Annotated in this window: 48 protein-coding genes and 1 pseudogene (1 of these 49 only partly in view); 17 read left to right on the forward strand and 32 right to left on the reverse strand. The window is 64.9% G+C overall.

Annotation, left to right across the window (positions count from 1 at the left end; translation table 11 throughout):
- Nucleotides 1–205, reverse strand: a pseudogene (locus AC5STI_RS21340) (AAA family ATPase); the annotation flags it as partial.
- 554 nt (nt 206–759) lie between these two features.
- Here AC5STI_RS21340 and AC5STI_RS21345 point away from each other — a divergent pair.
- The 3 genes from AC5STI_RS21345 to AC5STI_RS21355 all read left to right on the forward strand — a co-directional run bounded on the left by AC5STI_RS21345 (nt 760) and on the right by AC5STI_RS21355 (nt 3,326).
- Entirely contained in the window at nt 760–1,443 is a 684-nt protein-coding gene (locus AC5STI_RS21345) for a DnaA N-terminal domain-containing protein (RefSeq protein WP_475054577.1), read from the forward strand.
- Between the two features lie 106 nt (nt 1,444–1,549).
- On the forward strand, nt 1,550–2,824 hold the full coding sequence (tviB, locus tag AC5STI_RS21350; RefSeq protein WP_495448260.1) for a Vi polysaccharide biosynthesis UDP-N-acetylglucosamine C-6 dehydrogenase TviB: 1,275 nt from the start codon (nt 1,550–1,552) through the stop codon (nt 2,822–2,824).
- A 67-nt stretch (nt 2,825–2,891) separates the two neighbouring features.
- Entirely contained in the window at nt 2,892–3,326 is a 435-nt protein-coding gene (locus tag AC5STI_RS21355) for a GFA family protein (protein ID WP_495448261.1), read from the forward strand.
- A gap of 9 nt (nt 3,327–3,335) precedes the next feature.
- Here the strand turns inward: AC5STI_RS21355 and AC5STI_RS21360 are convergent, their stop codons facing one another.
- The 4 genes from AC5STI_RS21360 to AC5STI_RS21375 all read right to left on the reverse strand — a co-directional run bounded on the left by AC5STI_RS21360 (nt 3,336) and on the right by AC5STI_RS21375 (nt 8,831).
- Nucleotides 3,336–4,247 carry a MurR/RpiR family transcriptional regulator gene (locus tag AC5STI_RS21360; protein WP_495448322.1) on the reverse strand — a complete coding sequence of 304 codons (912 nt, stop codon included), beginning with the start codon at nt 4,245–4,247 and terminating at the stop codon, nt 3,336–3,338.
- 49 nt (nt 4,248–4,296) lie between these two features.
- Nucleotides 4,297–4,599 carry a type II toxin-antitoxin system RelE/ParE family toxin gene (locus AC5STI_RS21365; RefSeq protein ID WP_495448262.1) on the reverse strand — a complete coding sequence of 101 codons (303 nt, stop codon included), beginning with the start codon at nt 4,597–4,599 and terminating at the stop codon, nt 4,297–4,299.
- Complete coding sequence (locus AC5STI_RS21370; protein WP_495448263.1) at nt 4,592–4,828, reverse strand: type II toxin-antitoxin system ParD family antitoxin; 237 nt, start codon at nt 4,826–4,828, stop codon at nt 4,592–4,594. The genes AC5STI_RS21365 and AC5STI_RS21370 overlap by 8 nt, the downstream gene beginning before the upstream one ends.
- A 145-nt stretch (nt 4,829–4,973) precedes the next feature.
- Nucleotides 4,974–8,831 (reverse strand): PEP/pyruvate-binding domain-containing protein, encoded by a 3,858-nt coding sequence (locus AC5STI_RS21375; protein WP_495448323.1) that lies wholly within the window; start codon nt 8,829–8,831, stop codon nt 4,974–4,976.
- A gap of 409 nt (nt 8,832–9,240) precedes the next feature.
- Between AC5STI_RS21375 and AC5STI_RS21380 the strand changes: the two genes are divergently transcribed.
- Nucleotides 9,241–10,137, forward strand: coding sequence for a PhnD/SsuA/transferrin family substrate-binding protein (locus AC5STI_RS21380; protein ID WP_475054590.1), 897 nt, complete (start codon nt 9,241–9,243; stop codon nt 10,135–10,137).
- Between the two features lie 18 nt (nt 10,138–10,155).
- Nucleotides 10,156–12,441: a response regulator gene (locus AC5STI_RS21385; protein ID WP_495448264.1), complete on the forward strand. Its 2,286-nt coding sequence runs from the start codon at nt 10,156–10,158 to the stop codon at nt 12,439–12,441.
- Between the two features lie 68 nt (nt 12,442–12,509).
- On the opposite strand, the gene AC5STI_RS21390 is transcribed toward AC5STI_RS21385, so the two are convergent.
- From AC5STI_RS21390 to AC5STI_RS21400, 3 genes are read right to left on the reverse strand one after another with little or no spacing between them, the layout of a single operon-like run.
- Complete coding sequence (locus AC5STI_RS21390; protein WP_490400019.1) at nt 12,510–13,316, reverse strand: metal ABC transporter permease; 807 nt, start codon at nt 13,314–13,316, stop codon at nt 12,510–12,512.
- The gene (locus tag AC5STI_RS21395) at nt 13,313–14,062 is read right to left on the reverse strand and encodes an ATP-binding cassette domain-containing protein (protein ID WP_495448265.1); all 750 of its coding nucleotides are present in this window, start codon (nt 14,060–14,062) and stop codon (nt 13,313–13,315) included. Before AC5STI_RS21395 ends, AC5STI_RS21390 begins: the two co-directional genes overlap by 4 nt.
- Entirely contained in the window at nt 14,059–14,541 is a 483-nt protein-coding gene (locus AC5STI_RS21400; RefSeq protein WP_475054595.1) for a Fur family transcriptional regulator, read from the reverse strand. The genes AC5STI_RS21395 and AC5STI_RS21400 overlap by 4 nt, the downstream gene beginning before the upstream one ends.
- Nucleotides 14,542–14,642: 101 nt before the next feature.
- Here AC5STI_RS21400 and AC5STI_RS21405 point away from each other — a divergent pair, with 101 nt between their 5' ends.
- A complete protein-coding gene (locus AC5STI_RS21405) occupies nt 14,643–15,725 on the forward strand; it encodes a zinc ABC transporter substrate-binding protein (RefSeq protein ID WP_495448266.1) in 1,083 nt (360 codons plus the stop codon).
- Nucleotides 15,726–15,755: 30 nt separating this feature from the next.
- Here AC5STI_RS21405 and AC5STI_RS21410 read toward each other — a convergent pair whose 3' ends face one another.
- Both AC5STI_RS21410 and amaB read right to left on the reverse strand, forming a co-directional pair.
- The gene (locus AC5STI_RS21410) at nt 15,756–17,027 is read right to left on the reverse strand and encodes an NAD(P)/FAD-dependent oxidoreductase (protein WP_495448267.1); all 1,272 of its coding nucleotides are present in this window, start codon (nt 17,025–17,027) and stop codon (nt 15,756–15,758) included.
- The gene (gene amaB, locus AC5STI_RS21415; RefSeq protein ID WP_495448268.1) at nt 17,017–18,519 is read right to left on the reverse strand and encodes an L-piperidine-6-carboxylate dehydrogenase; all 1,503 of its coding nucleotides are present in this window, start codon (nt 18,517–18,519) and stop codon (nt 17,017–17,019) included. The genes AC5STI_RS21410 and amaB overlap by 11 nt, the downstream gene beginning before the upstream one ends.
- 138 nt (nt 18,520–18,657) lie before the next feature.
- On the opposite strand from amaB, the gene AC5STI_RS21420 reads away from it, so the two are divergent.
- From AC5STI_RS21420 to AC5STI_RS21430, 3 genes are all read left to right on the forward strand, one after another.
- Complete coding sequence (locus AC5STI_RS21420) at nt 18,658–19,563, forward strand: LysR substrate-binding domain-containing protein (RefSeq protein WP_495448269.1); 906 nt, start codon at nt 18,658–18,660, stop codon at nt 19,561–19,563.
- Between the two features lies 1 nt (nt 19,564).
- The gene (locus AC5STI_RS21425) at nt 19,565–20,452 is read left to right on the forward strand and encodes a LysR substrate-binding domain-containing protein (RefSeq protein ID WP_495448270.1); all 888 of its coding nucleotides are present in this window, start codon (nt 19,565–19,567) and stop codon (nt 20,450–20,452) included.
- Between the two features lie 131 nt (nt 20,453–20,583).
- Nucleotides 20,584–21,792 carry a pyridoxal phosphate-dependent aminotransferase gene (locus tag AC5STI_RS21430; RefSeq protein ID WP_495448271.1) on the forward strand — a complete coding sequence of 403 codons (1,209 nt, stop codon included), beginning with the start codon at nt 20,584–20,586 and terminating at the stop codon, nt 21,790–21,792.
- Here AC5STI_RS21430 and AC5STI_RS21435 read toward each other — a convergent pair.
- Both AC5STI_RS21435 and AC5STI_RS21440 read right to left on the reverse strand, forming a co-directional pair.
- Complete coding sequence (locus AC5STI_RS21435) at nt 21,789–24,329, reverse strand: AMP-binding protein (protein WP_495448272.1); 2,541 nt, start codon at nt 24,327–24,329, stop codon at nt 21,789–21,791. The two genes, AC5STI_RS21430 and AC5STI_RS21435, sit on opposite strands and share 4 nt — an antisense overlap.
- A gap of 245 nt (nt 24,330–24,574) precedes the next feature.
- Nucleotides 24,575–25,690, reverse strand: coding sequence for a Do family serine endopeptidase (locus tag AC5STI_RS21440; protein ID WP_495448273.1), 1,116 nt, complete (start codon nt 25,688–25,690; stop codon nt 24,575–24,577).
- A 142-nt stretch (nt 25,691–25,832) separates the two neighbouring features.
- Here AC5STI_RS21440 and AC5STI_RS21445 point away from each other — a divergent pair, with 142 nt between their 5' ends.
- On the forward strand, nt 25,833–26,504 hold the full coding sequence (locus AC5STI_RS21445; RefSeq protein WP_495448274.1) for a winged helix-turn-helix domain-containing protein: 672 nt from the start codon (nt 25,833–25,835) through the stop codon (nt 26,502–26,504).
- A complete protein-coding gene (locus AC5STI_RS21450) occupies nt 26,494–27,858 on the forward strand; it encodes a sensor histidine kinase (RefSeq protein ID WP_495448275.1) in 1,365 nt (454 codons plus the stop codon). Before AC5STI_RS21445 ends, AC5STI_RS21450 begins: the two co-directional genes overlap by 11 nt.
- A gap of 145 nt (nt 27,859–28,003) precedes the next feature.
- On the opposite strand, the gene guaD is transcribed toward AC5STI_RS21450, so the two are convergent.
- The 5 genes from guaD to xdhA form a co-directional block, all read right to left on the reverse strand.
- Nucleotides 28,004–29,308 (reverse strand): guanine deaminase, encoded by a 1,305-nt coding sequence (gene guaD / locus AC5STI_RS21455; protein ID WP_495448276.1) that lies wholly within the window; start codon nt 29,306–29,308, stop codon nt 28,004–28,006.
- 63 nt (nt 29,309–29,371) lie between these two features.
- On the reverse strand, nt 29,372–30,967 hold the full coding sequence (locus AC5STI_RS21460; protein ID WP_495448277.1) for a xanthine/uracil/vitamin C permease: 1,596 nt from the start codon (nt 30,965–30,967) through the stop codon (nt 29,372–29,374).
- Nucleotides 30,968–30,998: 31 nt separating this feature from the next.
- On the reverse strand, nt 30,999–31,892 hold the full coding sequence (gene xdhC / locus AC5STI_RS21465) for a xanthine dehydrogenase accessory protein XdhC (protein ID WP_495448278.1): 894 nt from the start codon (nt 31,890–31,892) through the stop codon (nt 30,999–31,001).
- A 3-nt stretch (nt 31,893–31,895) separates the two neighbouring features.
- Nucleotides 31,896–34,214 (reverse strand): xanthine dehydrogenase molybdopterin binding subunit, encoded by a 2,319-nt coding sequence (gene xdhB / locus AC5STI_RS21470; RefSeq protein ID WP_495448279.1) that lies wholly within the window; start codon nt 34,212–34,214, stop codon nt 31,896–31,898.
- A gap of 12 nt (nt 34,215–34,226) precedes the next feature.
- Nucleotides 34,227–35,690, reverse strand: a complete 1,464-nt coding sequence (xdhA, locus tag AC5STI_RS21475) for a xanthine dehydrogenase small subunit (protein WP_495448280.1) — start codon at nt 35,688–35,690, stop codon at nt 34,227–34,229.
- 207 nt (nt 35,691–35,897) lie between these two features.
- Between xdhA and AC5STI_RS21480 the strand changes: the two genes are divergently transcribed.
- On the forward strand, nt 35,898–36,815 hold the full coding sequence (locus tag AC5STI_RS21480) for a LysR family transcriptional regulator (protein ID WP_495448281.1): 918 nt from the start codon (nt 35,898–35,900) through the stop codon (nt 36,813–36,815).
- Nucleotides 36,816–36,916: 101 nt separating this feature from the next.
- Here AC5STI_RS21480 and AC5STI_RS21485 read toward each other — a convergent pair whose 3' ends face one another.
- Together AC5STI_RS21485 and AC5STI_RS21490 are read right to left on the reverse strand one after the other, a co-directional pair.
- Nucleotides 36,917–37,120, reverse strand: coding sequence for a hypothetical protein (locus AC5STI_RS21485; protein WP_475054622.1), 204 nt, complete (start codon nt 37,118–37,120; stop codon nt 36,917–36,919).
- 299 nt (nt 37,121–37,419) lie between these two features.
- Nucleotides 37,420–38,679, reverse strand: a complete 1,260-nt coding sequence (locus tag AC5STI_RS21490) for a urate hydroxylase PuuD (RefSeq protein ID WP_495448282.1) — start codon at nt 38,677–38,679, stop codon at nt 37,420–37,422.
- Nucleotides 38,680–38,783: 104 nt separating this feature from the next.
- Between AC5STI_RS21490 and AC5STI_RS21495 the strand changes: the two genes are divergently transcribed.
- On the forward strand, nt 38,784–39,692 hold the full coding sequence (locus tag AC5STI_RS21495) for a LysR family transcriptional regulator (RefSeq protein ID WP_495448283.1): 909 nt from the start codon (nt 38,784–38,786) through the stop codon (nt 39,690–39,692).
- 79 nt (nt 39,693–39,771) lie between these two features.
- Here AC5STI_RS21495 and uraH read toward each other — a convergent pair whose 3' ends face one another.
- Complete coding sequence (uraH, locus tag AC5STI_RS21500; RefSeq protein WP_421056872.1) at nt 39,772–40,128, reverse strand: hydroxyisourate hydrolase; 357 nt, start codon at nt 40,126–40,128, stop codon at nt 39,772–39,774.
- Between the two features lie 151 nt (nt 40,129–40,279).
- Here uraH and puuE point away from each other — a divergent pair, with 151 nt between their 5' ends.
- From puuE to AC5STI_RS21515, 3 genes are all read left to right on the forward strand, one after another.
- Entirely contained in the window at nt 40,280–41,695 is a 1,416-nt protein-coding gene (gene puuE / locus AC5STI_RS21505; RefSeq protein WP_495448284.1) for an allantoinase PuuE, read from the forward strand.
- Entirely contained in the window at nt 41,692–42,183 is a 492-nt protein-coding gene (locus AC5STI_RS21510) for an ureidoglycolate lyase (RefSeq protein ID WP_495448285.1), read from the forward strand. The genes puuE and AC5STI_RS21510 overlap by 4 nt, the downstream gene beginning before the upstream one ends.
- 75 nt (nt 42,184–42,258) lie before the next feature.
- Nucleotides 42,259–43,731: a uracil-xanthine permease family protein gene (locus tag AC5STI_RS21515; RefSeq protein WP_495448286.1), complete on the forward strand. Its 1,473-nt coding sequence runs from the start codon at nt 42,259–42,261 to the stop codon at nt 43,729–43,731.
- A 64-nt stretch (nt 43,732–43,795) separates the two neighbouring features.
- On the opposite strand, the gene AC5STI_RS21520 is transcribed toward AC5STI_RS21515, so the two are convergent.
- The 5 genes from AC5STI_RS21520 to bhcA all read right to left on the reverse strand — a co-directional run bounded on the left by AC5STI_RS21520 (nt 43,796) and on the right by bhcA (nt 48,780).
- Nucleotides 43,796–44,308, reverse strand: a complete 513-nt coding sequence (locus AC5STI_RS21520; protein WP_495448287.1) for an AmiS/UreI family transporter — start codon at nt 44,306–44,308, stop codon at nt 43,796–43,798.
- Between the two features lie 95 nt (nt 44,309–44,403).
- Nucleotides 44,404–45,369: an iminosuccinate reductase BhcD gene (gene bhcD, locus AC5STI_RS21525; protein ID WP_495448288.1), complete on the reverse strand. Its 966-nt coding sequence runs from the start codon at nt 45,367–45,369 to the stop codon at nt 44,404–44,406.
- Nucleotides 45,370–45,441: 72 nt separating this feature from the next.
- Nucleotides 45,442–46,605, reverse strand: coding sequence for a 3-hydroxy-D-aspartate aldolase BhcC (gene bhcC, locus AC5STI_RS21530; RefSeq protein ID WP_495448289.1), 1,164 nt, complete (start codon nt 46,603–46,605; stop codon nt 45,442–45,444).
- 16 nt (nt 46,606–46,621) lie between these two features.
- Nucleotides 46,622–47,590, reverse strand: coding sequence for a beta-hydroxyaspartate dehydratase BhcB (gene bhcB, locus AC5STI_RS21535; RefSeq protein ID WP_495448290.1), 969 nt, complete (start codon nt 47,588–47,590; stop codon nt 46,622–46,624).
- Nucleotides 47,590–48,780 (reverse strand): L-aspartate--glyoxylate aminotransferase BhcA, encoded by a 1,191-nt coding sequence (bhcA, locus tag AC5STI_RS21540; protein WP_495448291.1) that lies wholly within the window; start codon nt 48,778–48,780, stop codon nt 47,590–47,592. Before bhcA ends, bhcB begins: the two co-directional genes overlap by 1 nt.
- Nucleotides 48,781–48,978: 198 nt before the next feature.
- Here bhcA and bhcR point away from each other — a divergent pair, with 198 nt between their 5' ends.
- Nucleotides 48,979–49,812: an HTH-type transcriptional regulator BhcR gene (bhcR, locus tag AC5STI_RS21545; RefSeq protein WP_495448292.1), complete on the forward strand. Its 834-nt coding sequence runs from the start codon at nt 48,979–48,981 to the stop codon at nt 49,810–49,812.
- A 50-nt stretch (nt 49,813–49,862) separates the two neighbouring features.
- Here bhcR and AC5STI_RS21550 read toward each other — a convergent pair whose 3' ends face one another.
- From AC5STI_RS21550 to AC5STI_RS21580, 7 genes are all read right to left on the reverse strand, one after another.
- Nucleotides 49,863–50,693, reverse strand: coding sequence for a bifunctional allantoicase/(S)-ureidoglycine aminohydrolase (locus AC5STI_RS21550; protein WP_495448293.1), 831 nt, complete (start codon nt 50,691–50,693; stop codon nt 49,863–49,865).
- A 126-nt stretch (nt 50,694–50,819) separates the two neighbouring features.
- Nucleotides 50,820–51,905 carry a molybdenum ABC transporter ATP-binding protein gene (gene modC, locus AC5STI_RS21555; protein WP_495448294.1) on the reverse strand — a complete coding sequence of 362 codons (1,086 nt, stop codon included), beginning with the start codon at nt 51,903–51,905 and terminating at the stop codon, nt 50,820–50,822.
- Nucleotides 51,905–52,609, reverse strand: a complete 705-nt coding sequence (gene modB / locus AC5STI_RS21560; protein ID WP_495448295.1) for a molybdate ABC transporter permease subunit — start codon at nt 52,607–52,609, stop codon at nt 51,905–51,907. The genes modC and modB overlap by 1 nt, the downstream gene beginning before the upstream one ends.
- The gene (modA, locus tag AC5STI_RS21565; protein ID WP_495448324.1) at nt 52,606–53,319 is read right to left on the reverse strand and encodes a molybdate ABC transporter substrate-binding protein; all 714 of its coding nucleotides are present in this window, start codon (nt 53,317–53,319) and stop codon (nt 52,606–52,608) included. Before modA ends, modB begins: the two co-directional genes overlap by 4 nt.
- 195 nt (nt 53,320–53,514) lie before the next feature.
- A complete protein-coding gene (locus tag AC5STI_RS21570) occupies nt 53,515–54,078 on the reverse strand; it encodes a chemotaxis protein CheD (RefSeq protein WP_475054652.1) in 564 nt (187 codons plus the stop codon).
- A 26-nt stretch (nt 54,079–54,104) separates the two neighbouring features.
- Nucleotides 54,105–55,049: a CheB methylesterase domain-containing protein gene (locus AC5STI_RS21575; RefSeq protein ID WP_495448296.1), complete on the reverse strand. Its 945-nt coding sequence runs from the start codon at nt 55,047–55,049 to the stop codon at nt 54,105–54,107.
- Nucleotides 55,050–55,217: 168 nt separating this feature from the next.
- Nucleotides 55,218–56,994: the 3' portion of a methyl-accepting chemotaxis protein gene (locus AC5STI_RS21580; RefSeq protein WP_495448297.1), read on the reverse strand. Its footprint extends 596 nt past the window's final position; the window shows 1,777 of its 2,373 coding nt (coding positions 597–2,373); the start codon falls outside the window, past its right edge; it ends in the stop codon at nt 55,218–55,220.

The following is a 56,994-nucleotide window of genomic DNA, read 5'->3' on the forward strand; positions in this document are numbered from 1 at the left end:
CATGGCCTTGGGGCAGGGAGGGGTCAGCGGCCAGGCGTCCCCGCAGGGTCGACTGGTTGACGCGGAAGATCAGCTCCGCCACTTCCCAGGAGGAGAACCGGCGCAGGGTCTTTTCCATTTCGGGGGAGAAGGTCTGCTGACGGATCCAGCTTTGCATCTTGAGAGATTGGGCCTGCATTTTGGACAGGTCTTCGTGCGTAAACATCACTGCTCCTTAGTCTCACACGTTGTTCTTATTTGGCGGCGCCCATTTCCTGCGGACGCTAATTCAGCCTCAATATTCATTTACGCCGAATTTGCAAAAAACGCAAAAGCTAATATGTTGAGGATCAGCGTCCTGTCCCCGCGGGGACACATCTGCGGAACGCCCAGGAAAACAAGGGCCGGAGCGATTCGGGGCAGTCCCGCCAAACGATTCGTTTCATTGGGTTTTTCCAGTGTCTGAGGGCCAGATTTAGGGGGACATCCCAGGCCCGGCCACAGCAGATTGGGGGACATTTCTGCCGGAATAGGGGACACACTGCATGTCCCCCCATACCATAGATACCAATTTTTCTTTCGAAAAAGGGATTGGGGTTGAATTCAATTCCCCTCAGCGCTTGACAGAATCGGAATTCCGGACGCAAATCGGATACAACAAACGAATAGCGTTGAGTTCGGAGCAAATCGGGTCAGCGCAATTCCCGGAAACCAGCCGGGAAGATATGAGGCAGCATATCCCGGCCCAGGAGGGCAGGGGAGGGAGAAACGGGGGCAGCAATGCTTGCCATACGGCCTGCGGGGCGCAACGCCTCAGCGCTGAAATACGATATCCTCACGGCGATGGGGGCTTATGCGCTTGGCCAGGACAAGGGGGCGCAGAAGCTGGTTCTGCGCTTCATGACATTGATGACCGCGCGCTACAATTGGCAGCGCGATGAACTGGCGGTGGGCCAGCGCGAGATTGCCCGGCTGTGGGATGTGGACGAGCGCACGGTGAAGCGCGAGATGGCCAAGCTGCGCGGCATGGGCTGGCTGGTGGTGAAGCGCCAAGGCGCACGCGGCCGGGTCACGGAATACGGCATAGACCTGGAGCGGCTGCTGGCGGACACGCAGGAGCGGTGGGCGGCTGTCGGCCCGGACTTTGAGCACCGGATGCAGGGGGCGGATGAGCCCGCGCCGAATGTGGTGCCCTTGCGGCCCGGTGCGGCGCCGCCCGCGCCGGACGTGACAGACGGCAGCGAGTGGAGCCTGGCCAAGGCTGTTCTGCACGCGGAGGACCCGGCGAATTATGCGTCGTGGATCCAGGGGTTGGAGCGGGCCAGCCGCGCAGGCGGCCGTCTGGTACTGAAGGCGCCGAGCCGGTTCCATGCGAACTATGTCATGTCGCATCTGATGCCGCGGCTGCTGGCCGCGTGCCGCGATGTGGATGGCGCGGTCTCTGCGATTGTTGTGGAGGCGTGAGGCCGAAACTTCGCGCCTGCGGTTGAACCCCTTGGGGGCAGGGGCTTATGTGGGCGGGCAGGGGACTCGTCTGGAAAAGCCCCGCGGAAACAAGGAGCAGCCCGGAATGAGCAGCGTGCAGGACAAGATCTGTATCATTGGCCTTGGCTATGTGGGTCTGCCGCTGGCGGCGGCGTTCGGGCAGCGCCGGGAGGTGATCGGGTTCGACATAGATCCGGGCCGTATTGCAGAGCTTCGGCTGGGTGAGGACCGGACCCGCGAGCTGGAGCCTGAGGAGCTGGCCGTTGCCGAGCACCTGAGCTTTACCTCGGACCCGGCGGCGATTGCAGACTGTTCCATCTACATCGTCACCGTGCCAACGCCGGTGGATGCCAGCCACCGCCCGGACCTGAGCCCGCTGCTGGCGGCCTCGGCCATCGTGGGCGGGGTGCTGAAACCAGGCGATCTGGTGATCTATGAATCCACCGTCTATCCCGGCGCCACTGAGGAAGACTGCGTGCCGGTGCTGGAGGCGCGGTCCGGTCTGACGTTCAACCGGGATTTCTTTGCCGGTTACAGCCCGGAGCGGATCAACCCCGGTGACAAGCAGCGGCGGCTGAAGGATGTGGTGAAGGTGACTTCTGGCTCTACGCCCGAGGTGGCGGAGCGGGTGGATGCGCTGTACCGCGAGGTGGTGACGGCGGGCACCCACAAGGCCGCGAGCATCCGGGTGGCAGAGGCCGCCAAGGTGATCGAGAACAGCCAGCGGGACATCAACATTGCGCTGGTGAATGAGCTGGCGAAGATCTTCAACAAGATGGGGATCGACACCCAGGCGGTGCTGGAAGCGGCGGGTACCAAGTGGAATTTCCTGCCGTTCCGCCCCGGTCTGGTGGGCGGGCACTGCATCGGGGTGGACCCCTATTACCTGACCCACAAGGCGGAGCAGCTCGGCTATCATCCCGAGATCCTGCTGGCGGGCCGCCGTCTGAATGACGGCATGGGCGCCTATGTAGCGGGCGAGATGGTCAAGGCGATGCTGAAACGCGGCTTGTCGGTGGCGGGCGCGCGGGTGCTGGTGATGGGGCTGACGTTCAAGGAGAACTGCCCGGACCTGCGCAACACGCGGGTGATCGACGTGGTGCGCGAGCTGCAGCAATACGGGGCATCGGTGGATGTCTATGACCCGCACGCGGACCCTGCGGAGGCGCAGGAGGAATACGGCATTCCGCTGGTGGCGGAGCCGGGGCAGGGGGCCTATGCCGGGGTGGTCCTGGCGGTCGCGCATTCCGAGTTCCGGGAGATGGGGGCGGAAGCAATCCGCGCCTTGGGGGCCGAGGGCGCGCTGGTCTATGACCTCAAGTACGTGCTGGCGCCGGAAGAGGCGGATTTGCGGCTCTAACCCGGGCGATACCTCCCGTTGAGACCTGATATGCTGTAACCTTGCCGTATCGGCGAGGAGGTCTGTGATGAGTGATGTTCTGCAAGGCCGCTGCCTGTGCGGCGCGGTTAAAATCCGTGTTGAAGGGGCGCATGATCCGCGTCCAGGCGCCTGCCATTGCCGCATGTGCCAGCGCTGGAGCGGCGGGCTGTTCCTGTGTTTCGAGGCGGCTGCGGAGGCGGTAGCGGTCGAGGGGCCGGTCTCGCGCTACCAATCCTCGGCGTTTGCCGAGAGGGCGTTTTGCAGCACCTGCGGCTCGCATCTGTGGATGCGGGATGTGGATGAGGACGGCGGCCCCTATGACCTGATGCCGGGGCTGTTTGATGCCGCTCTGAACTGGCCGCTGAGGTCAGAGATCTATGCCGACCGGGCGATGGCGGCGGTGCGGCTGAGAGGCGATCACAAGCGGGCAACCCGGGACGAGTGGGAAGCCCAGAATCCGTTCATTGACGGGGATGTTTGAGGGGAAGAGTCAGCCCCCGACGCGCGGCAGTTTCGGGCCGCTCCAATAGGCGCCGCTGTCCTGGCGCAGGGCGTCATAGGCCTCGATCCGGCGCCGGGCGTCTTCACCGCCGGCCTCGATCAGATGGGTGAGCAGGCATTCCAGCACGGCCATCGCGCCGCCGATGGCGCCGAACGGGTGCAGCGAATTGGCGGCTACCGCCAGCACGTGGTCGGTGCGGATGCCGGGGGCGATCACCTCGCTGTCGGAGATCAGGATCACCTTGGCCCCGCGTTCGCCCGCCAGCCGCAGCGCTTGGATGGTGCCGGCGGAGTAGGGTGCGAAGGTGAGCGCGATCAGGCAGTCCTCGGGGCCGATGTCCAGCAAATCGTCCAGCGCGGCGCCCATGTGGCGGGGGACGAGGTCCAATGAGGGCAGGGCCATGCGGCCGACGTAGTGGAAGTAATAGGCCAGCGCGTAGGAGGAGCGGGTGGCGGTGACATAGCTGCGGCGAGCGGTGAGCAGCGCGTCCACGATGGCCTGAGTCCGCTCTGCCGTCATCAGCCGCAAGGAGCGGGAGGTGATGTTCAATTGGTTGCGGGCGGCGGCGGCCTGCAGTTTTCCTGCCGGGCCTTCGTCCTGCATCCGGTCCAGCCAGTCCTGACCGAGGTCTGCCTCGTGCGTTGTGGTGAGCGCGGCGCGGAAGGGGGCGCGGAAGGCCTCGAACGTGTCATAGCCCAGGTGCTGGGCAAGGCGGACAAAGCCATTGGCGCTGATGCCGGTCCGCGCGGCCGAGGTGCGCACGGTGTCGAGGCCGAAGTCGCCGGGGTTGTCGATCACGTATTTGGCCGCCGCCTTAAGCTTGGGCGGCAGGGTGTCCATCCGGTCCTTGAGGTGCTGGAGCAGCCGGACGGTTTTTCGGGGGTCGAGATGCGGGTCCATGCACCGCATCAGAGCAGATGTGCGGAAAATAACAAGAGTGAAACGGATGTTATTCCGACAGGAAGGCCATCAGGTCCTGGCGGGCGTGCAGGATGCGGATGATTTCGGGGCGGCCCTGTTCCAGCCGGTAGATCACCAGATACGCGCCGGTGGGGTGAATGCGGACGGGCGGTGTGAATTCCGGGCGTTCGCGGGCCAGTTCCGGGAAATCCGCCAGCAGATCAAACAGGGCAAACAGGCTGTCGGCATAGGCATCGGCCTGAGCCTCTCCCCAGGTTTCCAGGCCATACCGCCAGATGGCGGCGAGATCGGCGCGGGCGGCGGGGCGGATCCGCCAGCGCGGCTCAGCCATTGCGGCGCATGGCGGCCTTGAAGTCCTGCGCCGTCATCGCCTCTGCCGGGCCGCTGGCGAGGCCTGCGTCGATGGCGGCTTGCAGGTCAGCAATGGCAGTGGCGCGGGCCTGGTCGCGGCGGATCAGGTCGCGGACGTAGTCGCTGGAGTTGGCATAGGTGCCGGTGCGGGCCTGTTCCTCGACCCAGTCCTTCATCCGGTCCGGCAGGGATACGTTCATGGTGGCCATGGGCGGGTTCCTTTCGCTGGGACAGGATATGGCAATCTTTGTCATGTTTGCAAGAGGAGGGGAATGGTGGGCGGAATCGCCCACCCTACGAAAAAAGCCCGCAACCAGTTGGCGCGGGCTTTTCTTTGTTCCAGTCTGGCCTTGGTCAGGCGGAAACCGCCTTGAGGCCCTTTTCCTCCAGCGGCTGGATGCTGCCGTCTTCGCTGACGGTCACCTGTTCGCCGTGGCTCAGGCTGTCGAGACCCTTGCAGGCGACCAGCATCAGCACGTCCTTTTCACGGGCGACGATGGCCATGTGGCTGAGCCAGCCGCCGACCTCGGACAGCACCGCGCCGGAGCGCTGGACGTAGGGAAGCCAGGCCGGGTTGACCATGCGGCAGACCAGAATGTCGCCGTCCTGGAAGTCTGCGAAGGCCGCAGGGTCGATACAGCTGTCGTCTTCCATCCAGAACACCCGGGCGGTGGCGTTGCCGCTGCCCGCGACGCAGGTGCCGCCCATGGTGCCATCACCCGTTTGGGCCTGCGCGCCAAGCGACAAGAGCTCGCAGTCGCGCAGGGTGAGGGTGACGTCAGTGGGCGCGGATTTCTTGCGCAGCTCTTCTTTGGCTGCGCGGGCCTCTGCCAGCGCGCGCAGCTGTGCGGGTGCAGACCAGTCGCCGGAAAGCACCTCGTCGAAGGTCAGGCTGAACACCAGATCCTCCAGCCCGCTGATCTGCCCCAGAGCCAGCAGGGCGCGGCGCAGTTCGGCGACGACGCGCAGGGCTTCGTGCTTGGCCTGTTCCTTGAGGTCCTGATAGGCGATGGCGATGCCGATGGTATCGTCCAGCTCATCCGGCAGGTTGGCCGGGACCGGAACGGACCCGATCGGCTCCACTGTGTTGCTGAGCAGCGATTGGAGCAGCGCCGGCGCCTCGCTGTAGCGGGGCGAGGACAGCTCGTAGTCGAAGATAGAGCGGTGGCCCATCAGCTGCATAGCGCGGGCCTGGGCATCCTTGCCGGTGCAGGAGGCCAGCAGGCTGGAGGGCGCATTGGGCAGTTCCGCGTGCATGAGGTGCGCGCGCAGGGCAGGATCGCCAGCCGCTGCCGTGCCTGCCTCGCCCATGGTGAAGCCTGCCAGGATGTTGATCTTTTCGGCCTCCAGGTAGACCTCGCGGATGAACATGTCCTTGAGTGTGGAGATCGCTTCCAGCAGCTTGTCCTGGGGCAGGGCGGTGTAGTCCACGGCCTGCCAGATCGCCAGCTTGTTTCGCAGCTCCGGCATGACTTCGCTGCGGAAGCGGGTGATCATCGGATGCGCCTGTTTGCGCAGCTGCTTGGCCTTGGCGGCGGTGAGTTTCAGGGTCATGCCCTGTTTCAGCGCCACATCGACGTAGGTCTTGCCGAACAGGTTGACCAGATGGCCGTCGCGGCCCTCGGGCAGGCCATAGGGCACGCCGAGGGCGCGGCAGGCCAGGTCAACGCTGCCGCCCGGCGCCCACAGCTCGCTCATCAGCGAGAAGGAGAGCGGGGTGGGGCGGGGCAGGACCTCTGACATTTCATCCTGTTCCAGGATGGTCTGGTCCGGGTCTGCATCGGCGTAGCGGTCCAAGAGATCGCGCCATTCGGCCAGACGGGTCTGTTCCTGCTCGGTGCCAAGCGACAGAGTGGTGATGTCGCGGCTTTGCACGATCTGGAACTGGCCGTTGGCATAGGCCCATTCGACGTCCTGCGGGCAGCCGAAGGTGTCCTCGATTTGTTTGCCGAGGGCCAGCAGCGGCGCCATGTCCAGCGTCTGGTCCTGGTCCTCGGACGCAGGCAGGGTGGTGTAGCGGCCAAAGCGCAAGCTGGTCGGGGTGACGCGGCCGGACACCAGATCCTCGCCGCAGCCTTCGACCCATTCGATCATCGCCATGCCGGGGGCCATCGGGTCCTGGGTGAAGAGGACGCCGGCGTATTCCGCCTGCACCATCTCCTGCACCACGATGTTGCCTTGGTCGGTGCTGTCGCCCTCGCATGAGTAGCTGGCGGCGCGTTCGGAGGAGAAGCTGGTCACAACTTCGTCCAGCGCGGCGCGCATGGTCTCTGCGGTCACATCCAACACCGATTCAAAGACGCCGGCAAAGCTCTGGTCGTGGCCGTCCTCGTTGCTGGCGGAGGAGCGCACTGCGACCGGTTTGCCGCCTGCAAGGGCAAAGACCTGTGCCGCGAAGGCGTCTTTCTTTGCATCGGACATTTCGCGGTAGTCGTGGATCGCGTCGGAACGCACGATCACGCCGCCGGGCACCGGCAGGCCCGCGTTGCGCAGGATCGACAGGCGCAGGGCCTTGTTGCCGGCGTGCTCCAGCTCTTCGGTGTAGCCCATCGGGATCACGCCGCGCGGCAGCCTGGCAAGGCGGCGCTTGTGGGTGCGCAAGGCCAGCGCCTCACCCAGCTTGCGGTGCATGCCGGTCACGTAGGCGCGTTGCACCAGCAGCAGGGTCAGGCTGAAGCAGAGGTAGGCGTTGGCCGCCGCTGTCAGGGTGAACACCATCGCAAAGAGCGCAGGCATGCCGAGCACCATCCACAGGGTTTTCTGGCGCGGGGTCTTGGCCACGGCCCACAGCAGGTAGACGGCGGCGAGCGCACAGAACAGCACTGGCAGGATGAACAGCGGATCGGGCGCGCCGAGGTCGGCCATCCACAGGAACGGGGTTTGCAGGCTGGCGCTGGCCTCTTGTGCGGCAGAGACGCCCAGCATCATCACCGGCAGGAACAAGAGCGCGGTGAGGTTCTTCATCGGGGTCAGGCCCTTGTCGGCGTAAAACGCCTGCACTGCGCGCGCCTTGCGCACCGGGTCATGGGCCAGTTTCGCCTTCAGCGCCTTCATCTCATCCGCGGTCTCATTGGTGATGATCTGATCGCGTTCGGATTTCAGCGCCACCGGCAGCACCAGGATGCGGGTCACGATCGACAGCGCCAGGAGGCCCAGCAGGATATGGCTGCGCTCATGCACCCACAAGAGGGCGGCGGCCAGGGCCGAGATCGCCTTGTCCCACAGGCCGGACTGCTGGTCTGCCAGCCAGGCCTGCACATGCGGTTTCGGCTTGGGCGCGACGAAGTATTCCCACGGCAGGGTGTAACGGCCGCGGAAGTCTATGCCTTTCTGCGACAGCTCCAGCCCCAGCACCTGGCTCATGAAGCAGCTGCGGCGGTCATAGCAGGCGGCGATGGTGGGCTTGTCCGGGTCCAGTTCCGCGATGCGGTCCATCAGGTCGGCGGTGGTCATCTTGCGAATCGGGATGTTGACGGCGCCGGGCAGGTGGCCGGAGGCGAAATCGCCCGGGTAGCGGGTGTCGACGATCTGCAGATCCTCGGTGGTCAGCAGATTTTTGAAATCATCGGTGCTGAGCAGCACGTCCCGGCCCGGATATTCCGGGATCGCGCGCAGGTCGGAGAGGGTCTTCACGTCCTTGTCGGAAAAGTCGCGTCCCTCGACGATCCACTTTTCGATACCGCCGGCGATGAAGCTGCAGTCGATGCCCATCGCCGCCAGCTTGGCGCAGGTTTCAGAGCTGCGGTTGCCGTTGTGGCAGAACAGAACGACCTTCTGGCCCGGCTGCACCGGGCGGGTTTCCAGGAAGTCCGGGAAGCGGATATGGGTGGCGCCGGGCAGGGTGCCCATGGCGTTCTCGCCGGTCTCGCGGATGTCGTAGAAGAGGGTGGAGCCGTCCTCCAGCGCCGCAGCGGCGTCCGTCGTGCTCATCGCCAGGGGATGGTTTTCCTGCTTGGAGAAGCTGGTCTCCTTGAGGGTCGCATCCTTGATTGTGGTGCCGTCAAACTGCGCCGGCCGGGTCAATGTCGCTTGCAGTCTTGCCAGCTCGGCCTGCGCATGCGAGGAATACTGCCAGTAGTTGCCAGCGGCCAGCGCCATTGCTGCCAGAACCAGCACAGAAATCAGCTTGACCGGGTACCGACGCGGCGAACCGCCCGGTTTGGGGGTAAAACCAAGTTTTGCCGCAATAACAGCGCCGAGGCCGGATACCATGGCAATTCCAACCGCCAGCACCTGCGACAGCGAAGATACCGAGCCAATCACCAGCTCCGGCGAGGGTATGGCCAGGGCAGCGACGGGGAGCGCTGAAAAAAGTGTCGTTAACACAATGATTTGCGCTGAGCGGCGGTGGGACCCGGCGGGGGCGGGTGTCAAAGTGGTATTCTTCACGGCGTTTCCTGTTGAGCCAGTTCGTGCGGGCATTCTGAATTATGGCGAATTTGCCTAAAAGATTACGAAAATCTTACTGAACCGTTAATATAGCGGACGGAGAATAAAAGAACCGCAAAATTTTATAGAGAATTGGAGGTGCGTTAACATTGTATTCTTAACCATGGGGCATGTAACGAAGGGTAAAGGCCCGTCCGCTGTGCCAGCCAATGTCAGTCAGGAGGCTAATAACGTGAACGTTTTTGAGTGGACCATTGGTATCATTGAGCTTTTCTTAGCACGGCTGCGGACGGCAGCACCGGCGGCTGTTGTGTCAGCTTGCCTTGCAGCTTGGTTCCCAGGGGCGGGCTATGCCGGAATCGAACTGGTTTTCGGCACCTATGCGGCGGATAAACCTACTTCCACGGTCAAAAAGTACCAGCCTTTCCTGTCCTTCCTGTCCGGTCGGATGAGCGAGGAGCTGGGCGAACCGGTGTCGATCCGGTTGAAGATCGCCAAAGAATACGGTGAAGGGATCCGCCAGCTTGCAAGCGGCGAGGTGGATTTTGCCCGGTTCGGCCCCGCGTCCTATGTGCATGTGATGAAGGAAGACCCGGGTGTCCGGATTGTCGCGATGGAGTCCAAGAACGGTGCAAAGCGGTTCAAAGGTGTGATCGTCGTGCACAAGGACAGCAGCGTGCAGGCGGTGGAGGATCTGGCCGGTCTCAGCTTTGCCTTTGGCGATGAACTGTCGACCATCGGCCGTTATTTGGCGCAGGAATACCTGCTGGACGCCGGCATCAGCAGCGCCGACCTGCATGAGTTCGCCTATCTCGGCCGCCATGACCTGGTTGGCGAAGCGGTGGGCGCGGGAAAATACAGCGCAGGCGCCCTGAAGGAGAGCACCTATAAGAAGCTGGTCGCCAAGGGGGTGCCGATCCGGGTTCTGGCCTCTTTTGACAATGTGACCAAGCCGTGGCTGGCGTCGTCGCAAATGCCGGAGAACGTCCTGGAGGCGATGCGCAAGGTGATGCTGGCCTCGGAAAACGAGGAAATAGTGCGCCGGATCTCAAAGAACGGGTTTCTGCTGGGAGCCGATCAGGATTATGACATTATCCGCCGGGCGATGGAGCGCAGCCTGGCCTTTTAAGAGCGCTGCATTGAAAAAATGAAACGAACAGGCATCCTTTTTCAGATCGTGCTGTCGCTGCTGCTGGCCGCCTCGGCGGTTGGCTTTGCGGTTGGCCATCTGGCGCAGCGCCAGGAGGTGCAGCGGCTGGAGCAGCAGCTGACCGAGCAGGCGGACCTGACGGTGTCGCTGCTGAGCGGGCTGATGCTGGAAGCGATCATCGTTGAGGATGTGCCGGTGCTGGAAACCGGCCTTTATGAGGCGGTGGCCCGCAAGCCGCAGATCGTGTCGATCCAGATCCGCAACCCATCGGGCAAGCTGCTGGCCTCGGCCCAGGCTCCTGATGCGGCGGAGGATGACAGCCAGGTGATCTATGAAAGGCCGATCGAGCTGGAAGGGGCTTCGTTCGGCACCATGCTGGTGAAATGGTCGACCCGTGACGGCCAGGCGATGGTTGCGGAAAAGGTGCGCCAGATCATCATCTGGACAGTGGTGCCGGTGCTGGCGCTGTCACTGCTGGTGCTGCTGCTGGTGCATGTGCTGGCGCTCCGCCCTTTGCAGATGATCCACAAGCGGATGTCGGATGCGATTTCCGGCCTGCGCAGCCCGCTGCAGCCGCTGCCCTGGTTTGCCTCGCGGGAGTTCCGGGCGCTGGATTTCTCAGTCGGGGTGCTGGAGGAAACCTTTGCCGAGCGTGATGAGCGCGAGTTTGCGATGGAGCAGGCCCGCGAGGCCGCGGATATCGCCAACCGCGCCAAATCGGAATTCCTTGCCAACATGAGCCACGAGATCCGCACCCCGATGAACGGGGTGATCGGCATGGCCGAGCTGCTGCAGGAAACCGAGCTGGACGATGATCAGCGGATGTATGCGGAGACGATCGGCAAATCCGGATCGGCCTTGCTGACGATCATCAACGACATCCTCAATTTCTCCAAGATCGAGGCCGGCAAGCTGGAGCTCAGCTGTGCCCCCTTTAACCTTCAGACCGCGGTCGAGGACGTGGTCACCCTCCTGTCGCCCAAGGCGGCGGAAAAGGGCGTTGAGGTCACCATGCGCTATGACCCCGCTCTGCCGGAGGTGTTTGAAGGCGATGCCGGGCGGATCCGGCAGGTCATCACCAATGTTGCGGGCAATGCCGTCAAGTTCACCCGCGAGGGCTATGTCTATATCGAAGTGACCGGCAGCCAGGCCCCGGACGGCGGCCATATGGTGACACTGCAGGTCACCGATACCGGGATCGGCATTGAGCAGGAGAGGATCGGACGGATCTTTCGCGCCTTTGAGCAGGCCGATAATGCGGCCACCCGCAATTTCGAAGGCACTGGCCTCGGCCTCGCGATTTCGGCGCGGCTGCTGGAGCTGATGGGCGGCTCGGTCGAAGTGCAGTCGGATCCGGGCAAAGGGTCGGTGTTCACCATCCGGATCCCGCTGGAGGCCTGTGCCAAGGCGGCGCCGCGGCGGGACAGCGGCGCGCGCAGCTTTGCCGGGCTCAGTGTGCTGCTGGTCGATGATCTGGAGCTGAACCGGGTGATCCTGTCGGAGCGGCTGAGCACCTGGGGCGTGGCCAGCACACAGGCGGCGTCCGCGCATGAGGGGCTGGAAATCCTGTCGGATGCGCAGCTCGACGGGCGGCGGTTCGATGTGATTCTGCTGGACTACCAGATGCCGACAATGGACGGGCATGAGCTGGCGGCCCGGATCCGGGCCATGCCGGGTTTTGAAACCGTGCCGCTGGTCATCCTGTCGTCGGTTGACAACGCATTGTGCCGGGCAGACTGCGAGGCGATCGGCGCTTGCGAGTTCGCACTTAAGCCGGTGCGGGCAGTGCAGCTTCGCCAGGTGATGAGCCGGCTGCTGAGCAGGCCGCCGCAGGAAACGGCGGATGCGGCAGAGCCGGCCGCGGAGCTGCCTGCAGAGGGGCGGCGGCTGAAGGTGCTGCTGGCAGAGGACAACCGCACCAATCAGATGGTGGTGACCAAGATGCTGAAGGACGCGCCGCTGGCGATCAGCATTGCCGGCAACGGCGTGGAGGCGGTGGCCCGCTTCCGGGCCGAGCGGCCGGACATTGTGCTGATGGACATGATGATGCCGGAAATGGACGGGATCGAAGCCACCGCGGAAATGCGCCGGATCGAGGCGGAGACCGGCAGCGGCAAATGCCCGATCGTGGCGCTGACGGCCAATGCGCTGCAGACCCACCGCGAAAAATGCCTGCAGGCCGGGATGGACGACTTCCTGAGCAAGCCGATCAACAAGAAAGCGCTGACCGAAGCCATCAGCAAATGGGTGGGCAGCCCGGACCTGCTGCGGACCGGCAGCTGATCCGGGCTGCCTGCCCGGCAGGCCAGCGGGTTTCTACCTCAAGACAGCAACTGCGGGTGCCGGTGGCATCAGCCCCCGCGGCGCTGCAGCAGCAGCCCGGTCAGGCTGGATGCGGCAAACAGCGCGGCGGCCAGGCAGACAATGCTGGGCCCTGCCGGGGTGTCCAGCACAAACGCCAGCTGCAGACCGCCGGTGGCGGCCAGCATCCCCAGCAGCGCGGCGATGGCGGCCATCCGCTCCGGGGTGGCGGCAAAGGGGCGGGCGGCTGCGGCCGGGATCAGCAGCATTGCCGCAATCAGCAGCACCCCTACCACCTTGATTGCGACCGCCACCACCAGCGCCAGCGCGATGGTCAGCACCATCTGCTCGCGCCGGGGATCAATGCCGGCGGCATGGGCCAGGTCCGGGTTCAGCGTCGCAGTCAGCAAGGCGGACCAGCGCCACCACAGGAGAGCCAGCACCAGTGCCGCGCCGCCCCAGATCACCGCCAGGTCGGCGCGGCCCACAGCCAGGATATCGCCGAACAGATAGGCCATCAGGTCGATCCGCACCCCTTGCAGAAAGGAGACCGCAACCAGGCCGAAGGCGAGGGAGGAATGCGCTAGAACGCCCAGCAGCGTGTCCATCGCATAGCCGCGCCCGGCCAGCGCCGAGACGGTGGTGGCCATCGCCAGCGCCGTCGCAAGCACCCCGGCAAACACCGAAACATCAAAGCTGAGCGCAAGTGCCACGCCGAGGATGGAGGCATGGGCGGTGGCGTCGCCGAAATAGGCCATCCGGCGCCAGACCACGAAACAGCCCAAGGGCGCCGCGGCCAGCGCCACGCCGATACCCGCCAGCGCGGCGCGGATCAGGAAGTCGTCAAGCAGGGTCATTCCGCCGCCTCGTGAGTGTGGTTGTGGGCGCAGTCATGATCGTGGCTGTGATTATGCTCATGCCGGTAGAGCGCCAAGGCGCCCTGGGTGCCTGTGCCGAACAGGGCCCGGTATTCCGGAGCGGTGGCGACATGCTCCGGCGCGCCCTCGCAGCAGACGTGGCCGTTGAGGCAGATCACCCGGTCCGAGGCCGCCATCACCACATGCAATTCGTGGCTGACCATCAGCACCGCGCAGCCGAGCTCCTGGCGGACCTTTTCGATCCGCTGGTAAAAGGCGGCGGAGCCGGGCTGGTCCAGCCCTTGAGTGGCCTCATCGAGGATCAGCAGCTGGGGATTGCTGAGCAGGGCGCGGGCCAGCAGCACCCGCTGGAACTGGCCGCCGGACAGGCCTGACATCTGCCGCGCCGCCAGATCACCGGCGCCGGCCTGCTCCAGCGCCTCCGCGGCGCGGGTGTCGGACACCCGTTCCGGCAGGCTGAGGAAGCGGCGCACGGTCAGCGGCAGAGTCGGGTCGATATGCAGCTTTTGCGGCACGTAGCCGATCCGCAGCCCGGTTGCGCGCCGGATGGTTCCGCGCGACGGTTTCTGCGCGCCGATGACGCTGCGCAGCAGGGTGGACTTGCCGGACCCGTTGGGGCCGACCACAGTGACGATTTCACCCGGTTCGATCACCAGGCTGACGCCGGACAGGACTGTATTGCCGCCGTGCCGGACCGTCAGGTTATCGAGAGCAATCAAGCTCATGCGGCGGCGTCCTCCTGGCATTTGGGGCAGAGGCCCTCGGCCTCGATCACCGCGCGTTCGATCACAAAACCGGCGTCGCGGGCAGCCTGGCCCAGCTGGCCCTGAGTGGGTTCGCGCTGCGCCTCGGCCACCGCATCGCAGGCGCGGCAGATCAGGAAGACAGGCGCGTGGGTCTCGCCGGGGTGGGAGCAGGCAATGAAAGCATTGAGCCGCTCGATCTTATGCGCGAACCCGTTTTTCACCAGGAAGTCCAGGGCTCTGTAGGCCACTGGCGGCTGCGAGCCCAGGCCCTCCTCGCGCAGGCGGTCGAGAATTTCGTAAGCTCCCAGCGCGCGGTGCTCCTGCAGTAGGATCTCCAGCACCCGGCGGCGCACCGGGGTGAATTGCAGGCCGTTGGCGCGGCAATAGGCATCCACGGCGGCGATGCCGTCTTGAATGCAGCTGGCGTGATCGTGCGGTTCAAAACCAATGGAATCCATGGGGCGGGGTCTCCGGGCGCGGGCAGGATTGGCTCTTGATATGTAATGTTATGACGTTTATCAACCCGGGCAAATGTTATAAAGTTACATCGGAGGACGAAATGCGGAACGCGGTAGCAGTGGCTGCATTGATGGCAGGAACAGGGGCTGCCTGGGCGGAGGTGCCCAAGGTCGCGGCGGACATTCCACCGGTTCATGGTCTTGTGGCCCGGGTGATGCAGGGGCTGGGCGAGCCTGCGCTAGTGGTGCCGCCCGGCGCTTCGCCGCATGGCTACTCGATGCGCCCTTCTGAGGCACGGGCGCTGGATCAGGCGGATGTGGTGTTCTGGCTGGGTGAGGCGCTGACCCCTTGGCTGGAAGGGCCGCTGGAAGAGCTGGCTGGCGGCGCGCACCGGGTAGAGCTGCTGGAAGCCGAGGGCACAACAGTGCTGCCGTTCCGCGAAGGCGCCCGGTTCGAGGCGCATGCGCATGAGGAGCATGCGGGCCACGGCGAGCACGAAGATCATGACGGCCACGCGGATCATGAGGGCCACGATGACCATGGTCACGAGGAGCATGCCAGCCATGATGATCACGACGGCCACGGTCATCAAGAGCACGCCGAAGGTCATGACGGCCATGCGGACCATGATGATCATGAGGACCACGTGGATGCGGATGGGCACCGCCACGAGGGCGCCGATCCGCATGCCTGGCTGCTGCCGGCCAATGCCCAGGCCTGGCTGGATGTGATCGCCGAAGAACTGGCAGAGCATGACCCGGACAATGCTGCCGCCTACAAGGCCAATGCCGAAGCCGGCAAGCAGGAGATTGCAGAGGCCGTGGCCAGCATCTCGGCCCAGCTGGAACCGTTCCGGGCCAAGCAGTTCATCGTGTTCCACGATGCCTACCAGTATTTCGAGCGCGGATTTGGCCTGAACGCGGCGGGTGCGATTTCGATCAGCGATGCCGCCAAGCCGAGCCCGGCGCGGATTGCCGAGGTGCGTGACGTGGTGGCTGATCTGAAAGTGTCCTGCGTGTTCTCTGAGCCGCAGTTCAATCCAGGCGTGGTTGCCACGGTGCTGGACGGCACCGGTGCGGGCACCGCCGTGCTGGATCCGCTGGGCGCCAAGCTGGAGCCGGGGCCGCAGTTCTACCCGGCGCTGCTGCAGGAGATCGGGACGGCGATTGCCGGCTGCGAGTGAGAGTACGGCGGGCCATTCGGCCCGCCTTTTTCATCGGTCGCTGATCAGGTGGGTGAGCGTGGCGCCGGTCTCGTAATATGCGCTGCGCAGGCCCGCAAAGGGGATCGCGTGATCGCGCACCGGCGGCACCGGCAGGCGGGATCGGTCGCCGGTCAACAGCGCCTCTGCCATGGCGGTGCCGAACAGGGTGCCGGGGCCGATACCGCGGCCGGAATAGCCAAAACAGGCAAAACCGCCCTGCAGATCCAGGATCTTCGGCAGGTGTTCGGTGGTCATGGCGATACGGCCGTGCCAGTGACTGTGGAGCCGCGTGTCATTCAGGTCCGGGTACAGCGCCGCCAGTTTGCGGGGCAGCCAGCTGCGGTGCAGGGCGCTGCCGAAGTGGTTGAGCGCACCCATGCCGCCGATCACCAGCCGCCCGGCCTGATCCAGCCGCCACGACGACATCACCAGCGCGGTGTCCCAGCAGCCTTCCTTGTTTGGCAGGATCTTCTCCAGAAGGGGTGCGGGCAATGGATCGGTGGCGGCCTGGAAATAATGCACCGGGATCACCTGCGGCGCGTCATAGCCGGTGATTTCGCGGGCATAGGCGTTGGTCGCCATGATCAGGTGTTTCGCGCGCAGGCTGCCCTTGGGGGTGGTGACCTGCCAGCCGCTGCCATTGCGGGCAATGCTGTTGGCAGGCGTGCCGCTGTGCAGCTGCGCACCGGCTGCCGCGGCAGCGCGGGCGAGGCCGCGGACATAGGCCAGCGGCTGGATGGTCCCGGCGCGCGGATCGAACAGGGCGCCGTGCACGGCTTCGGAGCCGGTGCGCTGAATGGCTTCCTCGCGGGAGAGCAGCTCCACCGGCGCGCCGATGGCGGTGAGCTGGGCGTGGCGGCGCTGCAGGTCTTTCAGGCCGCCGGGCGCATGGGCGCAATGCAGGGTGCCGCTGCGCTCCGGCTCGCAGTGGATGGCGTGTTTTTCGATCAGCGAGAACACCATCCCGGGGGCGCCCGCCAGCAGGGAGGATAGGCGGCTGCCGGTCTCCGGCCCCAGCGCGGCGTTGATGTCTTCGGGCGGCAGCCAAAGGCCCGCGTTGGCCAGCCCCACGTTGCGGCCGGAGCCGCCGCAGCCGATCACCTCCGCCTCGATCAGGCGGACCGAGGCGCCGAGTTCTGCGGCTTTCAAAGCTGCCGCGCAGCCGGTGTAGCCGCCGCCGATCACAACCAGATCGGCCGCTGCCTCCCCGGAAAATTCCGGGAAGGCGGGGTTTTCCTGGCAAGTTTGGTGCCAGAGGCTGGACGCCAGATCAGATGTCAAACTTGATCCCCTGAGCAAGCGGCAGCTCGCGTGAGTAGTTCACGGTGTTGGTCTGCCGGCGCATGTACCCTTTCCAGGCGTCGGAGCCGCTCTCGCGGCCGCCGCCCGTCTCCTTCTCGCCCCCGAAAGCGCCGCCGATTTCCGCGCCGGAGGGGCCGATGTTCACGTTGGCAATACCGCAGTCGGAGCCCGCTGCCGAGAGGAAATATTCGGTTTCGCGCACGTCGGTGGAGAAGATGCAGGAAGACAAGCCTTGCGGCACTTCGTTCTGCATTTCAATGGCTTGATCCAGGTCAGCGTATTTCACCACATAGAGGATCGGGGCGAAGGTTTCGGTGTGCATGATCTTCGTTTGGGCGGGCATCTCAACGATGGCGGGATGCACATAGGCCGCGTTGGCAAAGCTGTCCGTCAGGGCGCGGCCGCCGCCATGCACGGTGCCGCCTTCACCCTGGGCGCGCTCCAACGCCCGCAGCATCGCGTCCATGGCGTGGCGGTCGATCAGCGGGCCGACCAGGGTGCCGTCTGCCAGCGGGTCGCCGATGGGCAGGCCCTCATAAGCTTTGATCAGGCGCGGGATCAGCTGGTCATAGATGTCTTCATGCACAATCAGCCGGCGCAGGGAGGTGCAGCGCTGGCCGGCGGTGCCGACAGCGGAGAACACGATGGCGCGCAGGGCCATTTCCAGATCGGCCGACGGCGCGACGATCATCGCGTTGTTGCCGCCAAGCTCCAGAATAGTGCGGCCCAGGCGTTTTGACATATCGGCCGCAACCGCCTTGCCCATCGGCACCGAGCCGGTGGCGGAGATGATGGCAACGTCCTTGGAGGCGGTCAGCACCTCGCCTAGATCACGCTCTCCGATCAGCACCTGGATCAGGCCCTCCGGGGCGTCCTCGCCAAAGGCCGCCATGGCGCGGTCGCAGATCTTCTGCACCGCCAGCGTGGTCAGCGGGGTCTTCTCCGAGGGTTTCCAGATCACCGGGTCGCCGCAGACCAGCGCCAGCGCCGCGTTCCAGCACCAGGGCGCAACCGGGAAGTTGAAGGCGGTGATGATGCCGCAGGTGCCCATCGGGTGCCAGGTTTCGCGCATCGCATGGCCGGGGCGTTCCGAGGCGATGGTGAGGCCATAGAGCTGGCGCGAGAGACCGACCGCGAAGTCGCAAATGTCGATCATCTCCTGCACTTCGCCCAAGCCTTCCTGATAGATCTTGCCGCATTCCAGGGTGACGAGGCGGCCCAGGTTTTCCTTCTCCTTGCGCAGCTCGTCGCCCAAGAGCCGCACCAGCTCGCCGCGGCGCGGGGCGGGGACCAGGCGCCAGGATTTGAAGGCATCCTTGGCGGCGGCGATCTGCGCTTCGGCCTCGGCCGTGCTGTGGGTTTTCAGGCGGGCGATTTCGCTGCCGTCCACCGGCGTGGTGACGGTCAGGCTGCCGCCGTTCAGCTCGGCTTGGGTCAGGCCGGCAGCGGCGAGGATGTCGGAATGGGGCATATCAGCGTCCTTTCGGTGCGAGGGCGGGGCATGAGGAAAACTTTAGGGTGATCTCCCGGAATGTCCCGCCGGGCATAGGTCTGATATAGAAATTGCACCTTGCGGGCCGGATTGCTAATGAAAGTAAATCCTGCACCCATGAGTTATCATCATATGATTGCACCGCGCCGTTTCCTGCCCTCAATCCCCTCTCTGCTGGCGCTGGAGGCGGTGGACCGGCTCGGCAGCGCCTCTGCCGCGGCGGAGGACCTGTCGCTGACGCAGAGCGCCATCAGCCGCCAGCTGAAGCAGCTGGAGGAGCAGATGGGGGTGGACCTGATCGCCCGCGACCAGATGCGGATGCAGCTTACGCCGGCGGGCACCGGCTTTGCCAAGGAGGCGCGGGCGATCCTGACCCGGCTGGCGCAGGCCTCGGTCAAGCTTAGGGCCAATCCGGACGGCGGCAGTTTCACCCTGTCGATCCTGCCGTCCTTTGGCCTGCATTGGCTGGCGCCGCGGCTGAGGGAGTTTGCCGCGGCGCATCCCGGCATCACGGTGAACCTGCATACGCATAACCTGCCGTTCAGCTTTGACGCGGGGACGGCACAGGCGGCGATCCACTACGGCACCCGCGACTGGCCAGGGGTGGAGTATCTGCCCCTGATGCCGAAACATGTGCTGCCGGTCTGCGCGCCGGGGCTGATGGAGGGGCCGGTCTCCCGCCCGGCGGAGCTGCTGGAGTATCCGCTGCTGCATCTGGAAACCCATCCCGATTGCTGGGAGCAGTGGTTTCATTTGCATGATGTGCCGGCGGCCAAGCTTCGGGGGATGCTTTTTGACCAGTCTTCCGCCATGACACAGGGCGCGGTGCATGGGCTGGGGGTAGCCTTGCTGCCGGATTTCCTGGCGGAGAATGAGATTGCGCAAGGGCGGCTGGCGCTGGCGATGGAGGGCGCGGCGGTGAGCCTGGGCGAGTATTTCCTGGTCTGGCCTGCGGAACATGCAGAGGAGTATCCGCTGATCAAGTTCCGCGAATGGCTGCTGTCGCAGCTGGAGGAGAATTGAGATGCGCCTGCCGAGCCTGACACATCTGCGCTGCTTCGAGAGCGCTGCAAGGCATCAGAGTTTCACTGCTGCCGGTGAGGAGCTGGGCCTCACGCAAAGCGCGGTCAGCAAGAAGGTGAAGGAGCTGGAGGCGGACCTTGGCTTCGACCTGTTCCAGCGGGCCGGGCGCGGCGTGGTGCTGACGCCTGCGGGGCAGGGGCTGGCGGCGGATCTGGAGCTGGATCTGGCGGGGCTGCGCGCAACCTTGCAAAAGGCCGCCGCCGCCGGGGCCGGGCGCTCGGCCTTGCGGATTGCGGTGCTGCCGGCGTTTGCCAACCTGTGGCTGATCCCGCGGCTGCCGGATTTCTTTCAGCGCCATACGGAGGTGGAGCTGAGCTTCTCCACCCGGCTGGAGCCGTTTGATTTTGCCCGGGAAAACTTCGACCTGGCGGTGCATTACGGGCTCGACAACTGGCCGGGCACCCATATGGCGCCGCTGTTCGGCGAGGAGATGGTGCCGGTCTGTGCACCCGGCTTCTATGCCGCCCATCAGCTGGAGCTGGCCGCAAATCTGGCACAGGCTCCGCTGTTGCATCTGGAGAGCCGGGCGGGGTCCTGGGCGGAGTGGTTCGAGCGGGCCGGGCTGGCCGGCGCGCCGCGGCAGGACGGGCGCTATTTCGACCAGCACTCAATGGTGATTGCGGCGGCGGCGGCGGGGCTGGGGGCGGCAATCGTTCCCTATGACATGGTGGCGCGGGAGATTGCGGCAGGGGTTCTGCTGCGCATACCGGGGCCCGCGCTGGTGTCGCGCAAGCGCTATTACCTGGTGCGCCCGCACGGGCCGGTGCCGGAGGCGGTGCAGAAGCTGGAAGCCTGGATGCGCAAGCAATTGCGGACTAGGCCGGATTGAGTTGTTTCGCCTGGCCGATAGGCCAGGCAGTTATGACAAACAGGAATGGATGCGGTCGAAGCCGACTGGTTTTCCTTCCTGCAGCTGTCGTTTCAATCTGGCTGTGCCAAAACCAGCAGGGAGCCTTTGCCATGGCCGAATTCCGCCGCGCTGCCCGTCTTGACCCGCTTGAGGTGTCCGAAATCCTCACCATCGGCACCAAGGCGGCTGAGTTAAAGCGTCAGGGCGCGCCGGTGATCATCCTCGGTGCAGGAGAGCCGGATTTCGACACGCCGGACCACATCAAGGAGGCCGCCGCCGCGGCGATGCGGGCGGGGGAGACCAAATACACCCCGCTTGGCGGCACGCTGGCGCTGCGGCAGGCAATCCAGGCGAAGTTCCAGCGCGACAATGGGCTGGACTATGCGCTGGATGAGATCATCGCGGGCACCGGCGCCAAGGAGATCCTGTTTGATGCCTTCATGGCCAGCCTCAACCCCGGCGATGAGGTGATTGTGCCCACGCCCTACTGGACGTCCTACTCCGACATCATCCGCATTGCCGGCGGCGAGCCGGTGCTGGTGCCCTGCGGGGACGGCACCGGCTTCCGGCTGACCGCGGAGAAGCTGGAGGCGGCGATCACCCCGCGCACCCGCTGGCTGCTGCTGAACTCGCCCTCTAACCCGGCAGGCGCTGCCTATAGTGCCGAGGACTACCGCTCGCTGCTGGAGGTGCTGCTGCGGCACCCGGATGTCTGGCTGATGGCCGATGACATGTACGAGCACATCACCTATGGCGGCTTTGAATTTGCCACCCCCGCGCAGGTGGAGCCGCGGCTGAAGGACCGGGTGCTGACGGTCAACGGCGTCTCCAAGGCCTATGCGATGACCGGCTGGCGGCTGGGCTATGCGGGCGGGCCGAAGGCGCTGATCGATGCGATGAAGGTGGTGCAGTCGCAATCGACCTCGCACCCCTCCTCGATTTCGCAGGCTGCTGCGGCGGCGGCGCTGAATGGCCCGCAGGGGGTGCTGGCAGAGCGGCAGGCCAGTTTTCAGGCGCGGCGCGATCTGGTGGTGGAGGCGCTCAATTGCATGGAAGGCATCAGCTGCCCGGTGCCGGAGGGCGCGTTCTACACATTCGCCAATTGCGCGGGTGTTCTGGGCAAGCGCACGCCGGAGGGAACGGTTCTGGAGACGGACGCGGATTTCTGTGCCCATTTGCTGGGTCAGCATCATGTGGCGGTGGTGCCGGGCCGCGCCTTTGGCATTTCGCCCTATTTCCGGATTTCCTACGCGACCTCCGAAGCGGAGCTGCGCGAGGCGCTGGCCCGGATCGGCCGGGCGGTGGCGGCGCTGGCCTAGGCCTGCGCCATTGCCATTTGACGGCGCGAGCGGGCGCTGGACCAGGCCTGCACCAGCTGGCGCTGCAGGGCAGCTGCAGCGAGGCCCAGGGCGATGCCGCCAAAGATCGCCAGCGCGTCGTTCAGCGGGCTGCGGCCCTCCAGCCCGATCATCGGCATCAGCAGCTCCGGCACAAACCGGTGCAGCAGGTAGATCGGGAAGGCCGCCTGCGCCAGCCGCATCAGCGGGCGGGCGGCAAGCCGCGGCACCGGCAGGCGGGTGATGAACAGCAGCCCGGCGATCAGCGCCAGGAGCCACATGTATTTGATCCAGCCGCCATACCAGTTGCCGCCCAGATAGGCGGCTGCGGGCATGATCACGCAAGCCGCAGCCAGCACCAGCAGCCGCTGCCCCAGCGTGCTGGCGGCAGTGATGCACCAGCCGAGGGCAAAGAGGTAGAACACCCAAGGCACGGTGAACTGCCCCCGCCCGCCGATCTGCCAGACCTCCGGTGCAATCAGGCGGATGGCAACGGCAAACGATAGGAAGCACAGGCCCGCGCGGAAGGCGCCTTGGCGCACCAGCCAGCGCCGCACTGGCGGCAGCGCAAAGGGCAGCGCCACCAGCAGGGTCATCTGCAGATAGGCCTCGATGAACCAGTAAAGATACGGCAGCATCAGATGAGTTTCGGGCGTGGTCAGGGCAAAGTTGCCTGCCAGGAAGACCGAGGCCCAGGGCACCTGCTCCCAGGCCACGGCATAGCCCGCCAGGATCAGGTAATAGGGGATCAGAACCGCCGCCACTGGTTTGAAGAAACTGCGCATGTCGCCGGATTTCAATGCCTGCCAGCGGAAGCCGGCAACGCTCATCCCCATCAGGATCACCATCGCCGCGGCACCGCCGTAGACCGGCCAGAAGGTCTGGTGCGCCACCACCACCGCGAGGATGGCAACCACCCGGGCCACCAGATCAAAGGGCAGGCTGGCGGCGGGTGCCGGGGCGGCCTGTTCCAGATCCTTGATCTGCATCTCTTCCCAGCCGGCGGGGGCGCCGCCCAGGGCCTCGTCCAGCGCCAGCGACAGCTCCACATGGCGCAAGGAGTCGCCGCCGAGCGAGGCAAAGCTGTCATTACGGCCCACGGTCTGCGGCGCAAAGGCGGCCTGGAAGGCGGCCAGCACACCCTTGGCCGGTTTCGGCTTGGCGGATTGCGCCTTGAGCGCCGGATAGTCGATCTTGCCATTGGCGCGCCGGGGCAGGGAGGTGCGCGGGATCACCGTGAAATGCTGCTGGCCGACGCCGGTCAGCTTGGCGGCCAGCGCGGCGATGCCGTCGTCTGCCCCGCAGATGGCGATGGAGATGCGGGCATCGTCGCCCCAGACCGCGGCCTCATGCCCCTGGGCGGCCAAGGCGCGCTCGATGGCGTCGTGGCCGATGCGCAGGCCGGCAATCTTGGACATGCGCGAAAGCCGCCCGGTGATGTGATAGAGACCGTTTGCATCGCGGCGGGCCAGGTCGCCGGTGGCTAGTTCGCTATGCTCCGGGCCCTTGGCCAGATCGGCGCTGACTTCGGCATAGCCCATCATCACGTTCGGGCCCTGGTAGATCAGCTCGCCTTCGCCCTCGGGCGCGGTGATTTCCGTGCCGCCGGCATCGCGCAGCAGCAGGCGTCCGCCGGGAATGGCGCGGCCTGCGGCGCCCGGATTATCCAGAGCCAGCTCCGGTGGCAGATAGCTGATCCGGGCGGTGGCCTCGGTCTGGCCGTACATGACAAAGAACCGCCCGGCACGCGCCTGCATCCGGCTGGCCCAAGTGCGGACCTGATCCGGCTCCATGGCGCCGCCTGCGACGGTGAGGGTCTTGATGCTTTCCGGCAGCGCATGGGACAGGCCCGCGCTGTCCAGCAGGCGGAAGTGGTGCGGCACGCCCGCCAGGCTGGTGGCGCCCGAGGCCTGTAGCGCATCGGAAAAACCGGCGTCCAGCACCGAGCCGGGCGCGAGCCAGAGACTGGCGCCGGCCGCCAGATGCGAGTGCAGCACTGAGAGACCGTAGGAATAATGCAGCGGCAGGATCAGCGCGGCACGGTCTTTGGGCTGGATCTGGAGATATTCCGCGATGGCGCGGGCATTGGCATCCACGGCGGTGCCGGACAGCCGCACGCCGCGGCCATGGCCGGTGCTGCCGGAGGTTTGCAGGAGCAGCGCCAGCTCCGGATGAATGGCGGCTGGTTCATGCGCATGGCCCAGCAGCTGCCAGCTGCCGCCAATGCGGCGGAAACTGGCGGCGGGGCGGAAGCGTTCCTCCAGCCGGACAGCCGTCGCCTCGTCGCCCTCGGGCAGCGGCATCACCGCATGGCCCGCAGCGAGGGCGCCAAGATAGGCGTTGATGGCCTCGGGATCTGGTGCAGCCTCGACCGCGATCAGCCGCCGGTCCTGCGGCAGCAGGGCGGCAAACTGTGCAGCGGCATCGGCCAAGGCGGCATAGGACAGGCGGGTTCCGTCCGCCGCCGAAAGGCAAACCCGAGGGCCAAAAGCGCGCAAATTTTCGAGGTCAAAAAACATCCGGAACTCCTTCGAGCGGGCCGGGTAAGATAATTTACAAATTTTGTCAATTATTGATGGAGGCGGGGTGCACCGCGTATTCGCACGCTGCCCCGCGGGCGTGGCTGATCTGTGTAATCAACATTATGGTAAATATGGGATCGTGCCGGAACGGCAGTGCCAGGCGGCCGCCCCGTGCATCAAATGCGGTCACTCCCGCCGGTTTCCCGGCAGGAGTGAAGGGCGTGCGACGGTAAGCGTTCAGATCAGGCGTCCTGGCCGGAGCGGTCGCCCAGGGTCACGTCCAGCGTGAGCTCCTTGCCTTGGCGCAGCACCTCGATCTGCGCGGCCTCACCCGGGGCGTTCATCGCAACCGCAGCGGTCAGGTCGCGCAGCTCATCAACCGCGGCACCGCCAAAGCGAAGTACCACATCCCCGGGCTTCAGCCCCGCCTTGGCCGCCGGACTGTCCGCCTCCACGCCTTCAATCACCACGCCCTTGCCGGCCTCGCGGCCCAGCACATTGGCGGCGTCCTCCGACAGCGGCTTGATCTGCACACCCAGCCAGCCGCGGGTGATCTCGCCGTCATCTTCCAGGTCGGCAACGATCTTCTGCACCATGTCCGAGGGCACCGCAAAACCGATCCCGACCGAGCCGCCGCCGGGCGAATAGATCGCGGTGTTGACCCCGACGACCTCGCCTTCGGCATTGAACAGCGGCCCGCCGGAGTTGCCCCGGTTGATCGCCGCATCGGTCTGGATGAAGTCGTCAAACGGCCCGGAGTTGATGTTGCGCGAGGTGGCTGAGACGATGCCCGAGGTCACCGTGCCCGACAGGCCGAACGGGCTGCCCATGGCAAGCACCTCATCACCGACCCGCAGCTCTTCGGAGGAGCCGAATTCCACCACCGGCAGCGGCGCGTCCGCCTCCACCTTGAGCAGGGCGATATCGGTCAGCGGGTCGCTGCCGACAACGGTGGCGTCATGCACGCTGCCGTCGGCCAGGGTCACAGTCACCGTCTGGGCGTTGTCGATCACGTGGTTGTTGGTGACGATCAGCCCCTCTTCGGCAATGACAAAGCCCGAGCCTGCGCCCTTCATCGGACGGCTTTCCGGCTGCTGCGGCAGGCGGCCGCCGAAGCGGCGCATGAAGTCTTCCATGAACTGGTCATTCGGGAAGGCCTGCCGGTCCGATACGGGCTGCGCCTTGCCGGTGACCTCGACATAGACAACGGCGGGCGCGACGGTCTCGACCAGATCGGCGTAGCCGCCGGCAGGCACCGCCAGCGCGGGTGCCGGGGCCATCGCGAGCATGGCAGCGGCCGAGGCGGCTGCGGTCAGGCCAAAGGCAAATCTCTTGGGGGCGGTGGCAGGATTGGACATCTTCGTCTCCTTGCGTTGAAGTGATGCAAGCCAGATGGAAGGCTTGGATTTCAACCGCCTGACGCCTTCTATACAGATCTGTAATGTGCGCAGAGCCGCGTTCGGGAGTATTAGCGGCACGGTTAAAACACGGGAGAAGGCTTTGAAAATCCTGGTGATCGAAGATGACGCTACCACCGGCCCCTATGTGCAGGCCGGGCTGCGCGAGGAAGGGCATACCGCCGATCTCGTCACCGACGGGCGCGAGGGCCTGCTGCAGGCCACGGCGGCGGAGTATGACGTGCTGATCATCGACCGGATGCTGCCGGGTCTGGACGGGCTGAGCCTGATCAAGACCCTGCGCGGTGCAGGCGTGCGCACGCCCGCCATTATGCTGACGGCGCTGAGCGGCGTGAATGACCGGATCGAGGGGCTGGAGGCCGGGGCGGATGACTACCTGGTCAAGCCCTTTGCCTTTGGCGAGCTGGCCGCCCGCGTCGCCGCTCTGGCCCGCCGCCCGGGCCTGCAGGAGCAGGAGACGGTGCTGCGGGCGGGCGATCTGGAGATGGATCTGATCCGCCGCAAGGTGACCCGCGCGAGCCAGGAGATCGAGCTGCTGCCGCGCGAATTCCGCCTGCTGGAGCATCTGTTGCGCCGCAAAGGCCGGGTGCAGACCCGCACCATGCTGCTGGAGGCGGTCTGGGACATCAGCTTTGACCCGCAGACCAATGTGGTGGAGACCCATATCTCCCGCCTGCGCGCCAAGGTCGACAAGCCCTTTGACAGCGAACTCATTGAGACCGTGCGCGGCGCGGGGTACCGGATTGCCGGCTGACCTCCTCCGCCGGGCGCGGGTGCTGCTGCGCTCCTCGCCGATGCGGCAGTCGCTGTGGCTGTCGCTGCTGTTTGTTGCCGCCAGCTCGCTCAGCCTCGGGATCACCTATTACGTGGCCCACGGCGCCCAGCGGCAGGCGATCGAGGAGAGCCTGACTCAGGACATGGCAGGCTATCGCGCCACGCCCTCCGCCGCTGCGCTGGCGGCGCTGGTCAATGCCGAAACCCGCGAGACCGATCCGCAGCGCCGCCTGCTCAGCTACCGCCGCCCCGGCGGCCGGGTGGTGGCCGGCAATGCGGCGATCATGCAGCAGCAGGAGGGGTTCCGGGTGGTGGCGCTGGGGCCGGAGCCGGTGGAGATTTCCGGCCGCTTCATCTCGCTCAGCGAATACATCCACGGCGGCCTGCTGACCGTGGCGCAAAGCGCCAAACCGCTGGACGACCTGCGCCAGACGTTCCTGTGGGTGTTCCTGTTCAGCCTGCTGCCGGCAACCGCCCTGGCGATGCTGGGCGGGGTGCTGCTGGCGCGCCGGTCGGCCCGTTCCTTGCGGGGGATTGAGCGCACGCTGTCGGCGCTCACTTCCGGCGACCTTGGCGCGCGGGTGCCGGAGAGCGGGCAGACGCACGGCGATATCAGCCGCATCGGCCGCAGCGTGAACCGCATGGCGCAGGCGCAGCAGCAGGCGACCGAGGCGCTGCGGCAGGTCTCGGCGGATATCGCGCATGACTTGAAGACCCCGATCCAGCGGGTGGCGGTGCAGCTGTCGCGCCTGCAGGAGGTGCCGGATCTGCCGCAAGAGGCGCAGGCGCTGGCGGACAAGGCGCTGGAGGAGACCCGCGGCATCACCAGCACTTTCCAGGCGCTGCTGCAGATCGCCCAGCTGGAGGACGGCGCGCCGCGGTCGCGGTTCGAGGCGGTGGATCTGTGCGAAGTCGCCGCCACCTTTGCCGAGATCTATGAGCCCGCGGCAGAGGAGCAGAACCGCAGCCTCAGCCTCAGCCTGCCGGATGCGCCGGTCACCGTCACCGGCGACCGCGCCCTGCTCGGCCAGCTGCTGGCCAACCTCATTGAAAACGCGCTGCGCCATACCCCCGAAGGCACAGCCATCAGCCTGTCGCTGCGCCGGGACGGGGCGGCGGCGGTGCTGTCGGTTCGCGACCACGGCCCCGGTATCCCCGAGGCGGAGCACCAGAAGGTGCTGCGCCGCCTTTACCGGCTGGAGCGGAGCCGGACCACGCCGGGCAGCGGCCTGGGGCTGAGCCTGGTGGCGGCGATTGCCAGCCTGCACGGGGCCGGGCTGCGCCTGTCCGGCGCAAAACCCGGCCTGCGGGCGGAGGTGATTTTCGCAGCGTAGCCCGCCGCGGCACCGGAATTCTGCAAGAATTCCGGCCAGGAAAAACCGATTTTTCCTGGCCGTTTTCCGCCGCCGGAAACCGGCACCGGGATCCGCCGCAGCCAGGAAACCTAGCCCGGCGCGGCGGTTTTTGAGGGCGCCGTCTTTATGGCGCCGTCTTCATCGGCTTGCCAGCCGCATAGGTCTGCGCGATGGAGCGGTCGTCGCCCAGCGTCTGCAGGATAAACAGTTCTTCCGATAGGGTCTCGGCCCGCTGCATCCGCAGGTCCATCGCCGGCGTGGCGCGGGAATCGAGCACCACGATATCGGCCTCGGTGCCGGCCTCCAGCGTGCCCACCTTATCCTCCAGCCCCAGCGCCACCGCGTTGCCGCGGGTGATCCAATGGAAGGCGCGCAGCGGGTGCAGCTTCTGGTTCTGCAATTGCAGCACCTTGTAGCCCTCGTTCAGGGTCTGCAGCATGGAATAGCTGGTGCCGGCCCCGATGTCGGTGGCAATCGCATTGGTGATGCCGCGGCTGCGCAGGCCTGCATCGTCAAACAACCCGCTGCCAAGGAACAGGTTGGAGGTCGGGCAGAACACCGGCTTGGCCTGGGTCTCGGCCAGCGCGTCGATCTCGCGCGGCTGCAGGTGGATCGAGTGGCCGAGCAGCATCTTTTCGGTCAGCAGCCCATAGGACTGGTAGACATCCAGATAGTCGCGCGCCTGCGGGTAGAGCTCGGCGGTAAAGGCGATCTCGTCATGGTTTTCCGACAGGTGGGTCTGCACGTAGCAGTCCGGGTGCTCTTTCACCAGCGCGCCGGCCATTTCCATCTGACCGGGGGTGGAGGTGATGGCAAAGCGGGGGGTGATTGCATACATGCCGCGGCCCTTGCCGTGGTATTTCGCAATCAGCTCCTTGGTGTCGTCGTAACCGCTGACCGGCGTGTCCAGCAGGCCTTCAGGCGCGTTGCGGTCCATCAGCACCTTGCCGCCGATCATCCGCATGTTGCGGCGGGCGGCCTCGGTGAAATAGGCCTCGGCGGAGGTTTTGTGGACCGAGCAATAGGCGACGGCGGTGGTGGTGCCATGCGCGGTCAGCAGGTCGAAGAAATGCCCGGCCATCTCGGCACTGTGGCCTGCAGCGGCAAAGCGGACCTCCTCCGGGAAGGTGTAGTTGTTCAGCCATTCCAAGAGCTGCGAGCCCCAGGAGGCAATCACCTGCACCTGCGGGAAATGCAGGTGGGTGTCGATGAAGCCGGCCATCAGGATGTGCGGGCGGTGGTCGATCACCTCGGCGCCTGCCGCCTGCTGTGCGAGGTCTCCATAGCTGCCTTTGGCCAGGATCATGCCGTCTGCGACCAGCAGCGCGCCGTCCTCGATGAACTCATAGGCGCTGGTGTCCTCGGGGCCTTGCGGCTCGGCGGTGAAGGAAAGCACCCGCCCGCGCAGCAGCGTCTGTTTCGATGTCATGTCTTTGATGTCCTTGGTTCGCAGGCAGGGAACGCGCGGCCCCCTGCCCCTCTTCACTTGGGATTATTCGCCCGCCGGCAGATGCGGCACATGGGGTTTCACACCGTCCTCCGGCTCTTCCTCATGCTCATCCGCCTTGTGGAAGATCGGGTAGATGAACAGGAAGCCGGCCGCGATCAGGTAGCCCAGGGCGATGCCGTTGAACTCCGGCCAATGCAGGCTGGCAGAGTGGATCACGCCGACCAGCGACATCCCCGCCGCCGCCAGGGCAAAGCCGCCCGCGTTGCGGAAGTCGCCGTCGATCACGCTGGCCACGATGGCGCCCCAGATCAGGCCGGTCAGGATGGCACCCTGGCTGAGCGCCAGATGGCCTTCGTAATGCGCGCCCTGCTGCAGCAGCGCTGCGGTCAGCTCCGGATCGCCCAGCTGCGCCATGCCAGTGGCACCCAGTGCGCCCAAGGCTCCGGCCAGCGCGCCCCATTTGATCACTAGGAAGGCAGAGACATGCGGCATCATCGCGATGGTCACGGCGGCGATGTGGTCGGTCTTCACTGAATGGGCGGTATTGGTCACCAGGCTCAGCGCCACAAACACCAGCACCGGCGCGGCAGCGGCCACGGGGATCAGGTTGTTGAGGAACGCCAGCAGGCCAAAGAAGGCGGCAAAGGGGATCACCAGGCCAACACCGATGATGTAGCCCGAGCGCGCGCCCATCCGCTTATAGGCCGGGTGGCCGATATAGGCGGTGGTCGGGAACGGCGAGCCGAAGACCGCACCGATCATGGTGCCGACACCATCGGTAACCTGGCACAGGCCCACCGGATAGTGGTCGCCAGCCGCTTCGGCGCTTTCGACGTTGTTCATGGTTTCAATGAAGTTGTAGATCTGCACCGGCACCAGAACCAGGAACAGCTCCGGGTTGGCGAACAGATGCTGGATACCTGCAATCAGGTCACCGAAGTAGGGGACCGGCAGGTAGACGCCGACGCCATCCAGAGACACCGAAGCCTCGCCCATGCCAAGCGCCACAACGGTACCGACGATCAGCGCCAGCAGACCGGCGGGAATGTTGAACGGCAGCCGGTGGCGGCCGACCAGGCCCCACAGGATGATGATCATCGAGGCAAAGCCGATGAAGGGGTTTTCAAAGATCGTTGCCAGCGGCACGGTGCCGATGAACACCAGCGCGATGCCGCACAAGGTGCCCAGCATACCGGCGCGCGGGGTCACCCGCTTGAGCCAGGGGCCGACGATGGCGCCCATCGCGGCCACGATGCCGCCCATAAAGCCCGCGCCAATGCCCACCTGCCAGGCCAGCATGGCGTCATTGGTGGACCAGTAGATCGGCCCGATCACCCCGAACAGATAGACGAACATCACCGGGGTCGATATGCCATAGGGCAGCGCGGTCACGTCGCGCCCTTCTTTCTCGGCGGTGTGCTTGGCCAGCCAGGTGTAAACCGCGATACCGGCCAGGATCGCCACTGCGGCGCCGGGCACGATGCGGCCGAACACGATGTCGGCGGGCATGTTGAACACAAACTGACAGATGCCCGAAAGCACGATCAGGTTGATCAGGTTGTCGGTGAACAGCGCCCAGAATGCACTGAAGTCATTCCGCGCGAACAGTTTGTACGTATAGCTCCGCCCTGTGGTCATGGCGGCCTCCTCCTATCAGAGGACGCAGTCCTTACCGGCTGATTGCTCCAGCCGTGTCTCCCTCTGCGTCCGGTTGCTTGCCCGTTTCAGGCAGGTCTGTGCTCCGTGATGGAGCGGACGCGGCAGTTTCAGAGGTCAAATCAGCGATCACTTCCGCCGCCACGAAGGCCGCGATGACGCTGGGCCGCTTGTCGCGGCTGCCGCCTGCCCCGATGGGGCAGATGAGACGGTCGGTTCCCAGACCGTCGCAATGGTCCCGGCACCAGCGGCGGAACTTCTCCCGCTTGGTGGCCGATCCGATCAGGCCCACGTATCCCGCATCGCCGCGCTGCAGGGCAGCGGAGGCAAGCAGGAAGTCGAGCGCATGATCATGGGTGAGAACGATAAACGCGCTGCCCGCAAGGGCCTGCGCGATGTCGATCTCGGGAATGGCGCTCTGGCGGATTTCCACATCCGCCTGGCACAGGGCGAGTTCTTCGGCGCGCTGGTCGATCAGGATGCAGCGCACCGGCAGGTGCTGGAACAGATCCGCGAGCGCCCGGCCGACGTGGCCCGCGCCCATCACATAGACATGCGGCAGCGCCTGCTCCTCGGCCTGCTGGCGGGCAATGGCATCGTCGCGGTCGGCCTGGCGCATCTGCACCAGCGACATCTCCACCCGGCCGCCGCAGCACTGGCCGATCTCCGGCCCCAGCGGCACATCCAGCGTGTCGCTGATCACGTCCTGCTTCAGCATCCGCCGCGCGTGGTCAATGGCGATATATTCCAGCTGGCCGCCGCCAATGGTCCCCCAGAGGCCCTCTGCCGCCACAAACATGCAGGTGCCGGTTTCGCGCGGGGAGGAACCGCGAACGCGGGTCAGCGCGACCTGCACCACACGGCTGTGGCTGGCCAGAAAGTCCTGGAGGGAAAGGCGGCGGGCCATGGCTCAGCCCTGCCCTTTGAGGGTTTCGATCGCCATCAGCACGCGCTCCGGCGTGGTCGGCGCATCCAGGCGCGGGCAGACCTTGTAGTCCGCGGTGCTGGCAACAGCCATCGACAGCGCCTCGAACACCGAGATGCCCAGCATGAACGGCGGCTCGCCCACGGCCTTGGACCGCTTGATGGTGCGCTTCTTGTTCACCGACCATTCGGCCAGCCGGGTGTTGAAGATGCGCGGCCGGTCAGAGGCCAGCGGGATCTTGTAGGTCGAGGGCGCATGGGTGCGCAGGCGGCCTTCGCAGTCCCACCACAGTTCCTCGGTGGTGAGCCAGCCCATGCCCTGGATGAAGGCGCCCTCCACCTGGCCCTTGTCCAGGATCGGGTTCAAGGAGCGGCCCACGTCATGCAGGATGTCGGTGCGCTCCACCCGGTATTCGCCGGTCAGCGTGTCGACTGACACCTCGGAGCAGGACGCGCCATAGGCGTAGTAGAAGAAGGGCTGGCCCTTGCCGGCCGCGCGGTCCCAATGGATTTCCGGCGTCTTGTAGAACCCCGCCGCCGACAGGTGGACGCGGGCCATATAGGCCTCCTTCACCAGCGTGTCGAAGGCGATCACCTCGCTGCCGACGCGCACCCGGTTGGGCAGGAATTCGACCTCCGCCTCGGACACGCCGTACTTCTCTGCTGCGAACTTGGTCAGCCGGGCAATGATCTGCTCCGCCGCATCCAGCGCCGCCATGCCGTTGAGGTCCGACCCGGACGAGGCCGCGGTGGCGGAGGTGTTCGGCACCTTCTCGGTGGTGGTCTTGGTGATCTTGATGCGCTCGAAATCCACCTGGAAGGCATCGGCCACAACCTGCGCCACCTTGGTGTTGAGGCCCTGCCCCATCTCGGTGCCGCCATGGTTCAGGTGGATCGAGCCGTCATTGTAGACATGGATCAGCGAACCCGCCTGATTGTACCATGTCGCGGTGAAGGAGATGCCGAATTTCACCGGCGTGAGCGCAATGCCCTTCTTGATGATCTTCGACTCCTTGTTGAAGGCGATGATCTCCTCGCGGCGCTTGCGGTATTCGGCGTTTTCCTCCAGCTCCCCGATCAGCCGGTCGAGGATGTTGTCCTCCACCTTCTGATGGTAAGGTGTCAGGTCGCGGCCTTCCTCGCCATAGAAGTTGGCCTTGCGCACATCCAACGGGTCCTTGCCCAGGGCATAGGCGATCTCTTCGATCATCCGCTCGGCGGCGACCACACCCTGCGGGCCGCCAAAGCCGCGGAAGGCGGTGTTGGAGACGGTGTTGGTCTTCATCGGGCGGCTTTTCAGCAGCACGTTCGGGTAGAAATAGGCGTTATCCGCATGGAACAGCGCGCGGTCGGTGACCGGACCGGACAGGTCCGAGGAATAGCCGCAGCGCGCAGCAAAGCCGCCCTCGACCGCCTGGATGCGGCCCGCGTCGTCAAAGGCCACGTCATAGTCGATCACGAAGTCATGGCGCTTGCCGGTGGCGGTCATGTCCTGATCGCGGTCCGGGCGGATCTTCACCGGGCGGTTATGCTTCTTCGCGGCAATCGCAGCCACCGCGCAGAACAGGTTCATCTGGCTTTCCTTGCCGCCAAAGCCGCCGCCCATCCGGCGCACGTTGACGGTGACCGCGTTGTTCGCCACGCCCAGAACATGCGCCACCATATGCTGCGCCTCGCTCGGGTGCTGGGTGGAGCAATGCACGGTCACATCCTCGTCCTCGCCCGGAATGGCGAATGCGATGTGGCCCTCCAGATACATGTGGTCCTGGCCGCCGACTGCCATCTGCGCCTGAATGCGGTGGGCAGCGCCCTTGCGGCCTGCCTCCACATCGCCGCGCTCCAGCTTCAGCGGGTCGGTGATCATCGGATAGCCGGCTTCCTGCGCCTGGACCGGGTCCAGCGCGTGCGGCAGCACCTCGTAATCCACCTGCGCCAGTTCGGCGGCGCGGCGGGCGGCATCGCGGGTTTCGGCGATCACCGCAAACATCGGCTGGCCGTGGAATTCGACCTTCTCGGTCGGGAACACCGGTTCGTCATGCTTGCCGGTGGGGCTGATGTCGTTGACGCCGGGGATGTCATCGGCGGTCAGCACGTCCACCACGCCGGGTGCGGCGCGCACGGCACTGAGGTCGATGCCCTTGATATTGGCGTGGGCGACGGTGGAGACACCCAGGTAAGCGTGCAGCGTGCCATAGGGTTCGGCGATATCGTCGGTGTATTCGGCGCGGCCCGTCACATGCTTGATGGCACTGTCGTGCTGGCGGTCATGGTGCACGGCGCCGCTGATGGTCTGATGGTCTTTCATCTCAAATCCTCCTCAGGCGACGGCCAGCCGGACGGCACCGGCGGTTCCCGCGTCATGTTCCAGGTAAAAGCGGCGCAGCAGGTTGCTGGCCGTCAGCGCGCGGTACTCCGCGGAGGCGCGCCAGTCGCTGAGCGGGGTGAAGTCCTGCTTCACCGCCTCGGCTGCGGCGTCAAACGCGGCCTCGCCCCAGGGCTGGCCCACAAGCGCGGCCTCGGCACCGGCAGCGCGCTTGGGCGTGGCTGCCATGCCGCCAAAAGCGATGCGCGCAGAGGCGATCACGCCGTCCTTCACGGTGACGCTGACGCCTGCCGCAACCGAGGAAATATCCTCATCCCGGCGCTTGGAGATCTTGTAGGCAGCATCAATCTGCCCGTCGCGGCGCAGCGGGATACGGATCGAGGCCACAAAGTCACCCGGCTCGCGGTCCTGCTTGCCGTAGTCGATAAAGAAATCCTCCAGCGGCAGCGTGCGCGAACCGCCCTTCTTCTGCAGCGTCACCTCAGCCCCCAGCGAGATCAGCACCGGCGGGGTATCCCCGATAGGGGAGCCGTTGGCGATATTGCCGCCGATGGTGCCCATGTTGCGCACCTGCCAGCCGGCGATGCGGTCCCAGTAGGCGCTCAGATGCGGGAAGGCATCGCGGATCGCTGCCTCGCTTTCGGTATAGGTGACGCCGGCACCGATGGTCAGCGCCTCATCCGTCAGCTCGATGGCCTTCAGCTCCTCCAGGTGGGCGACAAACACCACCGGAGAGATCGGTTTCATGAACTTGGTGACCCACAGGCCCACATCGGTGGAGCCGGCAACAATGGTCGCCTTAGGGTTCTCTGCCAGCACCTCTGCCAGATCCGCCGCATCCAGCGGCAGGATGGCGCGGTCATCCTCGGGGCCGGTCACAACGCGGGCCTGCGGCTGGATCGCCTTCAGCTTGGCGGTCAGGCTCTCACGCTCGGTGTTCAGGTAGTCATTGGCCGGGGTGCCGTACTGGTTCACCGCCAGCGCGGCCTTCACAATCGGCTCATAGCCGGTGCAGCGGCAGAGGTTGCCCTGCACCGCGGTTTCCACCTGCGCCTCGGTCGGCTGCGGGTTTTCCATCCACAGCGCATAGAGTGACATCACGAAACCGGGGGTGCAGAAGCCGCACTGGCTGCCGTGATATTCGACCATTGCCTGCTGCACCGGGTGCAGACGGCCCTTGGGGCCGGACAGATGCTCAACCGTCACCACGTGGCAGCCGTTGAGCGATGCCAGGAAACGGATGCAGGCATTCACCGCCTCATAGCGCAGCGCGCCATTGTGCAGACGGCCCACCAGCACGGTGCAGGCGCCGCAGTCGCCCTCGGCGCAGCCTTCCTTGGTGCCGGTCAGGCGCTGCTCCAGCCGCAGGAAATCCAGCAGGGTGGTGGTGGCCTTGACGTCCTTGACCGAAAGCTCCCGCCCGTTCAGCAGAAAGCGAATGTCGTTTTGATGTTCCATCTGGCCTCCAAGTAGTCGCTGGACAGCTTCTAATTCTGTTGGGTCATTTTTACCTTGTCCGACTGCCACGGTTAACGGCCGCAATCGCGAAAGGCTTTCAACACCCTGTTGAAAATGGTTAGGTTAGTAGGTGCCGGAACCGGCGTGTCTGCCGCCTGCCGTGGTAAAGGGCAAGCGGCAGATGCGCCCCGTAAAGGTCTGTGAACCATGTCTTATCTGGAATCCCTGCGGGTGTTTACCCGAGTCGTCGAACTGGGCAGCATCACCTCTGGCGGGCGGGATCTGCGGCTGACTCCGGCGGTGGCCAGCAAGCGGATCAAGGAGCTTGAAAAGCATCTTGGCGTGCGCCTGTTCAACCGCACCACGAGATCGCTGACCCCGACCGAGGTCGGGCAGCTGTTTTATACCGAGGCCAAGAAGGTGCTCGAATCGATTGAGGACGCCGAGGCGGTGGTCTCGCAGTTCTCCGAGGCGCCGCGCGGGGTGATCCGGGTGACCGCGCCGCTGGGTGTCGGCCGCCGCATCATCGCGCCGCTGGTGCCGGGATTTGTCGAGGACTACCCCGCCACCGAAATCCGGATGCGGATGTCCGACCGCAAGGTCGACATTCTGGCCGATGGGCTGGATGTGGCGTTTTTCATCGGGGTGCCGCATGACTCGACCCTGAAAATGCGCAAGATCGCTGAATGCGCGCGGGTTCTTTGCGCCGCTCCGGAGTATCTGGAGCGCCACGGCACGCCGCAAGTGCCGGAGGATCTGCTCACTGGCCACAATTGCCTGCTGCTGCGCTACCCGCGCTCGCCCGAATATTTCTGGACACTGGAGACGCCGGAGGGGCCGCGCAAGCTGGAGGTTTCGGGGAAATACGACGCCGATGACAGCGACGTGCTGACGGCTTGGGCGCTGGACGGGCGCGGCATCGTCAACAAGCCGCGGTTTGACGTCGCCGCGCATCTGCGCTCCGGCGCGCTGGTGGAGGTGCTGCCGGACACCCCGCCGGAGCCGACCATTTTCGGCTGCCTGTACCCGCACCGCAAGCTGCAGGATCCCAAGATCCGCCTGTTTGTCGACTATGCGGTGAAACGCGGGCTGGCGGCCTTCCGGCACAGTGAGACCGGCAAGTAACGGCTGCCAAGCAGCCCCGGCAAGTAACGGCTGCCAAGCAGCCACTGCGCCAAAGGAAAGGCGGGCACAGCTGGCCCGCCTGATATGAAATGACTCCCGCCTTAGCAGCGGTGGGGGTTTTCCTCGCAGTAAAGCAGGTTCGCCGCAGCTCCGACAGCGGCCCCCGCGGCCACGTTGCCGTCCAGAACCGCCGCGCCGGCGGCACCAGCGCCCGCGCCATAGACCAGCCGCTCGCCGGTTGTGTCACCGCAGGCGGCCAGGGTGGTGCAGAGTGCAAATCCAATAGCGAAAGTCTTCTTGAACATCACATTACCTCCTTCAGCGCCCAAACCCCGCAGTGTTGCCGCGGTCCCAAACGGCCAGCGCCCGGCTTATTCGCCGGTGAAAGGGTGCCCGAAAGGGATCGGCGCTGTGGCTGAACAGGCCGGAAGACACCGGGTCTCCGGCACAATTGGGCAAACCCCATATCAATATAACATACGGCGGGGCTGTTTGGTTCCATGCTCTTGCTGCATCGGGCTGTACAGGCGGTGCACGCCCGGTGCTGGACGGAAAATGGCCCCGCCAGGGGGCGGGGCCATTGGAATTTGCAGGTGATGGTGCCTTAGTTTGCAGCCAGCGAGAAGGGCTGATCCTTTGACGCGCTGCCGTACCAGCGGCGGATCAGGGCGCGCTCCTCCTCCTCCATATAGGTCACGTTGGCGGGCGGCATCGCGTGTGTGGCACCGGCCTGGAGATAGATCTCCTTGGCGTATTTCGCCACATCTGCCGGGGTTTCCAGCAGCACGTTCTTGGGCGCGCGGCGGATGCCTTCATAGTAGGGCTCCCGCGCGTGGCACATGGCGCAGCGGCCCGGCACCACATTCATCACGTCCTCGAAATGCTGGTTGCTGGCAAAGACTTGCTCGGATTTGGTCAGCTCCCGCGCCTCGGACTCTTCGTAGGTGTCCTGCTGCAGCGGCGCCTGGCTCAGGATCATGATGCCGATGAACAGGATGGCGGTCACGGGCCAAGTCCAGGTGGGATTGCTGGTGCCCGCGTGGTTGCTGTTGAAGTAATGGCGGATGGTCACACCCATCAGGAACACCAGCGCCGCGATCAGCCAGTTGTACTCGGTGGCAAAGGCCAGCGGGTAGTGGTTCGACAGCATCAAGAAGACAACCGGCAGCGTCAGATAGTTGTTATGGGTCGAGCGCAGCTTGGCGATCTTGCCGTATTTGGCATCCGGCGTGCGGCCTTCCTGCAGGTCCTTCACCACGATGCGCTGGTTCGGCATGATGATGAAAAAGACGTTTGCTGTCATGATGGTAGCGGTGAAGGCGCCCAGGTGCAGCATCACGGCGCGGCCGGTGAAGATCTGGTTGTAGCCCCAGCCCATGGCGACCAGCAGCACGAACAGCAGCACCATCAGGAAGGTCGGCTTTTCCCCCAGCGGCGATTTGCACAGGAAGTCATAGACCAGCCAGCCGATGCTGAGCGAGGCGCCGGAAATCAGGATGCCCTGCCACAGGGCCAGATCGGCCTTGGTCGAGTCGATCAGGTACAGCTCGCCGCCCGCCCAGTAGACGATCATCAGCAGCCCCGCGCCTGACAGCCAGGTGGCGTAGCTTTCCCATTTGAACCAGATCAGATGGTCCGGCATGTTCTCCGGCGCCACCAGGTACTTCTGGATGTGATAAAAACCGCCGCCGTGGACCTGCCATTCCTCGCCGTGCGCGCCGACCGGCAGATGCGGAACTTTCCGCAGGCCAAGGTCCAGCGCGACGAAGTAGAAGGACGACCCGATCCAGGCAATGGCGGTGATAACATGAAGCCAGCGGACCGCAAAGCCCAGCCAGTCCCACATGATCACAAGCTCTTCCATTGTTCTCTCCTCATAAGCTTTGACCTAAGACTAGAGCATGCCGCTATTTTCATGTATTAGGTAAAAAATCCAAGCTGTTTCAAAATAACACAAAGAATACGTGAATGGCCTATCTCGACAATATCCGCACCTTTGTCCGTGTCTATGAACTTGGCAATATGTCCGCCGCGGCGCGCGACATGCGGATCTCGGCTGCCGTGGCGTCGTCGCGGATTTCCCAGCTGGAAGAACACCTTAACGTGCGTCTGTTCCAGCGCACAACGCGGCTGTTGAACCCGACCGAGCAGGGCAACCTGTTCTACCGCGGTGCGGTGAAGATCCTGGAGGCGGTGGATGAGGCAGAGGCTGATATCAGCAGCGTCACCCAAACCCCGCGCGGCACGCTGTATGTGGCGGCGCCCCTGGGGCTGGGGCAGCGGCTGATTGCGCCGGCGGTGCCGAAGTTCAAAGAAGCCTATCCGCTGATCTCCATCCGGCTGCGGCTGTCGGACCGCAAGCTGGACCTGGCGGCCGAGGGGCTGGACGCGGCGTTTTTCCTCGGCGTGCCGGAGGATTCAAACCTGCGCATCCGCAAGATCGCTGACTGCCCCCGGGTGCTGTGCGCGGCGCCGGAGTATATCAAGCGGCGCGGGCAGCCGAAAAACAGCGAGGAGCTGAAGACGGAGGCCCACGACTGCCTGAACCTGCGCTATCCCGGCGCACCGGAGTTCCAATGGCCGCTCCGCAGCCATGACGGCGTCAAGCGTGTGACTGTCACCGGGCCGTTTGAGTCCGACCACGGCGATGTGCTGACCAGCTGGGCGCTGGACGGGCACGGGATCATCCTGAAACCGGTGTTCGAGATTTCGGAGCATCTTGCCTCCGGCCGGCTGGTGCCGGTGCTGGCGGAGGAGCCGCCGATCCCGATCCAGATGGCTTGCCTCTATGTCCACCGCCGCCACCAGGATCCCAAGGTGCGGCTGTTCATGGATTTCATGGTGGATCACATCCAGGCGTCGCTGCCCCCGGAATGAAAAAGCCCGCCTCAGTTTCCTGAGGCGGGAACCGCCGGCAGATGCCAAGCGGGAGGAGAGGTATCTTGGGGCGTGCGGCTCAGCTGCCGCGGTAGGTCGAATAGCCGTAGGGCGACAGCAGCAGCGGCACGTGATAGTGGCTGTCCGCCTCGCTCATGCCGAAACGCAGCGGCACCTCGTCCAGGAACAGCGGATCGGCACCCGCCTGGCCGGTGGCGCGCAGATAGCCGCCTGCGTGGAACACCAGCTCATAAGTGCCGGTGGCAAACTCGCCCGCGGGCAGGATCTGCTCATCGGTGCGCCCGTCGTCATTGGTGGTCAGGCTGCGCAAGTGGATGCGCTCGCCGTTCTCGATCCGGTACAGGTCGATCTTCAGCCCTTCCGCCGGGCAGCCGCGGGCGGTGTCCAGCACATGGGTGGTCAGAAATCCGGCCATGCCAGCCTCCTTTCAATTCCGTTTCCCTAGGTATGCGCGCATCAGCCCATTGCATACAGAAGGAAGAGTCAAAAAGTTCTTTCAAAAATATACTGAAAGCCGAACGGGATTATTTTGTTCTATAAACAATGAAACAGACAGGAGACCAGTCGTGACGCGCTATCCTCGTGACTTGCGCGGGTACGGTGCTGAGGCACCTGACCCGCAGTGGCCCAATGGGGCCAAAGCTGCCGTGCAATTTGTCCTTAACTATGAAGAAGGCGGCGAGAACTGCATCCTGCACGGGGATGCAGCCTCGGAGGCCTTTCTGTCCGACATTCCCGGTGCCGCGCAATGGCCTGGCCAGCGCCACTGGAACATGGAGTCGATCTATGAATACGGCAGCCGCGCCGGGTTCTGGCGGCTGCACCGGCTGTTCACCGGCGCGGGCATTCCGCTGACCATCTATGGCGTCGCCACCGCGCTGGCCCGCAGCCCTGAGCAGGTGCAGGCGATGAAGGACGCGGACTGGGAAATCGCCAGCCACGGCCTGAAATGGGTCGAGCACAAGGACATGGCCGAAGACGAAGAGCGCGCCGCAATTGCCGAAGCCGTGCGTCTGCACACCGAGGTGACCGGCGAGCGCCCGCGCGGCTGGTACACCGGGCGCTGCAGCGCCAACACGGTGCGGCTGGTGGCCGAGGAAGGCGGGTTCGACTACATTTCCGACACCTACGACGACGACCTGCCCTATTGGCTGGAAACCGGCGGGCGCGATCAGCTGATCATCCCCTACACGCTGGAAGCCAACGACATGCGGTTCTCCAATTCGCCGGGCTGGATCACGGGTGAGCATTTCTTCCAGTATCTGAAGGATGCCTTTGACGTGATCTATGCCGAGGGCGAAGCTGGCGCGCCGAAGATGATGACCATCGGGCTGCACTGCCGTCTGGTCGGACGCCCGGGCAAGATCGCGGGCCTCAAGCGCTTCATCGACTACATCCAGGGCTTCGATGGCGTCTGGTGCCCGCGCCGCGTCGACATTGCCGGGCATTGGGCGGAAACCCATCCGCCGGTCAAGCGCGAGCGCCCCAGCCGGATGGAGCGTGAGGAGTTCGTTGCCAAGTTCGGTTCGATCTTCGAGCATTCGCCCTGGATTGCCGACCGCGCATTTGATCTGGAGCTGGGTCCGGCGCATGACTGCGCTGCAGGGGTTCACAACGCGCTGTGCCGGATCTTCCGCACCGCCAGCGAGGAAGAGCGCATTGGTGTGCTGACCGCGCACCCGGATCTGGCTGGCAAACTGGCCGCCGCGGGCCGTTTGACCGCCGAGAGCACCTCGGAACAATCCAGTGCCGGCCTTGATATGCTGACCGATGACGAACGCGAGACCTTTACCCGGCTCAACACCGAATACGTGGAGAAGCACGGCTTCCCCTTCATCATCGCGGTGCGCGACCACAACAAGGCGTCGATCATGGAGGCGTTCCACCGCCGCATTCACAACGACCGGGCAACCGAGTTCGATGAGGCCTGCCGTCAGGTGGAGCGTATCGCCCAGTTCCGGTTGCAGGATTTGCTGCCATGAGCCGCCTGCTGACCGCCGTGCCGCTGACCGCAGAGGCTTTTGCGCCCTATGGCGACGTGATCGAGGTCGCCGGCGCGCCGGACAAGATGATCAATCAGGGCATGTGCGGGCGTCATCACGACCGCGCAGCCCTGGATTTCGGAGAGGGCGGCCGGGCAGGCATCAGCCTGTTCGACGCCAAGGCCCGCCATCTGCCGCACAAGGTGGACATGGTGGAGCGCCACCCCGACGGCAGCCAGGCCTTTGTGCCTGTGAGCGGCGTTCCGATGCTGGTTGTGGTGGCGGATGACGCCGGCGGCGTGCCGGCCAACCTGCAGGCCTTCATCAGCCAGCCGGGCCAGTCCATCAACCTGCACCGCGGCACCTGGCACGGGGTGCTCGCCCCGCTGGGCGCACCCGGCCAGTACATCGTGGTCGACCGCATCGGACAAACCCCGAACCTGGAAGAACACTGGTTCCAGGACCCCTACACGGTAATTTCAGAGTAGCCCCCAGAAAAACCCGAAGCCGCTCACACAACAACAAGAAGCGGCGAGATCCCCATGACCGACAGGAGAATATTCATGGCTGACACTTCCCTTGGGACGCCAGCGCAGCTGCGCGATCCCAACTACACCCCGCCGCTGATGCAGGCCGTGCCCCTGGGCATCCAGCATGTGCTGGCGATGTTCGTCTCGAACATCACGCCCGCGATAATCATTTCAGGTGCGGCGGGTTTTGGCTTTGGCTCTGATGCGGGGGCGCAGGGCTTCCCGGACATGAGCTACCTGATCCAGATGTCGATGCTGTTTGCCGGCATCGCGACGCTGTTCCAGTCGATCGGAATGGGCCCGGTTGGTGCGCGCTTGCCGATCGTGCAGGGCACCAGCTTTGCCTTTATTCCGATCATGATCCCGCTGGTTGCCGGCAAGGGGGTTGAGGCGCTCCCCGCGATATTCGGCGGGGTGCTGATTGGCGGCTTGTTCCACGCGGCCCTCGGGACAATCATCGGGCGCATCCGCTTTGCCCTGCCGCCGCTGGTGACCGGTCTGGTGGTGCTGATGATCGGCCTCTATCTGGTGCGGGTCGGCATCGAATATGCGGCTGGCGGTGTGCCGGCCAAGGCCTTCGGCAAGGAAGAATACGGCAGCCTGCTGAACTGGTCGGTGGCGATGGTGGTGATCTTCTCCACCCTGGGGCTCAAGTTCTTCACCCGCGGCATGCTGTCGGTTTCGGCGGTGCTGATCGGCATCCTGATCGGCTATGTCTATTCGATGTTCTTTGGCCTGGTCACCTTTGAAAGCATTGGCCAAAGCTGGGACCGGGCAGCCGCCTTTGGGCTGCCGAACCCGTTCAGATACGGCATTGAGATCACGACGGCTGCGGTCATCGGCTTCTGCCTGATGTCCTTTGTCAGCGCGGTTGAGACCGTCGGCGATGTCAGCGGCATCACCAAGGGCGGCGCGGGCCGCGAGGCCACCGACAAGGAGATCCAGGGCGCAACCTATGCCGACGGTGTCGGCACCGCGATTGCCGGGCTGTTCGGCGGGCTGCCCAACACCTCCTTCAGCCAGAACGTCGGCCTGATTGCCATGACCGGTGTGATGAGCCGCCATGTGGTGACCATCGGCGCGATCTTCCTGATCATCTGCGGGCTGGTGCCCAAAGTCGGCGCGCTGATCCGAACCATCCCGATCGAAGTTCTGGGCGGCGGTGTGATCGTGATGTTCGGCATGGTGGTGTCCGCCGGCGTCTCGATGCTGTCGGACGTGGTCTGGAACCGCCGCAACATGGTGATCTTCGCCATCGCGCTGTCGATCGGCTTTGGCCTGCAGCTGGAGGTGATGAACCTCAAGCCCGGCTCGCCGAATGCGTTGCAGTACCTGCCCGATACCCTGCGCATCCTGGCCGCTTCGGGGATCCTGCCGGCCGCGCTGATTGCCATCGTGCTGAACCTGATCCTGCCGGAAGAGCTGGCGGATGAGGCCACTGAGGAAGTCTCAGGCGGCATGAGCGGCCATGGCAAAGGGTCGCTGCCGCAGGAGGACCACGCCTGACGCGCCCAGCGTCCAGTGAAAATGAGAAAGCCGGCCCATTTTGGGCCGGCTTTTTTGTGCGGGTTCACCCGCCCAAGCCGTGCAGCACCGCCAGCCCCGGCAGCCAGCCCGTGAAGATCCCGCACAGCAGCGTTGCAATGGCGGTAAGCTGGGGGTTGCCGCGCCTGAGAGCGAGGTTCAGGAAATACAAGAACCATAGCCCGGACCAGGCGGCCCAGCATCCGGCCAGCCACACATCGAACAGCCCGTCTGCCTGCGCCAGGACCCGCAGCACCATGGGGGCCGCGGTCAGCGCCACAAAGCCGCTGAACCAGCCCAGCCCCTCGCCGCTGGACGCAAAGGTGCGGTTGTAGGCAACCCACAGATAGGTGGTCCCGAACAGCAGTGTCATGCCTGCATCCAGCAGGTCCGCTGGCTGCTGCGCCGCCAGCGCGATCAGTAGGACGGTGGCAAAGAACACCAGCGCCGCAACCGCGTTGATCAGGATGATCTCGCGGTCCTGAATGCGGCCCATCTGCCAGAGACCGTTCAGGCACAGCACTACGCCGACCACCAGCAGGCTCAATCCCAGAAACATTTTTGCAGTACCCCAATGAAAAACAGGAGAGAGGTACACCTCTCTCCTGCTGCTCCGCTACGCGGATATTTGCAGAATGTGTTTCTGGCTGGGGCTTAGAAATCGACCTCGATGGCGATGCCCTTCTCGACCGCAACTTCAACGACCGAGGCCGCGACGGCCAAGTCCTGCAAGCCGACGCCGGTGCCGTCGAACAGGGTGATCTGATCGTCGGAGGTGCGGCCCGGGTTGGTGCCGTTGATCACCGCGCCGATCTGGGCCACGTCAGACTCCTGGATCAGGCCCTGGGCCACCGCGTGCTGCGCCTCGCCGATGGAAATCGACTGCGCGACCTCGTCGGTGAACACGTCTGCCGCCACCAGCAGCTGGGGATCGACCTCCTGCTTGCCCTTGGTGTCGGTGCCCATGCAGGCGATGTGGGTGCCAGGGCTGACCTGACCGGCCTTCAGGATCGCATCGAACGACGAGGTGATGGAGATGATCACATCCGCCTCGCGCATGCCGTCCAGCTCCACGGCTTCAAAGGGCAGCCCTGCCTCTTCCGCCACCTCTTGCAGGTTCGGCAGCATCTCTGGATGCAGGTTCCAGCCGATCACTTTCTCGAAGCTGCGCTGCTCCAGCGCCGCGCGCAGCTGGAATTTGGCCTGGTGGCCTGCGCCGATCATGCCGATCACCTTGGCGTCCTGGCGGGCCAGATGCTTGATCGACACTGAAGAGGCCGCAGCGGTGCGCAGCGCGGTCAAGAGGTTGCCGCCCACCATCGCCTTCACCTTGCCGGTGTCGGGATCGAACAGGAAAACGGTGGACTGGTGGTTGATCAGCCCGCGCTTTTCCAGGTTGTTCGGCCAGTAGCCGCCGGCCTTGAGGCCCAGGGTCAGGCCCGCGCGGTCAAAACCGCCCTTAAAGCCGTAAAGCGCGTCTTCGTGGCCGATTGCCTCGCGTACCACCGGGAAGTTGTAGGCATCTCCCGAAGCCATGGCGGCAAAGACCTTCTCGACCGCATCGAACGAGGCTTCACGGGTCACCAGGTCCGCAATCGCCTTTTCCGGAACGATATACATGTCTGTTTCTCCTCAACAAAAAAGCCGGCGGAGGGCGGCGTGCGCACCTCCGCCAGTTCGGGGATGGTTCGGTTAGTAGGCCTTGCCGCGGGCCGAGACGGGCCAGACGGTTTCGACCTTGCCGTTGCGGACGCCGACGTACCAGTCATGCACGTTGGCGGTCGGGTCGCAGTGGCCCGGCACCAGCCGCAGCTTGTCGCCCACCTTCAGCGCACCGGAGGGGTCGGAGACCACACCGTGCTCGTCCGAGCATTTGATGTATTCCACGTCGTCGCGGCCAAAGATGAAGGGCAGGCCGCTGTCGACCGACTGCGCCTTGAGGCCCGCGTCCACGATGGCCTTGTCAACTTTGGCGTGGCTCATTACCTGGGTCAGCAGGAAGAAGGCGTTTTCCCACTCGCCCTGATCGATCCGGTTGCCGTCCTTGTCCAGAATGCGGCCGTAGTCCGCGTCCATGAAGGCGTAGGAGCCGCACTGCAACTCGTTGTACACGCCCGAGTTCGATTCAAAGTAGTAGGAGCCTGTGCCGCCGCCGGAAACCAGCTCGCACGCGATGCCTTCGGCCTTCAGGCCCTCAACCGCGTCGGCGACCTGAGCGATGGCGATGTCCAGCTTGGCCTTGCGGTCCTCGTAGCTGTCCATGTGCTGCATCGCGCCCTGATAGGCCTGGATGCCGGTGAACTTGAGGTTTTCTGCCGCGTTCACCGCCTTGGCGATCTCGACAACCGCCTCAGTGGTGGTCACACCGCAGCGGCCAGCGCCGCAGTCGATCTCGACGAAGACTTCCAGCTCGGTGCCGTGCTTCTGCGCGGCTGCCGACAAGTCGGCCACGTTGTCGATGTCATCAACGCAGACGATGGTGCGGGCGCCCAGCTTGGGCAGGCGGGCCAGCCGGTCGATCTTCTGCCGGTCGCGCACCTGGTTGGAGACCAGGATGTCCTTGATGCCGCCGCGGGCAAACACCTCAGCCTCGGACACCTTCTGGCAGCAGACGCCAACCGCGCCGCCCAGTTCTTCCTGCAGCTTGGCCACATCCACCGACTTGTGCATCTTGCCGTGCACCCGGTGGCGCATACCGTGCACCTTGGCATAGTCGCCCATCTTCTTGATGTTGCGCTCCAGCGCGTCCAGGTCGAGAACCAGCGCCGGGGTCTGGATGTTAGCCTCGTCCATGCCCGGGACCGCCGGGACATCATAGCCGACTTCGAGCTGATCAAAATTTGTCTGTGCGTTCATTTCAGTATTCCCCAGTTTAGCTGTTCATCCAGGGCAGCTTGTCGAGGTCGACATTGCCGCCGGTGACGATCAGGCCCACGCGTTTGCCCGCGAAGGCGTCTTTGTTTTTCAGAATGGTGGCGAGCGGCACCGCGGAGGACGGCTCCATCACGATGCGCAGGTGCTTCCAGATCAGTTTCATCGCGTCGATGATCTCCGCATCGGACGCGGTGTAGATCTCGCTGACGTAGTTGCTGACGAAGTGCCAGGTCAGATCCTTGAGCGGCACCAACAGCCCGTCGGCGATGGTCTTGGGCGCATCGTCGGCGATGATGTAGCCCGCCTTGAAGCTGCGGTAGGCGTCATCGGCCTGCTCCGGCTCTGCCGCGATTACCCTGGTTTCCGGTGCCAGCGTCGACAGCGTCAGGCAAGTGCCGGAGATCATGCCGCCGCCGCCGATGGGCGCGACAACCATGTCGAGGCCGTCGGTCTGCTCGACAAACTCCTTGGCGCAGGTGCCCTGCCCCGCGATGACCCGGTGGTCGTTGTAGGGATGCACGAAATCGCCGCCAGTCTCGGCCTGCACCTTGGCAAAGGTCTCCTCGCGCGAGCTGGTCGAGGGTTCGCATTCGGTGATCCGTCCGCCGTAGCGGCGCACGGTGTCCTTTTTGGCCTGCGGCGCGGTGCGCGGCATGACCACGTTGCAGGGAATGCCGCGCAGCATCGCCGCATAAGACAGGCAGGAGGCATGGTTGCCCGAGGAATGCGTTGCTACGCCTTTCCTCGCCTGCTCTTCGTCCAGCCCGAACACCGCGTTGCTGGCGCCGCGCACCTTGAAGGCGCCCGGCTCCTGGAAGTTCTCGCACTTGAAGAACAGCTCAGCGCCGGTCAGCTCATTCAGGTAATCGGAGGTGCGCACCGGCGTGCGGCGGATATGGGGCTGGATGCGCTCATGCGCAGCCAGCATGTCCTCATAGGTCGGGATATACATCGCGGTATCCTTCATCAGGCGGCAGCCTTGGTGCTGTTGGCGGTGTTGCCGCGGTAGTAGTCCTGTGCCGCCGCCACGCCGGAGCCCAGCGGGATGTTCAGGCCCAGATCGGCCATGACCATTTCGGCAGTGGCAATGCCCGAGAGCGCCATCACGTCGGTCAAGCTGCCCAGGTGGCCGATGCGGAACACCTTACCCGCGACCTCACCCAGGCCGGTGCCGAAAGCGACGCCGTATTTCTCGGCCGCCAGGCTGACGAACTTGTTGGCGTCAAAGCCGTCCGGCGTGCGGATCGCGCTGACGCTGTCAGAGTAGACGTCCGGCGACACGGCACACAGCTCCAGCCCCCAGGCGCGGACCGCGGCGCGGACGCCCTCGGCAATCCGGTGGTGGCGGGCAAAGACGTTCTCCAGCCCTTCGTCCAGCAGCATACCACAGGCCATGTTCAGACCGTTCAGCAGGCCGACTGAGGGCGTGTAGGGATAGGCGCTGTTGGCATATCCGTTCGCCATGTCCTTGATGTCAAAGAAGGTGCGCGGCAGGGTCGCGGTCTCGGCAGCCTTCATCGCCTTGGGCGAGAAACCGACGATGGCCAGGCCCGGCGGCAGCATGAAACCCTTTTGCGAGCCGGTGACGGCAATATCGACGCCCCATTCGTCCATGCGGAAATCCATCGACGCGATCGAGGACACGCCGTCAACAAACAAAAGCGCCGGGTGGCCGGCCGCATCCAGCGCGCGGCGGACGGCTGCGATGTCGGATTTGACGCCGGTTGCGGTCTCGTTGTGGGTCGCCAGAACCACCTTGATCTCGTGCGATGTGTCGGCGGTCAGGATTTCCTCGTAACGGTCGGCCGGGATGCCCTGCCCCCAGGGGGTTTCGACGACCTGAACATCCAGCCCGTGGCGCTGGCACATGTCGATCCAGCGGTGGCTGAACATGCCGTTGCGCGCGGCCAGGATCTTGTCGCCTGCGTTCAGCGTGTTGGTGATCGCGGTTTCCCAGCCGCCGGTGCCAGTCGACGGAAAGACAAAGATCTCGGCGGTTTCGCTTTTCAGAACCTTCTTCACGCCGGCCAGTGCCGGGTGCAGGATCTGGCCGAACAGTGGCGAGCGGTGGTCCAGCGTCGGCATGTCCACTGCCTTGCGCAGTGCTTCGGGCATATTGGTCGGACCGGGAATGAAAACCGGATTTTGAAAGCTCATGTCGTGCCCTCCTGTGGCGATTTCCTTCACTCTAAAGGCAAGACGCGCGCAGGGAAATTTTTTTGAAAAAAGCTTTCAGAAACGCAATAAATGGCGATTTTGTGCATAATAACAAAGGCTTTAGTTTTTTCACTGTACAGAAGCTATTTTCAGTTTTATCCATAAGCTGCTTATTGAATTGCCTCGGGAGGCTTGAAAATGCCGCAAGCACCGCGCCGCAAGGGCCGCCCCAAAAGCTTTGATTCCGCCAGTCAGCCGCCCACGATTCAATCGCTTGACCGGGCGCTGGACGTGCTGGATGCGCTGGCGGGCGCCAGCGGCATGACGCTGACGGAACTGTCCACGGCGCTGGATCAGTCGGCGGCCACCATGTACAGGGTGCTGGCCACCCTGGAGGCGCGCCAGATCGTCGAGATGGAGCCGCAGTCGCAGACCTGGCACATCGGCGCAATGGCTTTCCGCCTCGGCTCTGCTTTCCTGCGCCGCTCCAGCGTGATCGAACGGGCGCGGCCGGTGATGCGGGAATTGATGGAGGCGACGGGCGAGACCTCCAACCTCGGGATTGAGCGCGGCGGCGATGTGATGTTCGTGAGCCAAGTGGAGACCCATGAATCGATCCGCGCCTTCTTCCCGCCTGGCACGACGTCTCCAATGCACGCCTCGGGTATCGGCAAGGCGCTGCTCAGCTGTTTCGGCGAGAACCAACTGAGCCGTTTCCTGCGCGTGCGGACGCTGCAGAAGTTCACGGAGAAAACCCTGACCTCGGCCGACACCTTGCGCGAAGATCTGGCGCAGATCCGCAGCCGCGGCTGGTCCTTCGACGACGAGGAAAAGGCGCCGGGCATGCGTTGTGTGGCAGCGCCGGTGTTCGGAATGCAGGGCGAAGTGCTGGCCGGGATCTCCGTCTCTGGCCCCACGTCCAGGATGCCCGACGCGCGCATCAACGAAATCGGCGCCCTGGTCAGGGGCGCCGCAGAGAAACTGTCTTATGGGCTGGGCGCGCCGCCGGCGGAGCAATCCCCGCCCGGTTGACAAGGCGGGCAGCGCCCGGGCACATTTTCAGGCCGGGCGCTCCCCCGCCGTCAGCGCAGCGGTGCCAACGGCATGTGCCGGTTCACGTCCTTGTACAGCAGATAACGGAACTTGCCCGGACCGCCGGCATAACAGGCCTGCGGGCAGAAGGCGCGCAGCCACATGTAATCGCCGGCCTCGACCTCGACCCAGTCCTGGTTCAGCCGGTAAACCGCCTTGCCTTCCAGCACATACAGGCCGTGTTCCATCACATGGGTCTCGGCGAAGGGGATCACCGCGCCGGGTTCAAAGGTGACGATGGTCACATGCATGTCGTGGCGCAGGTCATTGGGGTCGACGAACCGGGTGGTTGCCCATTTACCCTCGGTTTCCGGCATCGGGGTTGGGTCGACGTGGTTTTCGTTGGTGACGAATGCCTCCGGCGCGTCCAGCCCGGCAACCGGCTGATAGGCCTTGCGGATCCAGTGGAACCGCACCGGCGCGCCGCCGTTGTTGCGCAAGCTCCAGGCGGCATCGGGCGGCAGATAGGCATAGCCGCCCTCGTCCATCTCATGCGCCGTGCCGTCGATGGTCAGCGTCATGGAGCCTTGGACGACAAACAGGACCGCTTCGGTGCCCGGCTCGGTTTCCGGCCGGTCGCTGCCGCCGCCGGGCTGCACTTCGGCGATGTACTGGGAAAACGTCTCGGCGAAGCCGGACAGGGGCCGCGACAGCACCCAGAAGCGGGCCTTGTCCCAGAACGGCAGGAGGCTTGCCACGATATCGCTCATCGTGCCCTTGGGGATCACCGCATAGGCCTCGGTGAACATCGCCCGGTCGGTGAGCAGTTGGGTCTGCGGCGGCAGCCCGCCTTCCGGTGCGTAATAGGATCGTTTGGTCATGGGCTGCCTTTCCTGCTGAACTGCTGCCCTTATTGATACCCGCGCTGCGCGCGCAACCGAACTTATTTCCGTATCAAGATTACCTGAAGGATTGTTCCGGAAATTTTGAAAGCAGGGGACTCCGCCCTATCCGGCCCCGCCGATATCTTCTGGCGCGATGGAGACGGTTTTGACCACGGCAAAGCAGTCCGCCCCCGGCTCCAGCTCCAATGCATGCGCCGACCGCCGGGTGACCCGGGCCAGCACCCGGCCTGCGGGTGTCTGCAGTGAGACCATGGCGCCGGGACCGCTGCCGGTGCGGACATGCTCAACCGTGCCCGGCAGGATGTTGAGTGCCGACAACCCTTCGGGACGCTGGCGCGACAGGATCACCTCATGCGCCGAGATCCGTATCCGCACCGGGCTGCCCGGTGCCCGGGCGATTTGCGGCAGGAACAGCGGCACGCCGCCCGCCTCCAGCTCTGTCAGCCCATCGGAGTGGTGGCGGGCGACCCGAGCCTCCAGCAGGGCGCCAGCGGCGCGCACACCTGCGGGCATGACTGCCGGATCCCCCAGCACCTCTGCCGCGCTGCCCTGGCGCTGCACCTTGCCGTCCTGCAGCACCACAACCGTTGTCGCCAGACGGGCCACTTCGGCGGCGGAATGGCTGACATAGAGCATCGGGATGCCGATCTCGTCCCTGAGCCGCTCGAAATAGGGCAGGATCTCAGCCTTGCGGGCCTCGTCCAGCGCCGAGAGCGGCTCATCCGCCAGGATCATCCGCGGCGCCGACAGCAGGGCCCGGCCAATCGCCACCCGCTGTTTCTCGCCACCCGACAGCAGCCCCGGACGCCGTTGCAGCAGCGGGCCGATGCCGAGCAGATCCACCACCTTGCCCAGGCTCTCCCGCTTGGCGCTGCGCGGGGCAAACCATTGCCCGAACAGCAGGTTTTGCCGGACGGTCAGATGAGGAAACAGCCGCCCCTCCTGAAACACGTAGCCCATCCGGCGCTTGTGCGGCGGCAGCCAATGCCGCTGGGCGGTGTCAAACAGCACCTCGCCATTCAGCGTCACCCGCCCCTGATCGGGCCGCAGCAGGCCGGCAACCGCCTGGATCACTGTGGTCTTGCCGGTGCCGGACCGCCCGAACAGCACGGTCACACCCGGCGGCGCCTCGAACTGCACGTCCAGTCCGAACCCCGGCAGCGCATGTTGCAGCGACACGGTCAGCATCAGCGCCCCCCGGCCCGGTCAGCGGCCCGGCGCGCGAGCAGTTCCGACAGCAGAAGAGCGGTCAGGGCGATTGCGATCGACACCAGCGTCAGCCGCAGCGCTGCGGTCTCACCGCCGGGAACCTGCAGGAACGTGTAAATCGCTGAAGGCAAGGTCTGGGTCTGCCCGGGAATGCTGGAAACAAATGTGATGGTGGCCCCGAACTCCCCCATCGCCTTGGCAAAGCCCAGCACCGCGCCGGCAATCAGCCCGGGCAGGATCATCGGCAGGGTGATCGTGACAAAACACAACAGGCGCGACGCGCCGAGGGTGGCGGCGGCCTGCTCAAGCTTGGGGTCCACCGCCTCCACCGACAGGCGGATGGCCCGCACCATCAGCGGAAAGGCCATGATCCCGGCCGCCAGCGCCGCCCCGGTCCAGCGGAAGGCAAAGACGATGCCAATTTGCTGCAACGCTCCGCCGACCGGTCCTTTGGTGCCGAACACCATCAGCAGGAGGTAGCCAGTCACCACCGGCGGCAGGATCAGCGGCAGATGCACCAGGCTGTTGACGATGTGCTTGCCGGGAAACTGCCAGCGCGCCAGCGCATAGGCCACGAAAACGGCCAGCGGCAGCGCCGCCAGCGTCGCCCAGAGCGAGACCCGCAGCGACAGCATCACGGCCTGCCATTCCTGCGGCCCCAGCCATGCCGCCTCAACGCTCACTCCGCCAGCACCCCAAAGCCGTGGCGCAGAAAAATCTCCCGTGCCGCGGGGCTGCGTAGATAGTCAAGAAAAGCTATTGCTTCTGCGGTGTTGCCGCCTGCGACGGCAGCGGCTGGATAGACGATGGGCGGGTGGCTTCCCTCCGGAAAGACTGCGATCACCGATACCCTGTTGTCTGCGCTGGCATCGGTCGCGTAGACAACTCCCAACGGCGCCTCGCCAGAGGACACCAGCGCCAATGCCGCACGCACATTGGCGGTCTGCGCCACTTTGGGCGCAACCGCCGTCCAGTGGCCCGCTGCCGTGAGGGCGGCCTTGCCGTAGATGCCCGCGGGCACAGCATCAACCAGTGCCATGGCCAGCCGGCCCTCGTCCAGCCGCGCGCCCAGATCCGCGGCTGATAGTTCCAGCGGCGCGGCGTCTTTCCCGTGAGCAATGAGCACTAGGCGATTTGCGAGCAGATCCAGGCGCGAGGCGGGATCTACCAGCCCCTCCTGCTGCAGAACATCCATCCAGCCGGGGTTGGCGGAGAGGAACACATCCGCCGGCGCACCCAGCTGGATCTGCCGGGCCAGCGCCGGAGAGCCGGCATAGGAAATCGTGACGGTCCGCGCGGTCGCGGACTGGTAGGCTGCGGCGGCCTCATCCAGTGCTGTCTTGGTGCTGGCGGCGGCAAAAACCGTGATCTGGGCCTGCGCCATCGCCGCCATGCCGCATATCAGCAGAACAGCCGCTGCCAAGCCCCGCCGGAGGCCCGGCAGAATCTGAGGAGGCGATGATGAAGCCTGGTTTGTTCTCATAGCCTCTAATGGACTACCCGCGCCGGGCAGCGCGGGCAAACGGTATTTAACTCCGCCCGGTTTGCACCGGGCGGCCCGGCCTGCCGGGCTTGCCGTTCTGACCGGTCAGAACAGGGTGACAGCGCCCGCGCCGCCTGCCGCCGGTGCGGGTGCCGGAGCCGGGCGCGTTGCGGCGCGCTGCTCCATTTCACCGAGCTTGCGGTCGTCCTGCACATGGGTCTGCTGGGCCGCGCCGGAACAGGCATGGAACCGCACCCTGCGGGCAGACGTGCCGCCGACGCTGGAGGAAACGCAGGGGATACCTTCGTCGCGCAGGAACCGCTGCACGAAATCGGCATTGGAGGCGCCGATATCCGACAGGTTCGCAGACATCTTGGCGCCGCCGAAGACCTTGGCTTTCAGATTGGACCGCACGGCGCCCTTCTTCATGATGCCGTTGATCAGCAGCTCCATCGCGTGAATGCCGTAACGGGCGTTGGCCGCCCCGCCCTGGCGGGCATTTGCCAGCAGGAAATGATTCATCCCGCCGACACCATTTTCCGGATCGTAAATACACGCCGCGATGCACGAGCCAAGCACCGTGGAGAACACGGTTTTCGGATCGGTGGTCACCCGGTATTCCCCCTGAAGAACCGTTACGGATTTCGAGTTGGCGAAAACAGTGGTCAAGGCTTTAGTCCCTTCCTGCGGTGTGTTCAGGCCTTGCTGGCCTGTAGTAGTGTGCTGGCCATCCGGGCCAGAGGCACCTGCTGCTGCGCGGCGCCGATATCCCACGCGACTCTGGGCATCCCGTAAACGACCGAGGACTTCTCGTCCTGGGCAAAGGTCTTGGCGCCGGCTTTGCGAAGGTCCAGCAATCCCCGGGCTCCATCCTGGCCCATGCCGGTCAGGATGGTGGCAACAACGTCCTTTCCATATGGCACGGCAGAGGTGAACAGAGCGTCAACAGACGGCGTGTGGCCGGAAATATCCGGCCCTTCCTTCATCCGCAGCCGCAGCGGCTTGCGGTTGCTCAGCCCCATATGGCGGCGCTGGCCGGCAGCGATGTAGACATGGCCCGGCTCCAGCGCGATGCCGTCCTCGGCCGGGCGCACCCGCGCCGGGCAGATCCGGTCCAGAAGCGAGACCAGGCCAGAGCCGAAATTCTTACCGGTATGCTGGACAATCAAGGTCGGCGGGCAGTCGAATGGGAAACCGACCAGAATGCTGCGCAGGGCTTCTACCCCGCCGGTTGAGGATCCGATCAGGATCAGTTTGCGGCTGCCGCCCACGGCTGACGCCGGGCGGCTGGCCGATGTCCGGGACGCCGCCCGCGGGCTGCGGCGCGGCGCCTTGACCATCATGTCGAAATACTGGGCGAACTGGCTGGGGTGGTCCGCCTTTGTCAGCTCGAAGATGCCCGCACCGACGTCGAGCAACGGCGAGGATTTCCGGGCCGGGGTCGCGCCGTGGGTGTCCATGACCGAGACCCAGCGCGTGTCCATCGCCGAGAACAGAGCCATCATCATCTCGAATTCCGGCAGCTTGGTGAACCCGTCCTCCACAAAGGCGAAAACCGGCTGCGCCGCTTCAGCCTGGTTGTAGGCCATCATCAGGTTGTTCGCCAAATACACCCGCATGCCCGGGTAGGCGGACTCCATATAGCTTTGCAGGTTTCTGGCAAAGCTGCGGTCAGTGGTAATGATCAATAAGTTATTCGAAGACAATGGGTTCCCCAGTCAATTTGCGGTACCGTCAGAATTGCGGCACAGGTTGCCATGGCCTGGAGGCGCCGCTGCCCGGGCAGCGGCGCCTCCGGTGAGTTTCGTTTAGAAGTCCTGCCAGAGATCGCGGGCAGCATTGCCGCTTCCGGCTGCTGCCGCGGCGGCAGGCGCTGCGCTTGCCTCGATCTCCCAGTTGTCCTCGCCATGCGCCGAAGGTGCAGGCTTTGCCGCCGGAGCTGCCGGTGCCGCTGCCGGAGCAGAACGGGCTGCCGCGCTGCCGCCGGCCACCCGGAAATGGGCGACCAGTTCCGCCAGCTTGGTGGCATCCGTGTTCAGCATGTGGCCGGCCGCGGTCGCCTCTTCCACCATTGCCGCGTTCTGCTGGGTTACTTGGTCCAGCTGGGTGACGCCGGTGTTGATCTCATTGAGGCCGGTCGACTGTTCTGCGGCGCCCTCGGCAATGCCGGAGACCAGCTGCGAGATATGGGTGACCCGTTCGACGATGCTTTGCAGCGCCTCGCCGGCCTTGCCGACCAGATCCACCCCGCGCTCCACCTGTTTGGAGCTGTCGCTGATCAGGGTCTTGATCTCCATTGCCGCATCCGAGGAGCGCTGCGCCAGCGCCCGCACTTCGCTCGCGACGACGGCAAAGCCCTTGCCGGCCTCGCCTGCCCGTGCGGCTTCTACCCCGGCGTTCAGCGCCAGCAGGTTGGTCTGGAAGGCGATGTCGTCGATCACCGAGATGATCTGGCTGATGTGGTTCGAGCTTTGCTCAATTTCGGTCATGGCCGACACCGCGCTCTGCACCACCTCGCGGTTGTTCTCCGCCTCGGTGCGCGCCTCAGCCATGGTGGCCTCAACACTGCGGGCGCCTTCAGCCGCGGATTTCACCGATGCGGTCAGCTCATCCAGCGCCGCGGCGGTCTCCTCCAGCGTGGCAGCCTGGCTTTCGGTGCGGTGCGAGAGGTCGTCGGAGGCCTGGCTGATTTCGGCGGCACCGTTGCGGATACTGCCGGAGGCCTCAACCACCTGCTGGACGGTGCCGCTCAGATTGGTGACAGTGCTGTTGAAATTCTTCCGCAGCTGTTCGTATTCCTGCGGGAAGGAGTCTCTGATCTGCTGCGAGAAATCGCCATCGGCCAGCCGCACGAGGCCCGCGCTGAGGCTTTCGACAACCTGCTGCTGCTGCTGCTGCATTTCAGCACGTTCCTCTTCCGCAGCGCGGGCCTGCTTCAGGTCCTGCTGCATTGACACCAGCGTCTTGCCGATTTTGCCGATCTCATCGCTGCGGCTTGCCTCGGCAACGGTAATGTCGAGATCACCGGAGGACACCGCCTCCATGTTGTCGCAGATCCGGTCGATCGGCTTGGTGATGGAGCGGGCGAACAGCCAGCCGAGGAACGACATGGCGGCTGCGCAGGCGACCGAGGCCAGAAGCAGCATGTTACGCTTCTTTTCCGCCGGAGCCATCAGCTCGGCCAAGTCCTGCTCGGCGATGATCGCCCAATCTGCAAAGGCCAGCGGAAGCGGTTCCGAATAGGCCAGCACAGGATGCCCGTCGAGGCCGGGGACATTTTTCTGCACGTGCGACTTTCCATCAAAGGCTTCCACCACCTGCTTGGTCGGTGGGAGTTGCGAGAGCACTTTGAAACCCTCTTCGAATCGCGAATTCGTGCGGGCCTGCATATCGGAGCCAACCAAGTAGACTTGGGTGGTTTCGCCCATCCCTTGCTCATTGTTGATGATCGACCCGATCAAGCTGACCGGAATCTGCACTGCCAGCACACCCACGGTGAGATTGGCGTCGTTCACAACCGGCGTCGCGGCAAAGCCTGCTGCCTTGCCCCCGCTTGCTGCGTAAGGCTCCAAATCGGCAAAGAAC

This window comes from Leisingera sp. CC-HEC096 (genome assembly GCF_059429235.1).

Bases quoted from the DNA above. Each gene is read 5' to 3' on its own strand.
- bhcB (WP_495448290.1), bottom strand. From the start codon at position 47,590: ATGAAGGATACCGCGATGTATATCCCGACCTATGAGGACATGCTGGCT.
- bhcR (WP_495448292.1), top strand. From the start codon at position 48,979: ATGCCGCAAGCACCGCGCCGCAAGGGCCGCCCCAAAAGCTTTGATTCC.
- AC5STI_RS21375 (WP_495448323.1), bottom strand. From the start codon at position 8,831: ATGGTATCCGGCCTCGGCGCTGTTATTGCGGCAAAACTTGGTTTTACC.
- AC5STI_RS21550 (WP_495448293.1), bottom strand. From the start codon at position 50,693: ATGACCAAACGATCCTATTACGCACCGGAAGGCGGGCTGCCGCCGCAG.
- AC5STI_RS21400 (WP_475054595.1), bottom strand. From the start codon at position 14,541: ATGGATTCCATTGGTTTTGAACCGCACGATCACGCCAGCTGCATTCAA.
- bhcD (WP_495448288.1), bottom strand. From the start codon at position 45,369: ATGTATATCGTTCCGGAAAAGGCGATTGCGGACCTGGTGACCCGTGAA.
- guaD (WP_495448276.1), bottom strand. From the start codon at position 29,308: ATGACATCGAAACAGACGCTGCTGCGCGGGCGGGTGCTTTCCTTCACC.
- bhcC (WP_495448289.1), bottom strand. From the start codon at position 46,605: ATGAACGCACAGACAAATTTTGATCAGCTCGAAGTCGGCTATGATGTC.
- AC5STI_RS21390 (WP_490400019.1), bottom strand. From the start codon at position 13,316: ATGACCCTGCTTGACGACTTCCTGATCCGCGCCGCGCTGGCGGGTATC.
- AC5STI_RS21365 (WP_495448262.1), bottom strand. From the start codon at position 4,599: ATGGCTGAGCCGCGCTGGCGGATCCGCCCCGCCGCCCGCGCCGATCTC.
- AC5STI_RS21575 (WP_495448296.1), bottom strand. From the start codon at position 55,049: ATGGAGTCCGCCTACCCGGGCATGCGGGTGTATTTGGCGAACAACCTG.
- AC5STI_RS21495 (WP_495448283.1), top strand. From the start codon at position 38,784: ATGGCCTATCTCGACAATATCCGCACCTTTGTCCGTGTCTATGAACTT.
- AC5STI_RS21485 (WP_475054622.1), bottom strand. From the start codon at position 37,120: ATGTTCAAGAAGACTTTCGCTATTGGATTTGCACTCTGCACCACCCTG.
- AC5STI_RS21510 (WP_495448285.1), top strand. From the start codon at position 41,692: ATGAGCCGCCTGCTGACCGCCGTGCCGCTGACCGCAGAGGCTTTTGCG.
- AC5STI_RS21515 (WP_495448286.1), top strand. From the start codon at position 42,259: ATGGCTGACACTTCCCTTGGGACGCCAGCGCAGCTGCGCGATCCCAAC.
- bhcA (WP_495448291.1), bottom strand. From the start codon at position 48,780: ATGAGCTTTCAAAATCCGGTTTTCATTCCCGGTCCGACCAATATGCCC.
- xdhB (WP_495448279.1), bottom strand. From the start codon at position 34,214: ATGAAAGACCATCAGACCATCAGCGGCGCCGTGCACCATGACCGCCAG.
- AC5STI_RS21440 (WP_495448273.1), bottom strand. From the start codon at position 25,690: ATGTCCAATCCTGCCACCGCCCCCAAGAGATTTGCCTTTGGCCTGACC.
- AC5STI_RS21460 (WP_495448277.1), bottom strand. From the start codon at position 30,967: ATGACCACAGGGCGGAGCTATACGTACAAACTGTTCGCGCGGAATGAC.
- AC5STI_RS21405 (WP_495448266.1), top strand. From the start codon at position 14,643: ATGCGGAACGCGGTAGCAGTGGCTGCATTGATGGCAGGAACAGGGGCT.
- AC5STI_RS21355 (WP_495448261.1), top strand. From the start codon at position 2,892: ATGAGTGATGTTCTGCAAGGCCGCTGCCTGTGCGGCGCGGTTAAAATC.
- AC5STI_RS21490 (WP_495448282.1), bottom strand. From the start codon at position 38,679: ATGGAAGAGCTTGTGATCATGTGGGACTGGCTGGGCTTTGCGGTCCGC.
- AC5STI_RS21360 (WP_495448322.1), bottom strand. From the start codon at position 4,247: ATGGACCCGCATCTCGACCCCCGAAAAACCGTCCGGCTGCTCCAGCAC.
- AC5STI_RS21420 (WP_495448269.1), top strand. From the start codon at position 18,658: ATGAGTTATCATCATATGATTGCACCGCGCCGTTTCCTGCCCTCAATC.
- AC5STI_RS21480 (WP_495448281.1), top strand. From the start codon at position 35,898: ATGTCTTATCTGGAATCCCTGCGGGTGTTTACCCGAGTCGTCGAACTG.
- amaB (WP_495448268.1), bottom strand. From the start codon at position 18,519: ATGCCCCATTCCGACATCCTCGCCGCTGCCGGCCTGACCCAAGCCGAG.
- AC5STI_RS21430 (WP_495448271.1), top strand. From the start codon at position 20,584: ATGGCCGAATTCCGCCGCGCTGCCCGTCTTGACCCGCTTGAGGTGTCC.
- uraH (WP_421056872.1), bottom strand. From the start codon at position 40,128: ATGGCCGGATTTCTGACCACCCATGTGCTGGACACCGCCCGCGGCTGC.
- modA (WP_495448324.1), bottom strand. From the start codon at position 53,319: ATGGCGGCGATGGCGCAGGCCCAGATCACGGTTTTTGCCGCCGCCAGC.
- AC5STI_RS21345 (WP_475054577.1), top strand. From the start codon at position 760: ATGCTTGCCATACGGCCTGCGGGGCGCAACGCCTCAGCGCTGAAATAC.
- xdhC (WP_495448278.1), bottom strand. From the start codon at position 31,892: ATGGCCCGCCGCCTTTCCCTCCAGGACTTTCTGGCCAGCCACAGCCGT.
- AC5STI_RS21370 (WP_495448263.1), bottom strand. From the start codon at position 4,828: ATGGCCACCATGAACGTATCCCTGCCGGACCGGATGAAGGACTGGGTC.
- xdhA (WP_495448280.1), bottom strand. From the start codon at position 35,690: ATGGAACATCAAAACGACATTCGCTTTCTGCTGAACGGGCGGGAGCTT.
- AC5STI_RS21435 (WP_495448272.1), bottom strand. From the start codon at position 24,329: ATGTTTTTTGACCTCGAAAATTTGCGCGCTTTTGGCCCTCGGGTTTGC.
- modC (WP_495448294.1), bottom strand. From the start codon at position 51,905: ATGCTGACCGTGTCGCTGCAACATGCGCTGCCGGGGTTCGGACTGGAC.
- tviB (WP_495448260.1), top strand. From the start codon at position 1,550: ATGAGCAGCGTGCAGGACAAGATCTGTATCATTGGCCTTGGCTATGTG.
- AC5STI_RS21385 (WP_495448264.1), top strand. From the start codon at position 10,156: ATGAAACGAACAGGCATCCTTTTTCAGATCGTGCTGTCGCTGCTGCTG.
- AC5STI_RS21425 (WP_495448270.1), top strand. From the start codon at position 19,565: ATGCGCCTGCCGAGCCTGACACATCTGCGCTGCTTCGAGAGCGCTGCA.
- AC5STI_RS21520 (WP_495448287.1), bottom strand. From the start codon at position 44,308: ATGTTTCTGGGATTGAGCCTGCTGGTGGTCGGCGTAGTGCTGTGCCTG.
- AC5STI_RS21395 (WP_495448265.1), bottom strand. From the start codon at position 14,062: ATGAGCTTGATTGCTCTCGATAACCTGACGGTCCGGCACGGCGGCAAT.